This is a genomic window from Actinomycetota bacterium, from assembly GCA_005888325.1.
Taxonomy (GTDB): Bacteria; Actinomycetota; Acidimicrobiia; order Acidimicrobiales; family AC-14; genus AC-14.
In genome coordinates, this window is sequence record VAWU01000057.1 from 1 (window position 1) to 56,045 (window position 56,045).

Consider the following 56,045-nt stretch of genomic DNA (forward strand, 5'->3'; position numbering starts at 1 on the left):
CTCTGGTTGTGGGTTTCCGACGCGGCATTGCGCATGACATCAGTGAGTTCCGGAGCTGCGTCCCTGCTCCGCCGAGCGAAGGTCCTGTATCTGAGTGAACCCTTCTGCTCGTCTTGGGTCCACGACTTCTGACCGAACTGTGGTAGGCCCCGCCTATCACCCCAGGTCAGCCCTAGCATCGACCGCGTGGAACTCCGGCAGCTGACCTACTTCGTCGCCGTCGCCGAGGAACTGCACTTCGGTCGGGCCGCAGAGCGGCTCCACCTTGCTGGTCCTTCGCTCTCTCAGCAGATCAGCAACCTCGAACGTGAGCTGGGCACCCAGCTCCTTGTCCGCGACCGCCGACACGTCGAACTGACGCCGGCCGGCATCCAGTTCCTGACCGACGCCCGAGAGGTGTTGGGCACGGCGACACGGGCCTTCGATCGGGCCCGCAACGGAGCCGGAGAGTTACCTCTCCGGCTGGGCTACGTCAGTTGGCTTCCCCCGGAGGCAGCAGCGATGCCCGACCTTCGGGTCCGTGTCGACGAATGGGTCCTACCATCGCACACGCAGGCGGCGCGGGTGGCCGAAGGCAGCCTCGACCTCGCTATTGCCTGGATCGAGGAGGCCGACATCAAGCGCCTCAACTTGGCCGCCCACCTCTTGTGGTACGAGAGACTGGAGGCCGTGATGCCGCGGGCGCACCGGGCGACTCGTCATGAGAGCGTGCCCGCAGCCGAGGTCACGGTGCTCGTCGATGTGGACGAAGCGTCGTGGTGGTCATGGAACCGCTACGCCTCTGCATTCGCGAAGGCCAACCAGGCGTCGGTGACCAATATCGACGACGGCGGCATTGCTGGGTCTGCGTTCTTCGACCATGTGGCCCGCCTCCGACGACCGGTGCTCGACTCGCCGAAGCGCCATACGGCGCCGATCCCGCCCACGTTGACCCGCCGGCCGGTCCGATCCCCGATACCCCTCTGGGCCTGGGCCCTCCTTCACCGCGCAGACGACGCCCGGCCGATAGTCGCTCGCGCCACCCAGACCCTCATCGACCACGCCTCGGCCCTTGGCTGGCGAACACCCCCCTCCGAGCCATTCTGGCCTCCAGCCAGCGCGTAAACGGCTTGACGCCAACCGGACAGCAAGCCCTGAGTGCCACGCGACAGCACGCTGTTCTGCCCAAGCCGAGCGCGCCAGGACGGTCCGTCGGGGCGGCTGCCATCCGGCGCGTCGTCACCGACAGACCCGTGCAGCATCGGTCCGTGCTCCTAGTTGGAAACCGTGCCGCTCCGCGTCGGCAGACGGAGGGTGGCAACACCGTGTACGGCTGACGCCAGACGACCGGCCAACGCGGTGATGCGAGCCACGCTCAGCCGACTCATCGCGGGCGGAGCAAACATGCCGGCCGGGGATAGTGTTGCGAGCCCGTCGACGGGCCCTCCGGCGACGAGCGGGGAGCGCGACATGACCTATGCAGTGGACTTCGTCAACGTCTCCACCGTCGGACTGGAGTCGTCGCCGGTGGCGACCGCACTCGCCGGCCTGCGGGCGAACGAGGCTCGCTACTTCAAGAACAAGTACGACTACGTCTTCACGGTCGAACCGGCCGCCAAGGCCAAGAAGGACATCGACTGGGTGCACCGCATCCTCAAAGAGGAGCGCGACATCGCCATCGCTTCGCCCCCACTCGAGGCGACGACCCTCCACGTCGAGAACATCCGGTGGACCTACGTGTTCTACGAGAGCGGGCTCTCGATCAACGTGCTGTATCCGCTCGACGAACCGAAGAAGCGCGCGGTCGGGTTCAAGCTCTCCGAAGGGATGGAGGTCCCCGCCGAGCTCGGATCGTTCAAGTTCGCGAGACAGAAGTCGAAGCTGGCCGGGACGATCCGCGGCTCGTACTTCGTGATCAAGGGCGAGTACTGAGGCCGTCGAGCCTCCAAGACTCGCGGCACTCCCTCTACCTTCATCCTACGACCGAGGGCTCGTTTGCTTCCAACGGCCCCCGCAGCGACGATCCCCCGCGTGCTGCGTGACGACGAGCTACGCGTGGAGCGCGCCTACCTCGATGCCGCCTACGACCGCGTCCTGGCGATGCGGGGCTCGGCCGAGGGCATGGCCGGCACGGCGCGGCGGCTCACCGAGACCAGGAATGTGCAGGCGATGTTCGAGCGCGACAGCGCCATCGCCCACGCCGGCCACCGGTTGGCGGCGCTCGACATCGCGAAGGAGCGTCTGCTCGTGGGTCGCCTCGACCTCGCCGACGGTAGTTGTCTCTACGTGGGTCGCCTGGCCGTCGCTGACGAGCACGGCGACCCGCTCGTCGTCGACTGGCGAGCGCCGGCCGCCGAACCGTTCTACCGGGCGTTACCCCACGATCCCATGGGCGTCGTGCGGCGACGCCACTTCCGTTGGCGGCAGGGCGAGCTGGTCGGGCTGGATGACGAGGTCTTCGACGTCACCGCGGCGGGCGAGGCCGGGCTCCACCTCGTGGGCGAGGGCGCGCTCATGGCCGCGCTCGACGCCCCGCGGACCGGTCGCATGCAGGACGTGGTGGCGACCATCCAGGCCGAGCAGGACGTCGTGATCCGTCGCCCTCGCGCCGGGGTGACGGTCGTACAAGGGGCGCCCGGTACCGGCAAGACGGCAGTGGCGCTCCACCGGGCCGCGTACCTGCTCTACGCCGAGCGGGCCCGCGTGGCCGGCGCGGTCCTCTTCGTCGGGCCGTCGTCGACGTTCCTGCGCTACGTCGAGGACGTCGTCCCGTCGCTCGGTGAGGACAGGGTCGTGCTGGCGACGCCGGCGGATCTCGGCCCACCCGTGGCGGTGTCGAAGGTCGACCCGCCGGCGGCGGCCGCGGTCAAGGGCGACCTCCGCATGGTCGACGTCCTCGCCCGGGCGGTCCGGGCCCACGAGCGGGCGCCGCGGGTGGGCATCGAGCTGTGGGCGGGCCGGTTCCGCCTCGTGGTCGCGCACGACGACCTCGCCGCCATCGTCGTGACGGCTAGGCGACGGTCGACGACGCACAACGCCGGCCGCGCGCTGGTGGAGCGCCTTCTCCTGCGGGCGCTGGAAGCCGCGTACCGCAATGGCCTCGAACGCGACCACCGGATCGGCCGCATCGGCGCGGAAGGAGTCCGGTACGCGCCACCTCTCATCGACGTGGTCGACCGAGGTGCGCTCGCGCAGGCCCTCCACGCCATGTGGCCCCTGCTCCGCCCCGAAGGGCTCGTGCGCCGTCTGCTCGCGTCGCCCCGGCGCCTCGCGACCGCCGGGCGCGACATCCTCACGCCCGACGAGCTGGACGCGCTGCATGCCTCGAGTGAGGACGGCGACGGATGGAGTGAGGCCGACGTGGCCCTCCTCGACGAGGCCGACCTCCTGCTCGGGCCCGTCCCGACGCGACCGGAGCGCGCCGGCAGGCGCCGACGGTCGCTCGACCACGTGGCCGAGCGGATCCTGGAAGAGCGGCTGCCCGACTGCCCGCGGTGCGGGCGCCCACTCGAGTACCTGCCGGGCGAGGCGTCCGGCAGCGACCGGCTGGACTGCCGGGAGTGCAAGGCCACGTACGCCACGACCACGCTCATGGGTGATCCCGCCGCCAACGAGCTGCACGGCGTGTACGAGGAGCTCGCCCACCAGTTCGACGAGGGCGACGTGCCCGCGGTGCGCCCGGCCGACGCCCGGTACGGCCACGTCGTCGTGGACGAGGCCCAGGATCTTTCGCCGATGCAGTGGCGGGCCGTCGCCCGGCGGTGCCTGACCCAGTCGTTCACCCTGGCAGGCGACGAGGCGCAGGCAGTCCGCGCCGGCGCGGCGGCAACGTGGGACGGCATCCTCGGGGCGCTCGGCGTCGCTGCGGGTTCGGTGGCCCGCCACGAGCTCACGGTCAACTACCGCACCCCGGCCGAGGTCATGGAGCTGGCGGCCCGGCTACTCGAGCAATACGCACCGCACCTGCACCCGGCCCGCTCCGTCAGGACCGCCGGGGTCGGTCCCCGCCGCTTTCACACCGGTGGCCGGCCGCTCGGCGCGGCGTACATCGCCGACGCGGTTGCCGATATCCGGAGGGATGTCGGGGCCGGGCTGGTGGCGGTGGTCACACCCGAGCAACTGGTTGCCGACGGCAACGGCGGCGCTGAGCACCTCACCGCTGTCGACGCAAAGGGGTTGGAGTTCGACGGTGTCGTCGTCGCCGATCCCGAGGCCATCGTCCGCGAGTCACCCGGGGCGACGGGCATGGCGCGCCTCTATGTAGCCCTGACCCGGGCGACGACCAGCCTGACGATCCTCGCACCGACGCCGCCGGGCCCGCCGCTCGAGGACGCGCTGGGCCCTTTCGAGCCGGCGCCTGCTCGTTGAGCCGAGCGCGAAGTCGTTCGGCGACACAATTGCGGCGTGCAATTCAACGCTGATATCCGCGACCGAGTAGCGGACGGAACCATCACCGTGTCCTACCGCCTCTGGTCGAGACCGAAGGTCAAGGTCGGAGGCGTCTACCGGAGCGGTTCCGTGATGATCGAGATCGACGAGATCGAGCTGGTGCCCTTCTCGTCGATCACAGACGAGGATCTCGCTCAGACGGGAGAGTCCGATCTCGAGGCCCTTCGTCGACGCGCTGCACACGCCGGCCCGATCCACGACGACACCTTCCTCTACCGCGTGGAGTTCCATGTGGTGAGGCAGCAGGACTAAAGGAGGCTGCAATGTTCGCAGTGGTCTTGAGCTTCGACGGCGAGTCGGAGAGCGACCTCGCGGCAGGCATCGAGCACGTCAACGACGAGGTGATCCCGGCGCTGGCTCAAGCGCCAGGCTGCACGGCTGGTGGCTCGTCGACCGGGACGCGGGCCGACGCATCACCGTGATGGTCTGGGACAGTGACGACCACTACCAGGCCGGAATGGCACGGGTGTCCGTGGCGCGCGCCAAAGACCCCGACCGGCACCGGCCTGCACACCTCAGTCGGGCGGTTCGAGGTCTACGGGTCGATCCCGGGCCCGCCTGATCTCACCGTGGCGAAACTCTCCGGTAGGTGAGGTCGAAGTCGACGGTGAAGTTCGTGCCGTCTTCGGCGACCTCCCACTGGCCGGCGATGGTCTGTCCGTCGTCGCTGATCGTCGCGGTGAAGCGTTGCGCGAACGGCAGGCCCGTTCGCCACAGCTTCCACTCGTGCGCGTCGATGCTCATCTGGTAGACGCGGCACACCCCTCGCTCGTCGGAGTAGAGCTGGTAGTAGGTGCCGTTGGCGGCGTCGCAGCCGATGATCGACACGCCGTCGGGCGCCTCGGGCATCTCGACGCTCGAGCGTTCGACGAGATGCGCACCGGAGTCGTGCCATTCGAAGATCGCCCGCCCGCCACCGGGCCACGGCTCGCCGCCGGGCGGTTGAGCCTCGAGCAACCACTCGCCCACCAGCGGGTCGAGCGCGCGCAATGCGTCCTCGGCGGTTGGCTGATCCATGTCGGCCTCCTTCGCGATGCGATCCGTCGGTGCGTACGCCATACCGAGTGTGACTGTGCGCAGCCCGCGAACTCATCGCCCAGCCCGCACGTAGCCTCCCGTCATGCGAAAGATCGTGAACTCGACGTTCGTCAGCCTCGACGGAGTGATCAACCACATGGATCGCTGGCATTTCGGCTTCATCGACGACGAGCTGGAGGCGCTCGCCCTCGATCAGATGCGCGCCAGCGACGCCCTGCTGCTCGGTCGGCATACCTACGACATCTATGCGAGCGCCTGGCCGGCGCGTGACGGCGAGCTCGCCGACCGGATCAACGTCATCGCCAAGTACGTGGCGTCCACGACCATGCAGACGGCCGACTGGACGAACACCACGATCATCGGCGGTGGCCTCGTCGAAGAGATAACCAAGCTGAAGGACGCACACGGGAAGAACATCCTGATGCACGGGTACGGCCCGGTCGCGAAGACCTTGATGCGTCACGGCCTGCTCGACGAGCTCTGCCTTTGGGTCCATCCCGTCCTCGCGGGTGTCGGAACGACCGAGGACATGATCTGGGGGGAGGACGTGCACGCCCGCCTCGAGCTCGAGGACGTCAAGACCCTCGCCTCCGGCATCGTGATGCTCACCTACCGGGCGGCGGTCTGATCGATCATCACGATACGACTTCGTCGAGGCGCAGCGCGGTGTCGACGTGGAGGCGGAACTGGCCGCGTCCGGTCTTCTCGATTCGGATTGGTGCGTGCCGCTCGTCGAGTCGTCGTTTCAACAGGATGAGGCGGCTGTCGAGGTTGTCACGAAAGTCGGGTAGCTCGAGTGTGGGATCGAGCCGGATCTCTCTGTTCGTGAACGCGACGCGCTGTTCTCGCGTGTATTGCCGGAGGAGGGACCACATGATGCGGCCCGCGACTCCTTTGATGAGGTAATCGCCGTCGAGGAATGTGCTGCCATCGACGGTGAAGAAGCGCACGAGCGTCGGCGGAGTGGACGCATCGGTGGCCGGTGCCGGGGAGGGAGGCGCGGCTGTGGCGCCCTCGCCGTTTTCCCTTGCCCGCTCCACCTCGATCGCGTTGGCGATGACCGTGGCGACGATGCTGAGCGTGGCTTCGTCGACCTCGCCGAAGGCGGCACTATGGGTGCTTTCGGCGACGAGCACGCCCGTCAATTGGCCGAGCGCGAGCATCGGGACCGCAATGCGGCTTTGCGGTTCGTCCAAGCCCGGCAACGGGATCTCGCGGCCGGGTCCGATCTCGCCCGACTGTTCGTAGGAGCGGCGCACGACGTTGCCGTACTTCGTCATTTGGCGCAGGTTGCCGATGCGGAGTGTCGTCGCTCGGGCTGCGGCCATGCCGATGATGCCTTCGCCCACGGGGACTTCGGAGCCCACGCCCTCGTCGCCGAATCCTCTGCTGGCCATCGTGTAGAGCCGGCGGCGGTCCTCGTCGAGCAGCATCAGGAGGCAGTGCTCGTAGCCGAGGACGTCGGCGAGGCCGTCGACAGTCGCGCCGACGATCGTGTCAAGGTCGGTGCACCGGCTCAAGCGGGCGATGAGCTCGCTGAGGCGCTCCGCGGCCGGTGCCCCGGCACGACCCTCGACGCGATCGCGTCCCTTTCGCACCATGCCGACGTGGAGCACGCGGTACACGTCAGCGGCGCGCAGCAGGAACACGTCTTCCATGTGGTGGTAGGTGGCGACGGTGTCGACGTCTTCGCGCAGTTGCTCGAAGATCCTGCCGTGATGCTCTGTGCGCTCGTAGGCGACGGTGAGCCGCCACTCGTCGTACGTGTGAGGATCGATCAGCAAGACGCAGGCGCGGGGGTTCTCCGCGAGGTTTCTCGTCGTCTTCGAGAAGAACTGGTTCGAGAGCGCGATGCGTTCGTCGTCGACGCAACGGACTTTGGACAGAAACGTGACGTTCGGCGTACCGTCGGCGGCCGCGGTCGCGATCACCGCGGGAACCGCGCCCTCGAAACACGCCGCGAGCGCACGGAGCGAGACCTTGATCAATGGGGACCGGCTCGTTGCATGGGCGTCCCCGCGGCCGGCCCGGGGGTCTGGTCGAACAACTCGCCCACCCGCACGGTGCAGGCGGAGAGCGCCGTTGGAGCGAGGCGTTCGGGGAGCTCGCGGGGGGTGCGCTCGATCGCTTCGATGTCGGTGAAGAACGCGTCGCGGTAGCGAGCCGACCGTTCCATATCGAGATCGGTCGCGGGTGCGACCTCGGTGCAGGTCCCCTTCATCTGCATGGAACGCAGGGTGGGGACATCAGTCGCAGTGATCGCGATCGCGCCCGTCTCGACCAGGTTCGCCCGGGCCTGGTCGTCGTCGGCGTCGAGCAGCAGTCGGATCTCGCCGGTCCCGCGATCCAGCACCGTCAGGCCCCATCCCCGTGTGGCGTGCGGGGCCCCGTCGGCGCCAACGGTGCCGACGATCAGGGCCGGCCCCGCTTCGACGAACGCCGTCGTCTCGGGGGCGAACATAGGGAGTTCTTAGCAAACGCTTCCGAATCTTTCCGGCGCGGGAGCGATCCCGGTCCTTCAGGATCGGAGAAAGCCCGCACACGCTGGAGGAGTCGACATGAGCGTCATCGACCACAAGCCGATCCACACCGTCGCAACGGTCACGTTCAACCTGTACCGCGACATCTACAAGGGCATCCGGAGCGAGCTCTTCGGCGTGACCCAGGCCGCGGGCAGTACCGACGCGGCCGACCGGGTGGCGCGCACTGCGCTCGCCGCTCGTGTCACGAACCTGGCCACGATCCTCGAGAAGCATGCCGAGGGAGAGGACCACCATGTTCAGCCCCCGACCGAGATGTACCTGCCCGACGTCGCCGACGTCATCGCGGGCGACCACGCACGCTTCGAACAGCGCGTGCAGGACTTCACGGCACTCGCTCACGACACCGTGAACGCCACGGGCTCAGCACAGCGGACGCGCATGGACCAGCTCTACATGGAGTTGGCGTCCTTCACCGGCGAGTACCTCGGACACCAGGACATCGAGGAGCGCGTCGTGATGCCGGGACTCCAACAGGCGCTCGGAGTCGATGGGTGTCTCGCAATCCACGCGGCCATCGTCGCCAGCATCCCGCCCGACCAGATGGCCAAGGGCCTCGCCGTCATGCTGCCTGCCATGAACATCGACGATCGCGTCGAGATGCTCGGCAGCATGCAACAGCACGCGCCGGCCGAAATCTTCGCAGGCGTCTGGGGCCTCACAGGCTCAGTACTTCCTGCGGCGGACTACGCCGAACTCGGCATTCGCCTGGGGCTGTCCTGACCCAGAGATCTGACTACCGATCAGGAGGTTGGGGTTCGAGAGCCACGGTCAGGTGCCGACGTAGGCCGCCAGGTGCTCGCCGGTGAGGGTGGAGCGGGCGGCGACGAGATCGGCGGGTGTGCCCTCGAAGACGACCCGGCCGCCGTCGTGGCCGGCGCCGGGGCCGAGGTCGATGATCCAGTCGGCGTGCGCCATGACCCCCTGGTGGTGCTCGATGACGATGACCGACTTGCCGGTGTCGACGAGCCGGTCGAGCAGGCCGACCGGCTGCTCGACGTCGGCGAGGTGGAGGCCGGCGGTCGGCTCGTCGAGGACGTAGACGCCACCCTTCTCGCCCATGTGGGTGGCCAGCTTGAGCCGCTGCCGCTCGCCGCCGGACAGCGTGGTGAGCGGCTGGCCGAGGCTGAGGTAGCCGAGCCCGACGTCGGCGAGCCGCTCGAGAACGGCGTGCGCGGCCGGCGTGCGCGCCTCGCCGTCGCCGAAGAACTCCTTGGCCTCGGTGACCGACATCGCCAGCACCTCGCTGATGTCGCGGCCGCCGAGGCGGTGGCCGAGCACCGATGCGTGGAACCGCTTCCCTTCGCACTCCTCGCAGGTGGTGGCGACGCCGGCCATCATCCCCAAGTCGGTGTAGATGACACCGGCGCCGTTGCAGTTGGGGCAGGCGCCCTCGGAGTTGGCGCTGAACAGCGCCGGCTTCACGCCGTTGGCCTTCGCGAACGCCTTGCGGATCGGGTCGAGCAGGCCGGTGTACGTCGCCGGGTTGCTCCGTCGTGAGCCGCGGATCGCGCCTTGGTCGATCGACACCACACCCCCGCCGGCAGGGATCGACCCGTGCACGAGCGAGCTCTTGCCGGAGCCCGCCACGCCGGTGACCACGCAGAGCACCCCGAGCGGGATGTCGACGTCGACGTCCTGCAGGTTGTGGGAGGTGGCGCCGCGGATCTCCAGCGTGCCGGACGGTGTGCGCACCGTCTTCTCGAGGGCCGCCCGGTCGTCGAGGTGCTGGCCGGTGATGGTGCCGCTGGCCCGCAGGCCTTCCACGGTGCCCTCGTAGCAGACGTTGCCGCCCGCCGTGCCGGCGCCGGGGCCGAGGTCGACGACGTGGTCGGCAATCGCGATCGTCTCCGGCTCGTGCTCTACGACGAGCACCGTGTTGCCTTTGTCCCGCAGCCGCAGCAGCAGGTCGTTCATCCGCTGGATGTCGTGGGGGTGCAGGCCCGTGGTCGGCTCGTCGAAGACGTAGGTGACGTCGGTGAGCGAGGAGCCGAGGTGGCCGATCATCTTGGTGCGCTGTGCCCGATCTCCACGAACGACTCGAGCGTCTGCAGCAGCGCGGCCAGCAGCGGCGCGACCGACGGCTCGTCGAGACCGCGCACCCATGCCGCGAGGTCGCTGATCTGCATCGCGCAGGCGTCGGCGATGTTGATCCTCTTGATCTTCGAGGACCGGGCAGCCTCGCTGAGCCGGGTGCCGCCGCAGTCGGGGCAGGTCGTGAACGTCACCACCCGCTCCACGAACGCGCGGACGTGCGCCTGCAGCGCGTCGACGTCCTTGGACAGCATCGACTTCTGGATCCTCGGGATCAACCCCTCGTAGGTCAGGTTGATGCCGTCGACCTTGATCTTGGTCGGCTCCTTGTAAAGGAGGTCGTGGAGCTCCTTCTTGGTGAACTTGCGGATCGGCTTGTCCGGGTCGAAGAAGCCGGCGCCGCGGAAGATGCGGCCGTACCAGCCGTCCATGCTGTAACCGGGGATCGTGAGCGCACCTTCGTTGAGGGACTTGCTGTCGTCGTAAAGCTGAGTCAGGTCGAAGTCGGTGACCGAGCCCATGCCCTCGCAGCGCGGACACATGCCGCCGAGACGAGTGAAGGTGGCCTTCTCGGTCCTCGTCTTGGCGCCGCGCTCGATGGTGATCGCACCGCTGGCCTTCACCGACGGGACGTTGAACGAGTACGCGTTGGGCGAGCCGATGTGCGGCTTTCCGAGCCTGCTGAAGAGGATGCGTAGCATCGCGTTGGCGTCGGTGGCGGTGCCGACGGTGGAGCGGGGGTTGGAGCCCATCCGCTCCTGGTCGACGATGATCGCGGTCGTCAGGCCGTCCAGCACGTCGACCTCGGGCCGCGACAGAGTCGGCATGAAGCCCTGCACGAGAGTGCTGTACGTCTCGTTGATGAGCCGCTGCGACTCCGCGGCGATGGTGCCGAACACGAGCGAGCTCTTGCCCGAGCCGGAGACGCCGGTGAACACCGTGAGCCGTCGCTTCGGGAGCTCCACGCTGATGTCCTTGAGGTTGTTCACGCGCGCGCCCTTCACGCGGATCAGATCGTGGCGGTCGGCGACCTGGAGCGCAGGCGACTGCGTGTCCGTCCTCTTGGGCTTGCTCATCGTGTCTCCATCTGTCGGGCGAGGCCGCCTCCGCGGTCCGATGCCTCGGGACAGTCGGCGATACTGGTCGAGCTGAGGGCGGTCAACAACCCCATCACACTCGCCGGAGGCGACATGCCTGAGATGTCATCCGTCGCGCAGTTCATGTGCCGGAGCGCGCCGTGGCGTCTCTTCGCCGGTCACGTCGTGCTGCCATGGGCGTTGCAGGGACACGAGCTCCGCGGCGATGTTCTCGAGATCGGCTGCGGTAGCGGAGCGATGGCCGCAGAGGCGCTGCGACAGTTTCCCGATATCCGCCTCACCGCCACCGACTTCGACGAATCGATGGTGGAAGTCGCCCGGAGACCGCTATCGGACTTCGGTCCGCGCGCAGAGGTACGACAAGCCGACGCGACCGCCCTGCCGTTCCCGGACGGCTCATTCGACGCCGTTCTGTCGTTCATCATGCTGCACCACGTCCTTCAATGGGAACAGGCCTTCGCCGAGGCGGCGCGGATGCTGCGACCCGGAGGCCGGCTCATCGGCTACGACCTGCTCGGTGATGGCACGGGTCGCATCCTGCACAGGCGCGAGCAGAACACGCGGCTCATGCGTCACGTCGAGCTCCGACAGGTGCTCGACGGGCTTGCGGGCGTCGGTGCCGTGACCAAGCCTGCGTTCGGCGGTCTCGTCGCCCGATTTACGGCGCAGAAGATCGCCGCGTAGACCCCGACTGGTCCGGCGTCACGCCCGGTGACTGCACGAGGCAGGTTTGGCGTTTCGGAAAGCCTGAAGCATCGGGAAGTCTCCCGTGCCGTTGTTGACCGCGATGATCAGATCGAGGTCGGGGATGATGTGCACGCTCTGGCCGTAGAGCCCGATCATCTCGAAGGTCCCATCGCTGTTGAGCCAGAACTGGCCGCCGTACCCGCTGTAGGCGGGGCTGGGCGTACGAACGAAGTCCACCCACTTGGATGACAGGAATCGTTTGTTCTCCCACCTGCCGTTGCGCAGATAGAGGAGCCCGAGCTTGGCGAAGTTCCGTGTGGTGGTGTTCGTCAGCCAGCCCGCCCGCCATCTGCCGGCCGCATCGAATCCGGCCTGGACGGGATTGATGCCCAGGGGATCGAACAGCTGATTGTGCAAATACGCCAGGTACCCGTCGCCCGAAACACGAGCGGTGTCGGCGATGATGCGGCCGAGCACCGCGGTGTCGCCGGTCGAATAACGCCAGCGCGTTCCCGGCGTGAACTCGAGCGGTTTGGCGATCACGTACCGGGACTCGTCACCCGACACGATCATCTGCACGACATCGGATTGGAAGTTGAAGTAGTCCTCGGTCCACTGGAGTCCGCTGCTCATGTTCAGCAGGTTCCGCAACGTGATCGAGCGACGCGGATCGGTCTGGGCCGACCACTCAGCTATCGGGGCGCGGTCGTCGAGCTCGAGCCGCCCACGGTCGACCAACAGCCCGATCATCGTGGAGGTGAACGACTTGGAAACCGAGAACGAGGGCAGGATCGAATCCGCCGTGACGCCGGGGGCATATCGCTCGTAGACCAAGCGCCCGCCGTGGATCACGACCACCGAGTCCCCACGCCCCGGCCCGACCATTTCATTCGCAGCGGCGCCGACGGCCGCCGAGTCGACACCTGAAGGAAGCGGGCCGGTCGGCCAGCCGTGCGTCGGCCAGGGAACACATTTCAGCTGGCGTGGAAGGTGCGACTGGTGACGCGAGATCCGCGCACCGACATCGCGTGGCATCGTGGACGGTTTGGGTGCGGCATGCCCCGACCCCGCAGTCGCGCCGAAGAAACCCGCGGCGACCAACAAGCAAACGACCCCCCGCACCCGCACCCGCATCGACAAAGTGTCCCAGCCGCGAGATGTCATGGAAAATCCGTCACCACCAGCAGCAGCGCAGAGCTGATCGGTAGAGTGGCCCACGTCAGTTGGCGAAGGAGTGGTGCGATGGGCGAAACGCGAGTCGGGCCCGCGTCGGAACTCACGCCCGGTGCTGTTCCACGCGGTGACCGGCACCGCAGCCCGCTGATGCCCCGCGCCGTGTCTCTGGAGTAAGAGGCGCCGGTGCCTGCCACGGCCACGAGCCAGGTCAAGACGCTCCTGCTGACCGACATCGAGGGGTCCACCGCCCACTGGGAGCGCGACCCGACCGTCATGGGAGCGGCGGTTGCCCGTCACGACGACATCGTGCGCGCCGCGGCTGAAGCCGCCGGGGGGAGGCTGGTCAAGAGCAAGGGCGAGGGCGACTCCACCTTCTGCGTGTTCGAACGGGCGGGCGCCGCCGTCATCGCGGCCGTGAGCCTCCAGCGCGCGCTGACGGCCGAGCATTGGCCCACCGCCGAGCCGTTGCGGGTGCGGGTCGGCATCCACACCGGCGAGGTCGAGGTCCGCGACGGTGATTACTACGGCCGGGCCGTCAACCGCGCGGCGCGGGTTCGTGCCATTGCCGCGGGCTCGACCATCCTCGCCACGGCCGCAACCGCGGCACTGGCTGCCGATGGTGTCCCCGACGGTGCGGTATTGGTCGACCTGGGCGAGCATCGGCTGCGCGACGTCGCAGGGCCCGAGCACCTCTACGCCATTGGGCACGCCGACCTCCCCGATCCCGAGGTGGCGTTGGAGTACTTACGCCGCCGTGCCGCGCCGCCGGTGCCCGCGGCGCTGCGGCTCCACGGCGACGCCGAACTGGTGGGCCGCGAGCGCGAGCTGTCGTCGCTGCGCGATGCCTGGTCGGCGGCGGCCGGTGGTCGGGCCTCGGTGGCCCTCGTCGGCGGCGAGCCCGGCGTGGGCAAGACCCGCCTGGCGGGTGCTCTGGCCGAGCTCGTCGCCGACACCGGCGCGCTCGTGCTCTACGGGCGGTGCGACGAGGAGCCGCTGCGGCCGTACCAGCCGTTCGCGGAGGCGCTCGGCGGCGCGATCGACCGGCTCTCCGGCAGCGAGGTCGCCGCGCTTGCCGGCGATGTCGCATCTGATCTCGTGCTCGTCCTGCCGGAGCTGCGGGAGCGCATCCCCGTGCACGGCCAGCCGGCCGGTGAGCGGTTCGTGGTCTTCCAGGCGGTCGTGGCGGTCCTCGCTCGCCTCGCGAGTGATCGCCCTGCGTTGGTCGTGCTCGACGACCTGCAGTGGGCGGACGAGCCCTCGCTCGCCGTGCTTCGCCATGCGCTGCGAGGCCAACCCGGCGCGGCGATCATGGTCGTCGGCACGTACCGCGACTCGGACCTCGGCGAGAATCGGTCGCTCGTCAAGTGGCTGGTCGAGCTCCGCCGCGACGTGCCGACGTTGGAAGTCGACCTGCACGGCCTGGAACAGGCGGCGGTGTCGCGTCTGCTGGGGTCGGCTCATCGGCGCCACCTCGACGCAGTGTGGGCGGCGAGCGACGGGAACCCGTTCTTCGTCATCGAGCTCCGCCGAGGCCTCGACGACGGTGGCCCGGCCGGCGTGCCGCAGTCCGTCCGCCAGTCGGTTGCGGACCGGGTCGAGCGGCTGCCCGCTGCCACCCAGCGGTTCGTGCATGCCGCCGCCATCGCCGGCTTCGAGGTCGAGGTCGCGGTCGCCGCCACCGCGGCCGGTGTAGAGATGGATGCCGCCCGGGCGGCACTGACCCGCGGCGTGCTGACCGAGGTGCCAGAAGTTGCCGGCCGGCTCCGGTTCGGGCATGGCCTGGTGCGCACCGCCGTGCTCGACGGGCTGACGTCGGTCGGGCGCGCCGGCATGCACCGCCGCGTGGCGGCCGCCATCGAGGACCTCCACGCCCACCGGCTCGACGAGCACGCCGCCCACCTCGCCCACCACTACCGCGAGGCGGGCGATCTTCGAGCCGACGGTCCCGCCTACGCCTGGTCCATGCGGGCCGGCCGCCGCGCCGGCCAGCTTCTCGCCTATGAGGAGGCCGAGGACCAGTATCGGGCTGCCGCCCGGATCGCCGGCACGGACGGCGATGTCGCCGGCCGCATCACCGCCGAGCTGGAGCTCGCCGAAGTGCTCCGCCGCAGCGGCCGCCCCGCGCTTGGCCAAACCCTCGCCGATGCCGCCGCCACCGCCGCGGCCGCCATCGGCGCGACCGAGCTCGCCGGTTGGGCGGTCTTCGCGACCCGGTTCGGGCAGCCCATGGGCGTCCCCGGAAGCCTCGAGACACTCCGGGACGCGCGCGCCGCGCTGGCCCCCGACAGCGCGTGGCGGGGCCCCGTGGACGTGGTCTACGCGGGCGAGCTCATGCAGGCCGGCGAGGTCGATGCCGGCATCGACCTGCTGCAAGCCACAACCGCTCGAGCCCGAGCGGCCGGGGATTGGGCCGTGCTCGGGTTGGCGCTCACCGGCAACCACATGTTCGTCGACCGGCTCGAAACGCCCGTCGACGCCATCCTCGCCGCTGTCGCCCATGCCGACGAGGCGGTCGCACCGTCGCTCAGGCTGTCGCCTCGGGTGCTCCGGGTGCAGACCGAGAGCTTCCGTATCGGCGAACTGGTCTGTGCGGGCGAAGTCACTGCCGCGCGGGAAGCTGCCGCCGACTTCGCGGCTCGCTACGGCGACGAGACCGGCATTTCCGAGGCGAACGTGCAGCTGTTCGCGATGACCGATGCCCTGCTGTCGGGCGACTGGGACGACTGGCGGCGCCGCCTCGCCCGGTTCCGCGACGACCCGGAGCTGGCGTCAGGCTTCGCGTCGCATCTACTGGGTTCCGAGATGATGGCGGCGTGGCTCAAAGGGCGCCTGGGCGATTCTGCCGCGCTGATCGAGGCACTGCCGTCCTCGATGATGTTCGTCCGGCCCGCCTTGGCGTTGGCTCATTCCGAGGGAGGTCACTCGGCTGAGGCGCGCCGAGTCATGGCAGAGTGCGCGGCCGAGGGAGGCCTCGAGGCCCGTGCCCGCACCGTCTGTGGGCGCGCGGAGCTCGCGCTGCTCGCCTACGCCGCGGCGGGGATCGGCGACGTCGAGGCTGCCGGTCGGATCTACGAGCTCCTCCTGTCGAGACGGGGACAGGTGGCTGCCTGGGCGGGTTGGGCGTTCTGGGGCGCGGTCGATGGCGTGCTCGGTGTCCTCGCCGCGAGCTGCGGACGACCGGACCGTGCGGTTGAGCACCTCGAGGCCGCGCTGGCGCTGCACGACCGGGCCGGCTGGCGGGCTTTCTCGACGATGACGGCGGCCGAGTTGGCGGCTGCGCTGCTCGACCGCGGCGGTCCGGACGACGTGGAGCGGGCGACGTCACTTGTCGCCGCAACCGAATCGGCGGCCCGCGCGCTCGGTCTCGCCGGCGTGCGACGACGGCTCACCGCGGTGGCGGCGCGGCTGGACCGCGACGGCGCGCCCGGCCCCGGGTAGCCACGTCGTCGTTACCGCGTCGCGCCGTCGGCCGCGAGCTCATCTCGGAAGCTTCGCCTGGTGCCCCAACGCAACATCGGTGGCACCAAGTGGCGCACGACGACCGCCGGGCGGAACCAGTGAGGGACGTACAGCTCACGCTTGTCGTGCTCGATCGCGTCGACGACGGCGTCGGCGACCTGCGCGGGCGCGACGGGCTTCGGCCGGTCGCGGTCGTACGGGTGACCCCGGGCTTCTCCAAAGCTGCTCGCCACCGGGCCCGGGTTCACGACGGAGACGCCGATGCCGTAGGGCTCGACCTCGACCGCCAACGCCTCGGTGAGACCCACTGCTGCGAACTTGGTCGCGGAGTACGCGGCTTCGAACGGCGAGCCGATGCGACCGGCGATCGACCCGATCGTGACGATGTGACCTCGGCGGCGGGCGATCATGCCGGGGAGCACGTTCCGGATGACGTACATCGTCCCGAGCACGTTGACCTTGACGAGCCGCTCCATCTCATCCGCTTCGATGTCGGCAAACGGCCCGTACGCGCCGATGCCGGCGTTGGCGACGAGCACATCGATCGGCCCGAGCTCGGCCTCGAGGGCTGCGATCGCTCGAGCGAGCGCCACAGGGTCAGCGACGTCAGCGGTGGCTGCCGCGCCTCGATGACCGAGCTGCGCGAGCACATCCTCGAGATCGCCGCCCGTTCTCGCGATGAGCCCCGCCGCTGCGCCCTTCGCCACGACGGCGCTCGCGACCGCGGCCCCGATGCCGCGTGACGCGCCGGTTACGATCACCACCCTGTCGTGCAACTCCATCTCGTCATCCCTTCTCGGAGGTGGTCAGCTTTACAGCAGTGTCCGGATGAGGGTGTCGGCCAGCCAACGCGCGTGTTGCGCCTGCGTCCAGCCCAGCTCGTCGCAGAGCATGCGACCGACGTCGGGGCTGGCGAGGGCCCAGATGATCTCGCCCGCCCGTCGGGTGCTGACGCGCAGTGGCCCGCGGGCGGCGATCCACTTCGCGAACCGCTGCATGTTGTCCATGCGGAAGCGATCCATCTCCTCGAAGGTCTTCGCCATCTCGGGCTCCACGGCCGACGCGGTCCGCAGGATCTCGAAGACGGGTCGTAGCTCCGCCGAGATTCGTGTGATGAACCGCGCGAAGAGCTCGATCTGCGTTCGTTGGTCGACCTCGTCCTTGATGGCCTGCGCGTCGGGCCGCTGCGTGACGTTGGCCACCGAGCCATCGGGCACCAAGCGAAGGTCGATGAGAGCGGTCAGCACTTGTGCCTTGCTGCCGAACGTCGCGTGGACGGTGTCCCGGGCGACGGCGGCGCCGTCTGCGATGTCCTTCATCGTGGTGCGGGCGTAGCCGCGGTTGAGGAAGAGCTCCGACGCGGCGTCGAGGATGCGCGCTCGGGTTCGGGCGGCCTGCTCGTCGCGGACGGCGGAGGAGTACCTGCGCTTCTTCTTGACGCCAGCCACGGGTTCATCCTACAGTCAACATATTGATCCGACAATATGTCGGATAATCCTTGAGGAGGACCGGTTGCTCGAATTGCTGACCCAACCCCCGCCGGCGGAGGCGATCGCCAGGATGGCTGCGATCGACGGTGTGCGCATCGTCCCGGCGATGCTCGCGACGCAGCAAGGACCGGAGGGTCACCTCGGACCGGAGGCGGCCGCGGCCGTGCTCATCCTTCAGGCGACCTTCGTGGATGAGGAGCGGGCCGCTGCGTTCTGGCTCACCGCGGCCGGGCTCATGGAGCGACTGGCTGAGGCGCCCGGGTTCATCCGCCGCTTCACCTTCGCCGATGGACCGCACTACACGTTGCTCGCCCTCTGGCACACCGCGGCCGACGCCCATGCGTTCTTCTCGAGCGACGAGCATCAAGCGGCGATGGGCGACCTGTTCCGCCACCGCTGGCAGTACAGCCACTTCGCTGCCTTGTGGGAGCTGACCACGCCGCGCGAGCGCGTCATCTTCTGCCAGCAGTGTGAAGGCGTGACCCCCGCGACCGAGGGCGTCTGCCGCGGCTGTGGCGACGATCTGTTCGACCCCTTCTCCATCCCGAGCCAGGTCGACGGCTGAGCTCGCCTAACCGCCGGCTTCGTGACGGCATGAGCGTTCGGCGCCGCGACCGGCTGCCCGCAGGTTCTACGCGACGGCTGCGGGCCCCGCCGGCCGGTAGGCGCAGATGAGCACTCCCGTCTTCGCCTGCGTCACCGACACGAGCTCGAGCTGACGAGATCGTCCGTCGGACGGGAAGATCGTCTTTCCACCGCCCAGCAAAGTCGGCTCGAGCATGAGGCAGTACTCGTCGACGAGGTCGTTCTCCACGAGCTGGCGAGCCAGCGAGGCACTGCCCCAGACCTGCAGGCCGCCGTCACCGCCAGTCGTTCGCAGCGACCGGATCGCGTCGATCGCATCGCCGTCGCCACCACCGATGAGCGTCGTGTTGTTCCAGCGCGACGATGCCTCTTTCGCCGACAGTGTGCGCGATACGACGTACTTCGGGATGGCATTCATCTGGTCGGCGTACGGATCGCCCGCCCGCCCCGGCCAGGCCGCGGCCATGCCGTCCCACGTGCGCCGTCCGAACAGCAACGCCTCCGTGCGCGCCATGACCTCGCCGATGACCGCTCCCATCGACTCGGGATCGAAGAACGGCATCGACCAGCCGCCGTGCCGGAACCCGCCGTCGGTGTCCTCGTCCTTGCCGCCGGGAGCCTGCACGACACCGTCGAGGCTGATGAAAGCACTGAGGATGATCTGCATGTCGGATCAGACGATGCACCGCCGCCGGACTCATCGCAAACGGTCTGGGCCGGGGGCGCCACCGAGGAGACCGCTGACGAGGGTGTCGAGGACGAGGTCGACTTCGGCTCTGGCGGCGGGCGGGTCCGAGGCGCGCGCGATGTACAGCGACGCGCCGTAGAGACCGCCGAGGGCTACGTAGGTGAGCGCGTCGAGGGCCATCCCTCCGAAGGTGGTGGTGCCGAGCAGCGGCGAGAGGACCGTCCGAAGCATCGGCAACTCGACCGGGTCGATGCCGACTTCCAAGACCTTCGACTGCAGGACCGACACGCTGTCGAGCACCACGATGCGACGGAAGGAGGGCTCGAGGCAGGCGTCGAGGAAGGCGGAGAGGCCGGCGCGCACCGCTTCCCAAGGTGACGTCCGGGACCCGGCTGCCTCCATGACGCGGGAGACGACCTCGGCCTCGACCGTCTCGTAGACGGCGCGAAAGAGGGCCTCCTTTCCCGAGAAGTGGTGGTACAGCGCGCCGCGCGCCACGCCCGCCTGCTGGATGATGTCGTCGATCGACGTCGCCGCGTAGCCGTGCTCGGTGAAGCTCTCTCGGGCCACCTCGATGAGGAGGCTGCGCGTTGCCTCGGCTTGGCGGACCCGGAGCGGCTTGACAGGCACTCGCCACCGTACCAAGCTGACCGACCATCGGTCACCGACTACTAGTCGGTAATAGACTGTCGGTCGGTTCGGCGAGAGGCGAGGTGAGCATGACGGCAGGGATCAATGCGCGCAGAGCGCCTGGCCGCGGTCCGCGGATGAGGCTCCCGGACTCGGCGCACACCTCGCGGCCGTGGCGCATCCACGACCTCACACGCGACTTCCGGCTCGAGGACGTGTGGGCGCTGCCGGTTGGCGGCGGCCCTGACGACTTCCCTCGGCTGGTCGAGATGATCGCGTCGCGCGACCCGGCACGAAGCTCTTCGTGCGCAGTGCGCGCGCTCTTCGCGATCCGGTGGAAGATCGGGCGGCTGCTCGGTTGGGACGGCCCCGACGCCGGCGTCGGCTCGAGGGTGCCGACGCTCCGCGACCGCCTTCCGGCAGATCTGCGCGATGCCCCATCCGGCCCGGACTTCGACGCGCTCCCCTTTACCTCGTTGTACCTGCTCGACGACGAATGGGCCGCGGAGATCGCGAACCGGACGATGCACGGCGTCATGCACATCGGCTGGGTCCCGGACCAGACGGGCGGCTTTCGCGCCCACATGGCCGTCTACGTGAAGCCGAACGGTGTGCTCGGGACCGCGTACATGGCCGCGATCAGGCCGTTCCGGCACCTGATCGTCTATCCCGCAATGTTCCGGGAGGGCGGGCGGACGTGGGGTGGAGGTGTGGACCTGCGTCGCTAGTCGTCGTCCCCGTCGAGGTGCCGATGGAAGGCGACGTGGAAGATCTGGTCTCCGATGCGCCGGTAACCCGCGTCGTTGGGGTGGCTGTCGCCGCTCGCGCAGAGGAATGTCAGTTGGCAGACCCGAGCTCCGTTGACGATCTCGGAGGCATCGGCGACGCGCGCACCGTTGCGGCGTGCGGCGTCCCTCTCCGGACTCGCGTAATTGTGCCGCCACAGCCCGTCCGTCCCTGGGTTGCTGATCGAGAACGGGTTGTAGAAGACGACGAGGATGATCTCGGTGTCGGGAGCGGCGGTGTGGATCGCTCCCAGGATGCGGTCGAGACCTCGGCCGAGGCTGTCCCGAAGGCCGCTCCGGCTGATGCAGGCTGCGTCGAAGTTGCACGTCTCGCCGATGACGTCGGCCGCGTCGATACCGCCGATCGAGACCGTGACGGGGCCGACCCGGTGTCGATGCGAGCGTAGGAACGAGACCGCGGCATCGAGCTGCGAGCCGGAGTAACTCGTGTGGAGCGTCAGGCCGGCCCCTTCCGGCTCGGGCAAGGTGAAGAAGCAGCCGCCGTTGATCATCGTGTCGGTGCTCTCCCCCGGGCAGGACATGTTCACCGTCTGTTGATCCGGGCGGTGCCGCTGCATCCGCGCCGCGAACACGTCTGTGTAACCGGTGTTGAACGCGTCCGGCGTGTAGGTCCCAGCGTCGAGCATCGCGAAGAGCCGGTCGAATTGAAGTCCGAACCCCATCGAATCACCGAGCGACAGGTAGAACGCGTTTGGTCGAGCACGGTCCTCTTCGCCGTCGTCGCCCAGTGCGGGCGACGCCAACACAGAGAGGAGCGTGAGCAACGACACGCATGCGGCAAGAGCCACCCGGATCAGACGAGGCCGTGTCTTTGTTGTTCGCATGGTTCCGATGGTGCGACGGCGTGCCCCCGCGAACCATGGGTTCACGGAGCACACGCGCCATGCTGCACGGCAAGGCGAATCTCACCGTGTGGAAAGGGCCGGGGGCTCCCGGACGGTGAGGTTCGCCTTGCCACCCGGCAGCGCGCGTGCACCTCCTCGGCCCATGGTTTACCAGGGGTCCGGGCCCGCACCATGCGAACATGCGAGGAAGGCAGCGACCGCGGGTGCATCACGTGGCCTCGCCGTGGCGCAGGTCGGCGATCGTGACTGCGCCTCGGCGGATCGCGTCGTTGGCCAGGCGGGTGCGGCGGCGGGTCAAGTCGTCGCCCACCTCGAACTTGTCGTACAGGTTGACGAGGTGTTGTTTGACCGCCGCCTCGCTCACGACTAGCTCCGCCGCGATCTCCCTGATGGAGGCGGGTTCGGTGAAGAGGTCACGGGCGAGCAGCGGCCGGCACAGCACCACCAACACGTCGCGCTCCCGCGCCGTGAGCGACGGCGGCCCGTCCTCGTTCTCGGTTCGCGACGCGGCGGCATCAGCCGAGCTCCGGAACAGCAGGCGCGACCGCCCGACGCGGATCTCGTCGCCGTGGCGCAACCGCTGTTGGGCCCAGATGCGCTCGCCGTTCACGAAGGTGCCGTTCGACGAGCCGAGGTCGGTCACGCACCAGCCCTCGCCGAACTCCTCGAGCGATGCGTGCAGCCGGCTCACCGTCGGGTCGTCGAGCACGATGTCGTTGCCCGCGCCCTTGCCGACAGTCGTGCGACCGCCTGCCAGCTCGACCCGCCGTACGCCATCGAGCGCCCAGATCTCCACCGTGGCCTGCTCCATCACGACCGAGCGTAGAGACTCGCCCGTTCGTACGATCTGTTCATCGAAGGAGATGCCATGCCGGAGCTGCTGAGGGGCCGGTACGAGCAGCTCGAGGTGGTCGGCTCGGGTGGCCAGGGTCGAGTCGTCAAGGCCCTCGACCACTTGCACAACCGCGCCGTCGCCCTCAAGGTGCGCGCCGTGCGCTCCGAGGCCGACCGCGGCGCCCTGCTGAGCGAGGCCCGCATCCTGTTCGGCCTGCCGCCGAGCCCCCACCTGCCGATCGTCCGGGAGGATTTCTTCGACGGAGACGACTACGTCATCGTCATGGACTGGGTTGCGGGCACCAACCTCGACCGCATCCTGCACACCGAGGGCCGTCCCGGCCTTCCACCCACTCTCGTCCTCGGCTGGCTGGCCGACGCCGCCGCCGCCCTCACCCACCTCCACAACCAGGACCCGCCGGTCTTCCATGGCGACATCAAGCCCGCCAACCTCATCCTCACCAAAGGCGGGCGGGTGGCCGTGGTCGACTTCGGCGCCTCGTCAACCATCAGCGGCCCGGGCCGGCGTGGCGGCACCCCCGGCTTCGCGGCTCCAGAGCGCTTCACCCGCGGCGAGAGCACCCGGGCCGCAGACATCTACTCTCTCGCCGCCACCGCCTTCGCCCTGCTCACCGGCGCGGCGCCGACCGGCATCCGCCCGTCGTGGGAGGGCGTCGACCCCGCGCTCGTCGACCAGCTCGAGTCGGCCATCCGCGAGGGCCTTGCCACCGACCCCGCCCGCCGACCGGCCACCCCCGGCGAGTTGGTCGAGCGGCTGCGGGCCGGGTGGGCCAGCTCCCTGCCCACCGGCGTGCTCACGTTCTGCTTCACCGACATCGTGGGCTCGACCGGCCTGTGGGAGGCGCAGCCGGTGGTGATGTCGCAGGCCCTGGTGCTGCACGACAAGACCATCGCCACCGCCGTCGAACGCCGGGGTGGACGTCTCATCGACTCGATGGGCGAGGGCGACTCGACCGTGTCGGTGTTCGACTCGCCTCTCTCGGCCCTCGGCGCCGCCATCGACCTCACGCGCGATCTCGCGGCGGTGACATGGCCGTCCGGCGTGACGATCCGCGCCCGGGCCGCGCTGCACACGGGCGAGGCCGAACAGCGCGACGGCGCCTACTTCGGCCTCACCATGAACACGGCCGCCCGGCTCCGAGGGCTCGCCGACGGCGGCCAGGTCTTCCTGTCGAAGGACACGGCGGCGCTGGTGCGCGACCACCTGCCGCCCGACACCGAGCTCGTCGACCTCGGTCCCACCAAGCTCCGGGGTCGCAGCGAGCGCGAGCAGGTGTTCGCCCTGTCGGCTCCCGGCGTCGACGCGCCCCCGCCCGGCACCGAGTGCCCCTACCCCGGCCTCATCGCGTTCGGCCCCGAGGACGCGGAGCGCTACTTCGGTCGCGACGGAGTCGTGGCCGACCTCGTCGAGCGGCTCAAAGTCCATCCCTTCGTTGCCGTCATCGGCGCGTCGGGTAGCGGCAAGTCGAGCGTGCTGCGTGCCGGCGTCGGTCCCCGTTGGGACGCCGGCGCCGACGTCATCACGCCCGGCACGACACCCACCCTCGACGACGTCGACAGTGACACCGATCGCCTCTTCGTCGTCGACCAGTTCGAAGAGCTGTTCACCCAGGTCGACGCGCCCCGCGAACGGGCCGCCTTCGTCGACGCGCTTCTCCGCCTCCGCCGACCGGTGGCGCTCGCGCTCCGGGCCGACTTCTACGGTCCGTGCGCCGCCTACCGCGACCTGGCCGCCGAGATCGCCGGCCACCAGGTGCTGCTCGGCCCTATGGTGCCCGACGAGCTGCGCGCGGCGATCGTCGAGCCCGCCGCGGGGGCCGGCCTCCGGGTCGAGCCCGGGCTGGTCGAGCTGCTGGTGAGCGAAGTGGAGGGCGAGCCGGGAGCGCTGCCGTTGCTGGCCCATGCCCTGCGGGCGACGTGGGAGGAACGCGACGGTCGCACCCTCACCCTCGACGCCTATCGCTCCACCGGCGGGGTGACGGGCGCGATCGGCGCGACCGCCGACCACGTGCTGGCCGCGTTCGACGACATCGACCGCGAGATCGCCCAGCAGTCGCTGTTGCGACTGGTCGAGCCCGGCGACGGCATCGACGACACCCGCCGGCGGGCGACCCTCACCGAGCTGCGGCCGGCCGGCGAGCGGGGCGAGCGCGTCGACCGTGTCATGGCCGCCCTGGCCGCGGCGCGGCTGGTGGCGATCGACGCGGGCACGGTGCAGGTGGCGCACGAGGCGCTCATCCGCGAGTGGCCCCAACTGCGGACGTGGCTGGCCGACCAGCGCGACGACCTGAGGGTCCAGCGCCAGGTGACCATCGCCGCAGAGGCCTGGACGGCCGGCGGGCGCGAGCCCAGCGAGCTCTACCGCGGTCCCCGTCTGGCCCGCGCCCTCGAGTGGCTCGACCGTCGTCCCCAGGCGTCGGAGGCCGAGGAGGAGTTCCTGCACGAGAGCGCGGCCGAGGAGCAGCGCGTGCAGAAGGCGCAGGCCCGCGCCAACCGGCGGCTGCGCACGTCGCTGGTCGGTGTGGCCGTCGCCCTCGTGCTGGCCATGATCGGCGGCGGCATCGCGGTCGTCCGGGGCCGGCAGGCCGGCCAATCGCGGGACCACGCCGACGTGGCCCGCCTCGCGGCCGTGTCGCGCTCGGTCATCGAGCGCCAGCCCGACGTCGGCCTGTTGCTGGCCGTCGAGGCGCAGCGTCGCGAGAACAGCGGGGAGACCCGCAGCGCGCTGCTGTCCGCGCTCGAGGCGCACCCGCTGCTCGAGGGATTGATCTACGGCACCGACTCGGGGCTCGGGGCGGCCGCCTTCACGCCTGACGGTCGCACGCTCGCCACGCCGACGTCGGACGGGACCGGCACGATCTTGTGGGACACGGGCACCCACCGACGCGTTGCGACCCTGCGCCACGGTAAGGCCCTCGTGCTCGACGTCGGCATCAGCCCCGACGGACGGACACTCGTCGCTCCCGCGGTGTCCCTCGACTCGAACGGCGACCCGATCAGCCACCTGCAGGTATGGGACCTCCCGCGGCGGCAGTTGCTCCAAAACGTCGAGAGCCCGGCCGGCAACCTGACCGCGACCGCCTTCAGCGCCGACGGCCGGACGCTCCTCACTCAAGGCGGGGCCTCGTTCGACGATCCGGCAAAGTCACATCTCGCGGTCGTGGTATGGGACACGGGCACGTGGCAACCCCGCGGCGAGCCGTGGCGACTGACCGACAACTACCCGGACGACAACCTCGTCTTCGCCAGCGGTGATGGCACGGTGGTGACCGCGCCCGACGGTGACGGCGCCGCCGTATGGGATGTCGCCACCCGCACCGAGCGCCGGCACATCGCGCTGGCCACCGACGACGCGCTGAGCGCGCTGGCGCTGAGCTCGGACGGTTCGATGCTTGCGATCGGCCTCGAATCCGGAAAGGCCAGGATCCTCGACACGACCACGGGCGCAACCCGTCTCGACGTGGTGGCCGACCGCGACGTGGCCCCCACGTCGATCGCGTTCAGCGCCGACGACGCCATGCTGGCGGTGGCGAACCGCGCCGGCCGCACGCAGCTGTTCGACGTCGCATCCGGGTCCGCCCTCGGCCCACCGCTGGCCGCCAACGCCGCCAACGTGAACGACGTGAGCTTCAGTGCCGACGGCCGCCGCCTGGCCACCGCCGGGCTCGACCGCACCGGCGCCATCTGGCGCCTCGACGGCAACCGTGCGATCGGCGGGACGCACGCCGATCACGAGAGGGTCGCCACTCAGGTGGTTGTCTCACCCGACGGCCGCTACGTGCTCAGCGGCGGGGCCGACGGCGCCGTAGCGGTGCGCGACCTCCGCGGACGATCGGCGCGGGCGGTGCGGTCGGCGCACCGGGGCGGCGAGGTGTACAGCGTCGACCTCGACGCCGCCGGCAAGCGGGTCGTGAGCGGCGACACCGCCGGCGCGGTGGTTGTCGCGACCTTCCCCGGTCTGCGGACGCTACGCAGCCGTGTTTTCGGCGGCGCGCACGTGTGGGCGACCGCCTTCAACCCCGTGACCGGTGTGGTCGCCATCGCCGTGGAGAGTCATCCGGGCGAAGAAGTCGGGCTGCTCGACGCGGGGTTCGTCGCCTTCTGGGACCCGGTGCACGACCGCGAGGTGGCGTCGCGCATCGTCGAGCCCGGTGGGTCTCCGGTCGCCTTGGCGTGGAGCCCCGACGGCCGGACGCTCGCGGTGGCGAACGACAACAACGTGCTGCGTCTCTACCGAGCGGGGTCGAAATATACGCCGGTCGGCGGCAACCTCTCACCCGAAGACGATTCGGTGACGGCCCTCGACATCGCGCCTGACGGCCGCACCATCGCGGTCGGCACGCCGTCAGGCACCGTCCGCCAGTTCGACATCGCCACCCACCGCCCGTTCGGCCCGGCCTTGAAGGGGCTCGGCTTCGAGGTAGACGGCGTCGCGTACAGCCGGGACGGCTCGACCCTGGCGGCGACAACCGGCGGCCTCGGCACCACGCGAGTGTGGGATGCGGCCACCGGCACTCCCATCGGCGACGAGCTCACCCCGGGCCGCACGCCGTACACCGAGCGCACCTTCGGCATCGACCATCCCTACCCCAGCCGTCCCGCGTTCTCGCCCGACGGTCAGACCCTGTTCACGCCGGTGGTGGACGGCTCGGTCGTGACGTGGGACCTGCGTCCGTCTTCGTGGGTCGACGCCGCCTGCAAGCTCGTCGGCCGCGACCTCACCAAGGCGGAGTGGCGCCAGCACGTGGGCGCCCGGCAGTACCGCAAGACCTGCGGGCGCTGATGCGCTCCGTCCGCATCGCGCGGCGGGCCTCCGACGCCTACCGCCGCACCAGGTAGCGGAGATGCAGGACTCGGTCGCCTTCGGTGATCTCGGGGTCTTCGAACATCGAAGGTGCGCGGGCCAGGTTGTCGAAGAAGCGGATGCCGTCGCCGAGCAGCACGGGGACGAGATCGACGCGGACCTCGTCGAGCAAGCCGAGGTTGAGGCACTGCTGGGCGATGTTGGGTCCCGCGACGCCGACGGCCTTGTCACCCGCGGCTGCCTTGGCCTCGGCGACCGCGCGCGGGACGCCGTCGGTGACGAACGTGAACCGGGCGTCGTCACGGGGCCAACCGTCGGGGACGGTGTGGGACACCACCCATACCGGCACGCCCAAGGGGTGGCGGCCGGCCCAGCCGCTGGTGTAGTCGAAGATGCGCCGGCCGACGACGAGCGCGCCTGCGCCGTCGATGAGGTCGTGGAGGTAGTTGGCGCTCTGCGGTGTGGTGTGAGACACCATGTCGTTGCCGGGCCAGCGCACCTCGACCTCGCCGTTGCCGTACCAGTCGAACAGCGGGCCGACGTTGTCGGACCGGTCGGCGACGAAGCCGTCGAGCGACATCGAGAATCCGGCTACCACCGTCGCCATGGCGAGCTCCTTCCCGGACAGCGGGGCCGTTCTGGCATGCGGCCGTCCTCCTGCGCGTCGTCACCGGATCAGACGCTCTGCGAGCGCTGAACTCATCGCCCTCGCGCCGAACAGGTCGCGCCCGGCGTCCGTCACCGGATTCTCGTGGCGTTCGGGATCGTGGGCGTAGAGGATCACACGCGTGAGCCGTCAGATCGAGGCCGTGCTGCCCTTCTGGCTCGATCGACCCGACGACGAGGCGCTCGACATCGCGCTCGCGGCTCGGGGTGCCGGGCTGGAAGCGTTGTGGATCGGTGAGATGGCGACCTACGACGCTCCCGCGCTCGCGACCGCCGTCGGGCATCGCGCGCCTGGCCTGCGACTCAAGCTCGGCCCGATGGCGATCGGCGTCAGAAGTCCGGTGTCGATGGCGCTTGCGGCGTCGTCGGTGGCCTCCCTCACCGGGAGCCACGTCGACGTCGCGCTCGGTGCCTCCAGCCCCGCGATCGTCTCCGGCTGGCACGACCGCGCCTGGGCCCACAGCGCGATGCGTATGCAGGAGACCATCGGCTCCCTCCGGTCGATCCTAGCGGGCCGGCGCTCCGACCACGACGGCCACCATCTGCGTCACCCGCTCCCCGACGCCTGCATCTCCGTGGCGGCCTTCGGTCCCGCGATGACGCGAGTTGCTGCTCGACACGCGGACGAGGTCGTCGTCAACCTCGTTCCCCCGGAGCGCGTCCGTGCCGTTCGCACGACGATCGCGGCGGAGGCCGCAGCCGCCGGCCGAACGACACCGCGGCTGGCGGTCTGGCTGGCGGCCGCGCTCGACCCCGGCCGCGCGGCGCGTGTGCAGGTCGCGGCGCAGCTGGCGGTCTACCTCGCGCCTCCTGGCTACGGGGAGATGTTCTCCGAGCTCGGCTTCGCCGACCTCGTGCAGCGCGCACGCGGCGGCGTCCCTCGGTCGGAGTTGGCGCGCAGCATTCCGGACGAGCTGCTCGAGCACGTCTGCGCGCTCGGCTCGCAGGAAGAGCTGGCCGAGAGGATCTCGGCGTACTTCGACGCCGGTGCCGACGTCGTGGGCGTGGTGCCCGCCACCGCCGAGGATCCCGCCGGCCGCGCCGTGCTGCGCGCGATCGCGGCGCGATTCAGCCGCGGCTGAACGCGGGAGCGGCCGTGGTCGCCCGGTCGTAGCATTCGGGGTGGACTCGTGGTCCCCGCCCCGGAACCTCGCCGACGCGGTCGTGCACGATGGGCGCCACGCCTGGTTGGCGGCTCTGCCGGCGATCGTGCACGAGCTGGAGGAGCGATGGGGGCTCACCCTCGGTGCGCCGTACCAGCCGGGGGGTCAGACGGCGTGGGTCGCTCCGGCTCGCGGCGCGGACGGCGCCGACCTCGTCCTCAAGGTCGGATGGAGCCACCCGGAGGCCGCGCAGGAGGCCGACGGGCTGCGCGAGTGGGATGGCGACGGTGCCGTTCGACTCCACGCGTCGGCGACGTTCGACGACACCGTCGCGCTGCTCCTCGAGCGGTGCGTTCCGGGGACCACCCTGGCGAGCCGCCCGGAACCCGAGCAGGACGTCGTCATCGCGGAGCTGCTCCGCCGTCTTTGGCGGGAGCCGGCCCCCGGTCACCGGTTCCGATCGCTGAAGCTGATGTGCGACGCGTGGGCCGACGAGTGTGAGCAGAAGATCGTCGCCGGCCGCTCGGGTGTCGATGCCGGTCTGGCGCGTCAGGGCCTCGAGCTGTTCCGCCTCCTCCCGACCACCGCCGAGCGGAACGTCATGCTGTGCACCGATCTGCACGCCGCGAACGTGTTGGCGTCCGAGCGGGAGCCGTGGCTCGTCATCGATCCCAAGCCCCACATCGGCGATCCGACCTACGACGTGCTCCAACACCTCTTGAACTGCGACGAGCGGCTGCAAGCCGACCCACACGGTCTGGCGGTGCGCATGGCCGGCCTGCTCGGGCTCGACCAGGACCGCGTCCTCCTGTGGCTGTTCGCGAGGTGCGTGCAGGAGTCACCCGACTGGCCTGCGCTCGGTGCGGTCGCGCGCCGAATCGCACCGACCTGACGTCGATCGCGAACCGCGCTCATCGCCGTGCGAAGGGCGTACGTCCTCCGGGTTTGAACACGGAGAGAACGGTCGCGATGCCGAGAACGACGCAATGGGCGATCGGGCCGTCGTAGAGGGGACGCGATCCGGCTCCACTGGCGAGTGCGCTTTCGGCGACGGCCCGGACGACGATGAGGTCGGTGGCGACGACGGCGAGGTTGATGCCCAGCTTCGCCACCACCCACCAGTGCCGGAGCAATCCCCATTTGGTGCCGACGCCGAGCAGCACACCGGTTGCGAGGGCGATGAGCCCCATCGGGACCGAGACCCAGATTGAGTCGCCGATGGCGTGGTACAGCGCGTGGGCGAACGCCGAATCGTGGGTGCTGCCCGCGGTGAACGCGGCCGCGGCCACGAGCACGGCGACCCCGAACCAGCCGGCCGCGGAGAGGATGTGGGCGGTGAGCGCGACGTTCCGAGCGCGCCGGCTCAGTCGGTTCGTGGCGCGGGACGGCTGCCCTGGACTCGACGAGCGGGTGATCGCGGCCGTTCGCGCGGCTGCAGTTGCCGTCGTCGCCGTCGTGGACATGTCGATCTCCTGAGTCGGGAGCCTCGCGTCGATCGTCGCGGGATGAGCGTGCGATGTCGTCGCTCGAGCGGCGACAATTGCGACTGCGCCGGCGAGGCCACCGGACGGTCGGATCGAGCGCGCGTCTACCTCCGGCGGGGTACGTCGACGTGCGCCGTAGGGCGGATGCCCAACCACGGTCGGGTGCCTACGCTCGATGCATGGCCGAAGCCCGCGCGACCGTCGAACGCCGGTGGTGGCCGCCGTCGAGCCCCGACGCGCCGGTCCTCCTGATCGCGGGACTGGTCCAAGTGGGCGGTACCGCCCTCGCCGCCCGCCATCAGACACCGGTGCGCGACCTCGACCCGGGCGGTTACGCGTTGCTCACCGTCGGCGTCGGGCTGCTGATCTTGCGCCGCACGGCACCGGTCGCCGTTCTCGCGGGCACGTTCGTCACCACCGGCGCCTACCTCGCGCTCGGTTATCCGGACGGCCCGATCTGGGCCTCGCTCATCGTCGCCCTCGCGTACGCGGTCGTGACCGGGCACCGTCGCGCCGCGATCATCTCGCTCGTTGCCGGGTTCCTCGTGTTCCCCTGGCTCCCCTTCGCGGTGGGCAACGACAACCGGCCCAGCGTGGCCGGCATCCTCGGTCTCGCGGCCTGGCTCATCGCGCTGCTCGCCATCATCGAGACCGTCAACACCCGACGCGAACGTGCGCGCGATGCCGCCCGATCCGCGGTCGAGGCGGCCCGACGGCAGGTCGCCGACGAGCGGGTCCGCATCGCCCGCGATCTCCACGACGCGGTTGCGCACAGCATGTCGCTCATCCACATCCAGGCCGGCGTCGCCCTGCACCTGATCGACGAGCAGCCCGCCCAGGCCCGTGATGCGCTCGGCACCATCAAGCAGGCGAGCAAGGACGCGCTCGTGGAGCTGCGATCGATCCTGGGCGTGTTGCGCGACGTCGACGAGGACGCTCCCCGGCTCCCGGCACCGTCGCTGGCCCGCATCGACGAGCTCGTCGCGCACGCGGCGATGTCGGGCGTCGACGTCCGCGTCGATGCCGACGATGACCTCGCCCATCTGCCTCGCAACGTCGATCTCGCCGCCTACCGCATCGTGCAGGAATCGCTGACCAACGTCGCCCGCCACGCTCGTCCCCCGGAGGCCGTCGTGCGGGTGCATGTGGGCAACGGATCGCTCACGGTCGAGGTGCTCGACGACGGAGCCGCCTCACCGAGCGACGACGGTGTGCCGAGCGGTGGGAACGGCATCGCCGGGATGCGCGAACGCGCCGCCTCCGTCGGTGGAGAGCTCTCGGCCGGACCGCGTCCTGGCCGAGGCTTCGCGGTGCGGGCGGAGCTGCCCCTCGGCGACCCGGCATGATCCGCGTCGTGCTCGCTGATGATCAGACGTTGATACGCCGGGGGCTGCGGGCACTCCTCGACTCCGAGCCCGACATCGAAGTCGTCGGGGAAGCCGGTGACGGCGACGAGGCCGTGGCCCTGGCCCGGTCGCAGCGTCCCGACGTCGTGCTGATGGACATTCGCATGCCCGGCACCGATGGTCTCGCCGCCACCAGGACCATCTCCGAGGACGGCGAGCTCACCGCGGTGCGCATCATCATCCTCACCACGTTCGATCTCGACGAGTACGTGTTCGAGACGCTGCGTTCCGGAGCCAGCGGCTTCCTCGTCAAGGACACCGAGCCCGCGGATCTCCTGCGCGCGCTCCGCATCGTCGCCGAAGGCGAGTCGCTCCTCGCTCCCCGGGCCACCCGCAGGCTCATCGAGGAGTACGCCACCCGATCCAAGCCCGCCGGCCTCGCCCCCGCGCTCGACCTGCTCACCGCGCGCGAACGCGAAGTGATGACCCAGGTCGCGGCCGGCCTGTCCAACGACGAGATCGCCGAGCGCCTCTACATCAGCGTCGCGACCGCCAAGACCCATGTCAGCCGGTCCATGATCAAGCTCGGCGCCCGCGACCGCGCCCAACTCGTCGTGTACGCGTACGAGACCGGCCTCGTGCGTCCCGGATGGACGAGCGACTGACGATTTCGTCGCGTCAGAGGTGCGGGCGTTCGAGCGCGCGTCGGGCGTGCGGCGTGTCAGCTGGGATACGTGTCGATGTCGGTCGCCTTGACCGACGCCCAGACGGCTCCGCCATCCGCCAGCCGGAGCTCGGCGACGGCGGCCGCGGTGACCTCGGCGATGAGCGGAACCGGTCCGGTGATGCTGACCCGGGCCCTGTCACCGGCCAGGTAGAGCTCGCCGGCCTCCCCGGGCCAGACGTTGCGGGCGCTGCCTTCCGGCGATTTGCGATGCAGGACGACCGCGTTGGGCCGGATGGCCACGAACGTCGGTCCCGAGACGGCGTCCGCCGTGGCGACCACCGCGCCGTTGTCGAGCCGGACGTTCGCGCGGTCGGCAACGCCGTGAAGCAGGTTGAGGCCGAGCATGGTCGCGACCCATGGCGATCGCGGACGGGCGGTGACCTCCACGAGCGGGCCTTGCTGCGTGATGCGGCCCTCCTCGAGGACGACGAGGCGATCGGCGAGCGCGGCGGCCTCGACCGGGTCGTGGGTGACCACGAGGCGCGCTCCGGGGTAGCGGCGCAGCTCCGCGCGCAGCACCCGGCGCAGCTCGGCGCGCGCCGATGCGTCGACTGCGGCGAGAGGCTCGTCGAGCAGGAGGACATCGGGCTCGGTAGCCAGCGCGCGGGCGAGCGCGACGCGTTGCGCCTGCCCGCCGGAGAGCTCCTTCGGGCGGCGTGCGCCGACACCGGCCAGATCGACCCGGTCGAGCCACGACGCCGCCTTCGCGCGCGCGTCACCTCTCGGCGTCCCGGTGGCCCGCAGCCCGAACGCCACGTTCTCGAGCGCGGTGAGGTTGGCGAACAGCCGGGGTTCCTGGAAGACGACGCCGACGCCGCGGTGCTCGGGCGGCACCCGCACATGGGTGGACGGCTCGTCGACGACCGTCCCGTCGATGACGATGCGGCCCCGGTCGAGGGGCACGAGTCCGGCCACGGCACGCACCAGGGTGGTCTTGCCCGCGCCGTTGGGCCCGACCACGGCGACGACCGCCTCGTCCACCTCGAGGTCGAGGTCGAGATGGAGCGCGCCGAGGGTGACCCCGATCGAGGCGCTGAGCCGGCTCACGGGTTGCCGACCCAGCGGTCTCGCAGGCCCACGAGCACGGCCAGTGACACGCCCAACAGAACGAGGGAGAGAGCGAGCGCGGTCGCGTCGTGGCCCGACTCGATGTCGAGGTAGACGAGCAATGGAGCGGTTTGCGTCTTTCCCGCGGTGTTCCCCGCGAAGGTGATGGTGGCGCCGAACTCACCCAGGGCCCGGGCCCACGTCAACGCGGCACCGGCGGCCAGGGCGGGGGCGACGGCGGGCAGGGTGACGCGGCGGAACCGGTAGGCGGGACGCGCCCCGAGGGTGGCGGCGGCCTCCTCGGCGCTGCGGTCCATCGACCGGAAGGCAGCTTCCGCGGTGACGATCAGGAAAGGCATGGCCACGAACGCTTCGGCCACGATGGCTCCGGTGGTGTTGAACACCAACCGCCAGCCGGTGAGGTCGTAGAGGATGCGGCCGGCGAACCCCCTGCGTCCGAAGGCGTAGAGCAGGGCGATCCCGCCGACCACGGGCGGCAGCACCATCGGCAGCGTGACGAGGGCCCGGACCAACGAGCGCCCGGGGAACCGCCGGCGGGCGAGGACCCAGGCCAGTGGCACACCGAAGACGACGGACAGGGCCAGCGCGCCGAGGGAGGTCTCCAGCGACAGGCGCAACGCGGCGAGCGCCTCGTGGGCGCGCAGGTCGGTCGCGAGCGACGACCACGGGGCGCGCTGCAGCAGGCCGGCGAGCGGAAGGACGACCATGGCGAGGGCTCCCGCGGCCAGGACCGAGGGGACGACACCGAGTGGGGCTCGGCGCGAACTACTTCGGCGGGAGGAAACCGGCGTCCTCCAAAGCCCTCTGCACCTCGCCGGACACGGTCGAGGCAACGAACGCCTGGGCCGCGGCGCGGTTCTTGGTGGCCTTGACCACTGCGATCGGATACTCGATGGCCGGTTGGTCGGCGTCGGGCACGGCGACGCCGGCGAGCTTGGGGCCGCCGGCGGACACATCGGTCACGTACACGACGGTCGCGTCGGCTTCGCCCGACGTGACCTTGGCAAGTGCGGACTTCACGTCGGTCTCCAACGACTTCGGCATCACCACGATGGTCTTGGCCGCGAGGACCTGCCGGGTGTAGTCGCCGGCCGGCACACCGACGGCTTCCAACACTACTGACACCCCCGGCAAGGCCAGATCGGCCAGGCCGGTGATGTCCTTCGGATTGCCGGCGGCAACGGCGATCTCCAGCTTGTTCCTCGCGAACGTGACCGGCGCGTCGACCAGGCCGGCATCGAACAGCTTCTGCATGTTCCTGGTGTCTGCCGACGCGAACACGTCAGCCGGTGCGCCCTGGGTGATCTGAGCGACCAGCGCGTTGGAGCCCGCGAAGTTGAAGCTCAGGTTCAAGCTCGGGTTGGAGCTGGTGAGTGTCGTCTTGACCGTGTTGAACGCGCCCGTGAGCGACGCGGCGGCGAACACGTTCAGCTCACCCGTGAGTGGCGCCGCCGTGGTGGTGGGCGCGGCCGGCGTCGAAGGTGCAGCGGTCTTCGTCGACGATTTCGATCCACACGCGGACGCGACCACCGTGAAGCCGATGACGCTGATGACCGAGGAGACGAGGCGGCGCGAGGGGCGGGGCGGCACGGGCTCGACCTTTTCAGGCTCGTGGAACTTCGACGACGACGTTGGTGGACTTCACCGAGGCCACGGCCAGGACGCCGGGGACGAGCCTCAGCTCGTCCGCCGCCTCGCGGCTCATGAGCGAGACGACGCGGTACGGACCGGCCTGGATCTCGACCTGGGCCATGACCTTGTCCTTGGTCACCTTGGTCACCAGCCCCGGGAAGTGGTTGCGGGCCGATTCGGGGAACGGCACCGACGACGGGTTGGGCGCCCGTTTCGCGGCGAACCGGGCCAGGGCGGCGCCGTCCACCCGACGCCGTCCTCCCGGCGAGCGGGCCGCCGGGAGCTGGCCGCCGTCCATCCAGCGGCGGACGGTGTCCGGGCTGACACCGAGCAACTCGGCGGCTTGACCGACCGTGAACGCGGGCACTGCGCCCAACTCTATCTTGCATTTGCGGTAGCAGGAGAGTGTGAAGCTCGCGTTTGCGGTAGTGGGTCAGTTTGAGGCTCTCGCGCCCCGGGCGGGCGCTCGCCTCAGGGCGTTCGAGGGGCGAAGAGCTCGAGCTGGATGTTGTCAGGATCGCGGAACACGAGGACTGCACCGTAGGGCTCATCCGCGATCGGTGACTGGGTGAGGGGCTTGTCGGCGACATCGGCGCGGACGACACCGTTGGACTCGAGGTGGTCCTGCCAGGCCTGAAGGTCGCCGCGGTCCGGGACGACGAAGCCCGCGTGATCGAGGCCGGTGGTCGTCTCGCCGAACAGCGTGCCGTCGTTGGTCTCGTGTCGGTGCAGCACGATCATGAGCTGGTGGGTGTCGTCGGCAAGGAGCTTCCCGACCCCACCCGGATGGGGCACGTCGGTCTGGAAGCGGACGCCGAACACCGCTTCGTACCAACGAACGCTGGCGTCGACGTCGGTGACGGTCAGCGCGAGGTGATGCAGCCGGGCGGATGTGATGGTCATGATCGGGTTCCTTTGGTAGTGGACCTTGGCTTCGCCCGCTTCGTCGGCGTGCGATTCGACTGGCAGTAGGTGAGGAACATCGTCACGAGATCGTCGACCAGCCGGGCCCAGCGGTCTCCGCCCGGGTCGTTCGAGATCTGCTGGTCGACGACACCGGTGGTCAACGCGGTCCACATGTCGATGTGGCGTTGATCGGTGACGCCGTTGAGGGCCAAGCGCTCACGCACCGCTTCGAGCGCGCGCACCGCCGGCGCAAACGCCTCGGGAGTGGGCTCGAATCCGGGGATGGTGCGTTGGAACAGCAGTTGGTAGCGGGCGACGTCGCTCGCGCAGAAGTCGACGAAGCGGTGCACACCTCCGGCGAGCACGGCGCGGGGATCCTCGGTGTCGTAGGGCTCGGTCATCCGGTCGGCGAACTCGGTGGCCGCCCGGCCGAACATGGCGTCGTAGATCGCGTTCTTCGAATCGAGATACGCGTAGATCGTCGGCGTCGTTATCCCCGCCCGCTTCGCCAGGTCTCGTAGCGACAGCGCGGCCAGCCCCTCGTCGCGGACGAGGTCCCAGGCCGCGTCCACGATCGCGTCGCGCGCCGATCGCCGCCGCGCGTCGCGCCATTCGTCTGACACCGGTGCCTTAGACATTGCTCGTTATATCTATACGCTGTATAAGGGTAGCGGTCAAGCCCGGCTGTTCGGTGTCGTCGTCACGCCACCAGCTCCGCGGCGGGGCAGAGCTCCGGGTCGGGCTGGAGCGGCGGGCCGTCGACCGCGCAGTGCACCCGGCGGGCGGTGCGCCGCCCGACGGTCTGCGGACGGAGGCCGATGAAGCCCAGCGGCGCCGCAGCCGCGGCAACGACCGCGGCGACGACGAGTGAGACCCGGAAGGCGTGCGTGACCTGAGCGGCGCCCGTCGCGACCGACAGGCCCGAGATGACGGGGACCACCGCGAGGGCGGCGAGGCTCGCGGTTCGCGCAATGGCGTTGTTCACTCCGGACGCCACGCTCGCGTGGTCGGGGTCGACCGAACCCATGACCGTGGCCGTGAGCGGTGCGACGAACAGCACGAGCCCGACTCCGAACACGAACGCCCCCGGCAGCACCTCCGTGGTCCACGATGCGCTCGGGCCGATGCGAGTGAGCAACAGCAGTCCGGCGCCGACGACGAGGGGCCCGACGGTGAGCTGCAGTCGGGGACCGATCCGCTGGGCCAGCGAGCCCGACGCGGACGAGAACGCGAACATCAGCACCGTCGCCGGTAGCAACGAGGTGCCCGCGCGCAACGCCGACCAGCCCGCGGCGACCTGCAGCTCATAGGCGACCAGGAAGAACGACACACCGAGCGCGGCGTACATCAGCACGGTCGCGAGGTTCGTCACGGTGAACTCGCGACGGCGGAACAGCGCGGGTGGCACGAGCGGATCGTGCGTGTGGAGCATGCGCCAGACGAAGGACGCGATGCCGGCCACGGCGAGCACACCCGCCCCGAGGACCGCGCTGTCGGTCCAACCCCTCGGCCCCGCTTCGGTGAGCGCCCAGGTGGCCGCACCGAGGCTCACCACGGCCAGGCCTGCCCCGACGAGGTCGAGGCCCCGGGCCGCGTGCGGGTCGCGCGTCTCCGGCACCGCCGCGTGCGCGCACGCGACGACGACCGCGGCGACAGGCAGGTTGATCAGGAACGCCCAGCGCCATCCCGGACCGTCGACGAGCCACCCGCCGAGGAACGGGCCGATCGCGCCGGCGACACCGCCCAGTCCCGACCACGCCCCGACGGCTGCGGCCCGGTCGCGCTCCCGGAAGCTCACCTGCAGGATCGCGAGGCTGCCGGGGGTGAGCAGCGCAGCTCCGATTCCCTGCATGACACGTGCTACCACGAGCACCTTGATGTTCGGCGCCGCACCGCACAGCAGTGACGCGGCCGCGAACCAGACCGTGCCGATCACGAACACCCGCCGCCGACCAAATCGGTCGCCGAGCGCGCCACCCAACAGGATCAGCGACGCGAGCGCGAGCAGGTACCCGGTCAGGACCCACTGCAACGAGCTGACGCTCGCGTGGAAGTCGTCCCCGATGTGTGGCAGCGCCACGTTGACCACAGTGGCGTCCAGCATCGCCATCCCACTCGCGGCGACCGTCGCCACGAGCGCGACGCGCCCCTTCGCCGAGTGCAGGACCAAACCGTCCGCGATCGCGCCCGTCGTGGCACTGGTCACCGCTGCGCGCCTCCTCCTGTCACCGGCCGCCAGTGTGCACCATGGCGTCCGTGAAGGGACCGGCGATCGATGAACAGAGCGATTGCCAGGATTAGCTTCTTGGGGATGTCGAGGTTCACCCGAGGGTTCACCGGACGCAGGCGCGGCGAGCCGGATCCTCGGCTGCCGCCCGGCCAGTACGACACCGGAAGGAGCTGGCCGGTGCTCACGGCCGAGGCCACGCCGAGGCTGTCCACCACGGACTGGTCGCTCGCGGTTGAAGGGCTCGTCGAGCGGCCGACGACCTGGACGTGGAGTGAGGTCCAGGCACTCGCGCCGTCGACATACGAAGGTGCCATCCATTGCGTCACCACGTGGTCGAAGTTCGACATGACCTTCAGGGGGGTCTCGGTCGACACCCTGCTCGAGATTGCCCGGCCGCTGGCGAACGCCACCCATGTGCTCGCGTTCTCCCACACCGGCTACACGACGAACCTCCCGCTGGCAGATGTGACGGACGGGCACGCGTGGGTCACCTGGGAGGTCGACGGAAAGCCCCTCCCCGTCGACCACGGCGGCCCGGCCCGGCTCCTCGTTCCCCACCTCTACTTCTGGAAGAGCGCCAAGTGGATCGCCGGCCTCCGCCTGCTCGACCACGACGAGCCCGGGTTCTGGGAGCGCAACGGCTACCACGACCGCGGCGACCCCTGGCTCGAGCAGCGCTACCAGGGCGACTGATCCATGGGCGCGGGTCAGACGCGGACGACGTGGCAGACCGCGACGCTGGTCGGCATCTCGAACGAGACGGGCAGCGCGAAGACCTTCCGGCTGCGCCTGCACCAGCCGACCCCGCACCTCGCCGGACAGCACTACGTCATCAGACTCACCGCACCGGACGGGTACACCGCATCGCGGTCCTACTCGATCGCCTCCGCGCCCGATGGTTCGGCCGAGCTCGACTTCACCGTCGAACGTCTGGACGACGGAGAGGTCTCGACTTTCCTCCACGACGTCGCCCAACCGGGTGACGATCTCGAGGTTCGCGGACCCATCGGCGGATGGTTCGTCTGGGAGGGCACGACCCCGGTGCTCCTCGTCGGCGGCGGATCCGGCGTGGTTCCGCTCATGGCCATGCTCCGCCTCGCCCGCCGTACCGGAAGGGCCGAGCTCGTCCGCCTCGTCCTCTCGGTCCGTACTCCCGACGACCTCTACTACGCCGCCGAGCTGCCCGGGCCCGAGACCACCGTCGTCTACACCCGCCGCAACCCGCCCGGCGCGGCGCGCCCACCCGGACGGCTCATCGCGTCCGACATTCCCCCCTTGCCCGATCGAGCGGCCACCGCCTACGTCTGTGGCTCGACCGGGTTCGCCGACCACGCCACCGACCTGCTCCTCGATTCCGGCATCCCCGCAACCGCCATTCGCGTCGAACGCTTCGGGCCCACCGGCGCCACCTGAGACAGCCGGTGGTGCACGGCGCCGATCGTCAGAGCTCGATCTCGGGGTAGAGCGGGTATCGGGCGAGGAGGTCGTCCACCCTGGAGCGCGCGGCCCGCACGATCTGCTCCTCGAGGCGGAACTGCACGAGTGAGGGCTTGCCCTGGTTCGGTCCGGATGCGACGACACCCGGGGACGCGCCGCCAAGGACGGAAGCGAGCACGTCCGCGATCTCGCGCATCTCCTCGGCGCCCATCCGGAGCGTGGTGACCGCGGGAGTGCCCAGCCGGAGGCCACTGGTGTACCAGGGGCCGTTCGTCTCGTCGGGGACGACGTTGCGGTTCAAGGTGATGCCCGCGGCCCGGCACGCGGACTCCGCCTGACGTCCGTTGAGCCCGAACGGACGGACATCGACGAGCACGAGGTGGTTGTCCGTTCCGCCCGTCACCACCGGGACATCGCCGGCGACCAGTGCTTCGGCGAGGACGCGCGCGTTCTCGACGACGGCCGACGCGTACGCCGCGAACGACGGCTGCGTCGCCTCGGCCAGCGCCACGGCCTTGGCCGCCATGACGTGGGGCAACGGGCCGCCGAGCACCAGCGGGCACCCGCGGTCGACGTGCTCGGCTAGCTCCCGACGGCAGAGCACGAGCCCGCCGCGCGGTCCGCGCAGGGTCTTGTGGGTCGTGGTGGTGACGATGTGCGCGTGGGGGACGGGGTCGTGGTCGCCGGTGAGGACCTTGCCGGCGACCAGCCCGGCGAAGTGCGCCATGTCGACCATGAACGTGGCGCCGACCTCGTCTGCGATCTCGCGCAGCACGCGGAAGTTCACGAGGCGGGGGTACGAGCTGTACCCCGCGATCAGGATCAGCGGTCGCTCCGTGCGCGCCCGCTGTCTGATGTCGTCGTAGTCGAGGAGCGACGTCCGCGGGTCGACTCCGTAGGAGCGGTGTCGGAACAGCTTTCCCGAGATGTTCGGGCGGAAGCCGTGGGTCAGGTGCCCTCCCGCATGCAGCGACATGCCGAGGAGCGTCTGGTTGCCCAGCTCCCGGCGCAGGCCCTCCCAGTCATCGTCGGACAGATTGTTCACGTGCTGGGCCTCGAGGCGTTTCAGAGCCGGCGACTCCACGCGCTGGGACAGCACCGCCCAGAAGGCGACCAGGTTGGCGTCGATCCCGCTGTGGGGCTGCGCGTACGCGTGCTCGGCGCCGAAGAGCGCGCACGCCAGCTCGTTCGCACGCGACTCGATCGCATCGACGTTGTCGCAGCCCGCGTACAGGCGGTGGCCCGGAGCGCCCTCGGCGTACTTGTCGCTCAGCCAGTTGCCCATCGCGAGCAGCACCGCGGGGCTGGCGAAGTTCTCGCTCGCGATCAGCTTGAGGTGGGTCCGCTGGTCGACGAGCTCACGCAGGACCGCGTCCGCGACGTCGGGTTCCACGCTGGCGACGGCGTCGAGCGCGGCGGCGAAGCCGATCGTCTCGCCTGACATTCCCTCGGTGCTGACGCCGAACCGAGCGAGATAGGTCTGTAACAAGCTGCCGACGGCCATGATGGCTCCTTGCTCCGCAGGGCCCAGGCGTTCGGCACGGCTCGAAGGTCGCTCCCCGGTGGTTGGCTCCACCTCGCAACGCCAGTCACGACCTCGGCGCGAGCGTACCGGGTGCATGCTCCGCGATCTGCTGCGAGGCCTCGCCCACGAACCGGGACTTGGTTTCGTAACGTCGTCACAATTAGGGCTGAGGGCGCGCCGGAGAAAGGCGCCGAGAGAAAGGCAGGGTCGTCATGGGGACGCTCGTCTCGTATCAGCTCGAAGGCTCCATCGCCACGATCACGATGGACGACGGGAAGGTGAACGCGCTGTCGGTTCAGATGCTCACGGAGCTCGGCGCGGCCCTCGATCGCGCCACCGCGGACCGGGCCGTCGTCGTGCTCACCGGCAGAGACGGCCTGTTCTCGGCCGGGTTCGATCTGGCGGTGCTCAGGGGCGGCGGCTCCGACGCGTCAGGCATGCTTCGAGCCGGCTTCGAGCTGGCGGAACGGCTCCTCTCGTTCCCGACGCCCGTGCTCATCGCGTGCACCGGCCACGCGGTGGCCATGGGTGTGTTCCTCCTGTTGTCGGGCGACTACCGAGTCGGTGCGGCCGGCCCTTACAAGATCACCGCCAACGAGGTCGCCATCGGTCTCACGATGCCGCGGGCCGCGGTCGAGATCTGCAGGCAACGGCTCACGCCCGCGCACTTCAACCGCGCGGTCGTCCTCGCGGAGGTCTTCTCTCCCGACGACGCGGTCGCGGCCGGCTTCTTGGATCGCGTCGTGCCGGCCTCCGAGCTGCGGGACGTTGCCCTGAGCGCGGCGGACCTGCTGGCCAAGCTCGACGGAGAGGCGCACGCCGCGAGCAAACGGCGCGCCCGGGACCGCTCGCTGCACGCGCTCCGGGCGGCCATCGAAGCCGACGACGCCGACTTCTCGGCGACGGCGTGAGCCGGACGTGACCGCCCCAACCAACCGTCGCGACAGGAGACCGTGGTGCCGAGAGCGAAGCAGCGGACGCCCGAGCTGCGAGACCGCGTCCTGCAGGTCGCGGTCGCGACGCTGGCCGACGAGGGGATCGCCGGTTTCACGGCCCGGCGGGTCGCGCAGCAGGCGGAGACGTCGACGCCGGCGGTCTACGAGCTGTTCGGAGACAAGGCCGGGCTCGTCCGGGAGGTGTTCTTCGAGGGCTTCCGACTGCTGCGGCGACGCTTCGACCGCGTCCAGATCTCCGACGATCCGCGTGCCGACCTGGTGCGTGTCATCCGGGTCTTCCGGGCGTTCGTGCGTGAGAACCCGGTGCTGGCCGAGGTGATGTTCTCCCGGCCCTTCGCCGACTTCGACCCGGGCCCCGCGGAGCTGACCGCAGGCAGCGCGGTCAGGGAGTTCATCGTGGCGCGCGTCCGGCGCGCCATCGACGCGGGCATCCTGCGCGGCGACGAGACCGACATCGCGCACGCGCTCGTCGCGCTCGCGCAGGGTTTGGCGGCCCAGGAGGCCGCGGGTTGGCTCGGCACGTCCAGGGCATCGGTCGATCGGCGCTGGAGCCTGGCCATCGACGCCGTGCTGGACGGCTTGCACCCCGCGTCCACCGCACGTGCGAGGCGGTGAACCCGCCTACCCGAGTCGGCGGTCGATGACAGCCGGCGCGCTCCCGGCGGTCACGGTCACCACGTCGAGGTCCCGAGCGACGACGACCTCGCCGGCGAACTGTCCGCGGGCCTCGTCGAGCAGGTCCTGCTCACCGCCCGCCGCGATCGGCGGCACACAGTGGGTGTACACGAGCGTGCGCACCCCCGCCCGTGACGCAGTGCGCAACGCGTCATCGGTGGAGCTGTGGTAGTCGAGGATGTCTTGGAACCGTTGCATCGGCACCCGCTCGATGAGCGAACGCCGCACCACGGTCTGCACGTACACGTCGGCGCCGGCGCAAAGGCGGTCGAGGCCCTCGCACGGGACCGTGTCGCCCGCGAGCACCACCGCCACGCCGTCGTGCTCGAACCGGTAACCCACCGTCGGCGCCACTGGTCGATGGTCGGTCGGTGCCGCGACGACGCGAACCGCGCTCTTCTCGAACGCGGTCCCATCGTCGACCTCGGTGACGTCGCAGGTGGGCTCCCAGTTGAGGTCGTCGTGATGGGCGAGCCGGTAGCCGATGTCGTCGCGCAGCATGTCGATCGTGCGGTCCACGAAGGCCGCCGTCCCCGGTGGGCCCACCACGCGGAGAGGTGCGTCCGCGAGCGACATGACCCACCTGGTCGTGAGGACGTCGTTGAAGTCGCAGACGTGGTCGGAGTGGAGGTGGGTGAGGAAGACGGCATCGAGCGCGGGCGGTCCGGTGCCGAGCGCGGCGAGACGCATCAGGACGCCTCGGCCACAGTCGACGAGAAGCTGGAGCCCACCGGCGCGCACCAGGGTGGCCGGCCCCGCCCGCTCGGGGTCGGGCAGGGGCGAGCCGGTTCCTAGCAGCACGACGTCCAACCCGGTCACTCCCTCGAGACGCGCTCAGCAGCAGCGGGCTGCGGCTTCGGGCACCGACGCGCAGGGCAACGAGGCCTCTGTCTCGTCGACGTGGGCGGACGACTGTCCGAAGCTGTCGCTGTCCTCGAGCACCGCGTAGATCTCCCACGAGCCGTCGGGCCCGTCGACCCAGACCTTGTCCTGGCGGGCGTAGCAACAAGTTCCGTTCTCCTCGACGGTGGCGACACCCCCGTCGGTCAGTCGGGCCTGGTGCGCGACGACCTCGTCGGTCGAGACGACCTCCACGCCCAGGTGGTTGAGGCGGCTGTCGGCACCGGCCTGCTCGAACAGCACGAGCTTGAGCGGGGGATCCGCGATGGCGAAGTTGGCGTAGCCGGGCTTGCGCTTGTTCGGCTCGGTCGCGAAGAGCTTGGAGTAGAAGCCGACGGCTTCGTCGATATCGGGGACGTTCAGTGCGAGTTGAAGCCGTGACATGGAAGGAAGCCTCCGATAGATTGACTGTTGTCGATCCGTTGACTCTTGCAAATGTATCGACGCCTGTCAATAGGTGGAGGAGCACTTCATGGCTGCCAAGCAGATGTCGGTCGTCCAGCTCGATGGCGTGGTGTGCTGCGCACCCGTGCTCGCGGCGCCGCTGGCCGAGGCCGAGGCCGAGGAGCTGGCGCGGGTGCTCGCGGCGCTGGCCGACCCGGTGCGGCTGCGGCTGCTCAGCCTCGTGGCCGCCGGCGGCGAGGTCTGCTCGTGCGATCTCGAGGGTCCGTTGGGCAAGTCGCAGCCGACCATCAGCCACCACACGAAGGCGCTGGCCGACGCCGGCCTGCTCGCGGGGGAGAAGCGCGGCCGCTGGATGATGTGGCGGGTGGTCCCCGAGCGACTCGCCGCCCTGCGGGCCGCCCTCTCGTAGCAACCGGGCGCCCTGGGGGCTCCTGTATAGGCCTTGACAGGCATATACGGGTAGAGGCATATTGTGACGTGTCACTGGACTCGTTCACGGTGCTCGCCGAGCCCACCCGGCGACGGATCCTCGACCGGCTGCGATCGTCGGAGAGCAGCGTCGGTGAGCTCGTGGAGGCGCTTTCGGTCAGCCAGCCCACGACGTCCAAGCACCTGAAGGTGCTGCGCGAAGCGGGCTTCGTCTCTTGCCGCACCGCGGCACAACACCGCATCTACCGGATCGAGACCGGTCCCTTCGAGACCCTCGCGGAGTGGCTCGAGCCGTACCGCCGCCTGTGGAGTCACCACCTCGACGCCCTCGAGCGTCACCTCGACGACAAGGAGTAGGAGCGATGGACCCAACCCATTTCGAGCCCGGCCCCCTCGCGCGGGTGGAGTGCCGTGCCCGCGGAGACGGTTGGGAGCTTGTGTTCGTGCGAGACCTGCGGCATCCACTGGAGAAGGTGTGGGCCGCGCTGACCGAGCCCGATCAACTCCGGGAGTGGGCGCCCTTCGCGGCCGACAGGAACCTCAGCCGCGTCGGCGATGCAACCTTGACGATGATCGACGCGGACACCTCCGCCGACCTCGAGGCCAAGGTGCGACGCGCCGAGCGTCCGACGCTGCTCGAATACGTCTGGGGGGGCGACGTGCTGCGCTGGGAGCTCGCGGCCACCGATGTCGGGACGCGCCTGACCCTGCGGCACACGACCAAGGACCGCGACCAGGTGCCGAAGGCGGCCGCGGGCTGGCACCTCTGCCTCGTCGTGGCCGATCGGGTGCTCGACGGACAGCCGGTGGGTCCGATCCGCGGGCAGGCCGCCATGAGCTACGGATGGGCGGAGTTGCGCGATGCGTACGCCGAGCGGTTGGGGATCACCGACGAAACGGCCTGATGAGCCCGCCGCCCCTCGAGCGGCGCCGAGCGCGACGGGCTACAGGCGCGACCGCAGCGTCGCCACGCCGTCGCCCGTGAGCCCGTCGGCTCCGGCGCCGCGGCCCGCGACGGCGAGCAAGATGGCGAGCGCAGGCCCCGTGACCTCGGGCCCGGTGCCCGCCGCCCAGTCCGCGTCGGTCGCCCGCAACGTGAGGCCTGCAGCGCGGTTCTTGCCTCCGATGAGCAGGTTGGACTTGCGGTACGAGTCGATCACCCGGGTCACCGCGTCGACCGGGTAGTCGTGGGCGATGGCGAGCGGGCGGCGGATGTCCTCGCTGTGCACGATCGTCTCCCCCAACCACGTGTCGACCGGGCCGGGTGGATGGGTGCTGCTGTCGACGTGCTCGCCGAACCGACGGAGGGTGTCGGCCGGCGTTCCCCCGCATTCCTGCGCGACGCCCTTGGCCGTCATGGCGTTGAAGCGGAAGCCGGAGCCGGCGAGGCGGGCGAAGAACTTCGGCGGCGTCATCGCCGCGGTCGAGGTCATGTGACCGAGCACCTCGCGCACCGTCCATCCTCCGCAGAGCGATGGTGTCGCCCACTGTTCATCGGTGAGCGACGCGAGATCCGCGGCAAGCGCCTTTCGCTCGGCATGGATCGTGGGCCAGGGGCTCGGCAGTGCCATGTTCGTCCTCCCGGGCGATCGATCGACCAGCACCGCGACGCTAATCGCACGCCGAGGGCCTTGACGAAGCCGCCGAGCTACGACTGGTCTTCGACGACGTCGAGGTCGGTGAAGGCCATCGGCCGGTCGACAGCGCGTTCTGCTTGCGGCCGAACTCGGCGGTCTCGGGCAGGTTGGAGTTCACCATGGCCGAGTCGTAGGAATCGAAGAACGCCAAGATCAGATAGCGCTCCGGGTCGTTGCGGTCGCGGGTGATGATCGACCGCCGCGGTGAGCTCGTCGAGCTTCGACGTGCGGCACTCGATGATCTGTATGAACTCCATGCACGGCCTCCCTCTTTCGTGTTCGTGTCGTGCCCACCAGCTCCGGTCACGTTAGGCACGCTCACGACAGCGGCTACCCTCCCTTCGGTCTCCCACGCACCGATGAGTTCTCCGTCGCCGCGCCGTCGGTCTCTCGAGAGCCGTGGAGATCGACCCCGAGGAGCCAATGCGATGAGTACCGAGACGACGACGACCAGTACGAGCACCGCCGCGTCCCGCCCGACACTGCTCGTGCGTCTCGCCGACTGGTCGTACCGCCGCCGGCGACGGGTGCTGGTGCTGTGGGTCGCGCTCCTCGTCGCCACGGTCTTCGCGGCGGGCGCCTTCGGTGGCGACTACAACTTCACGTTCAGCACGCCCGGCTCGGACTCCCAGAAGGCGCAGGACCTCCTCGAGCGCGGCTTCCGCGCCCGGGCCGGAGACGACGTCGACGTCGTCTTCCAGACGCGGCAGGGCAGGACCGTCGACGACCCCGCCGTGCAAGCGGCGATCGTTGACGCCCTCGGCCAGTTCGGCGGGCAGCCGCACGTGAGCGCGGTGGTCTCACCGTTCTCACCGGAGGGCACCCGGCAGATCGCGCCGAAGCGCACCATCGCCTACGGCACGCTTCGCCTCGACCAGACCGTCTCCGACTACAAGAAAGCCGACGCCAAGGCGCTCATCGCACTGGGCCGGAAGCTCGATCGGCCGGACCTCCAGGTCGAGCTGGCCGGTTTCGCGCTCAACGGTGCCGAGCAGACCCAGTTCAGCTCCGAGGGCATCGGCCTCCTGGTTGCGGCGCTGATCCTGCTCGTCAGCTTCGGCTCGCTGCTGGCCATGGGCCTGCCGATCCTCGTCGCGGTCGTCGGCCTCGGCATCGGCTTGAGCCTGATCACGCTCCTGGCCAACCTGCTCGAGGTGCCCGACTTCGCGCCGCAGGTGGCCGCGATGATCGGCATCGGCGTCGGGATCGACTACGTGCTCTTCATCGTCACCCGCTACCGCGCCGCGCTGCACACGGGGCTCGAGCCGCGGGCTGCCGTCATAACGTCGATCACCACCTCCGGGCGCGCGGTGATCTTCGCCGGTTGCACGGTGATCATCTCGCTCCTCGGCCTGTTCGTGATGAACCTCGGGTTTCTCCGCGGCCTTGCGGTCGGGGCCGTGTCCGCGGTGCTCGTCGTGATGCTGGCGTCGGTGACGCTGTTGCCGGCCATGCTCGGGTTCATCGGAACGAAGATCGACCGGCTGCGCCTGCCGTTCGTGAACCGCAAGGAGACCGGCGACCGAAGGTCGCTGTCCTACCGTTGGAGCCGCGTCGTGCAGCGCCACCCGTGGCCTGCCGCCATCGTGTGCCTCGTCGCGCTGCTCGCCCTGATCGCGCCCGCACGCCACATGCACTTCGGGTTTCCCGACGCCGGCAACTCGCCTGAGAGCTTCACCACCCGCCGCGCCTACGACCTCTTGAGCCGAGGTTTCGGGCCCGGCTTCAACGGCCCGCTGCTGGTGGTCGCCACCGCCGACGGCAAGGAGCCCGCCACCGCCGTGGCGCCGGTCGCAGCCGCGCTGAGGTCGGACGCGGACGTGGCGTTCGTGAGCCCCCCCGTCGCGAGCCCCGACGGCAAGGTGGCGCTCCTGGTCGCGTATCCGAAGTCCTCGCCCCAGGCTCAGGCCACCCAGGACCTCGTCCGGCGGCTGCGCAAGAACGTCCTGCCCCAGGCGACCGCCGGCACCGGCGTCACCGTGCACCTCGGCGGTCCCACCGGCGCGAGCGTCGATGCGACGAGCTACGTGGCCGACCGTCTGGGTGTCTTCATCGGCGCGGTGATCGTGCTGTCGTTCCTGCTGCTGCTCGTCGTCTTCCGCTCGCTCCTCGTGCCGCTCAAGGCCGCGATCATGAACCTGTTGTCGGTCGGCGCCGCGTACGGCGTGGTGGCGATGATGGTGCAGGGCGGCTGGCTCGGCGGTCTCGTCGGCATCCACGACCCGGTGCCGATCCCCAGCTTCATCCCGATGATGATGTTCGCCATCCTGTTCGGGCTGTCGATGGACTACGAGGTCTTCCTGCTGTCACGCATCCGTGAGGAGTACGCACGGACCGGCGACAACGCGACGGCCGTCGCCGACGGCCTCGCGCACACGGCACGAGTGATCACCGCGGCCGCCGCGATCATGATCTCGGTCTTCCTCGCCTTCGTCCTCGCCCCCGAGGTCTTCCTGAAGATGATCGGAATCGGGTTGGCGACCGCGATCTTCGTCGACGCCACGCTCGTGCGGATGGTGTTGGTGCCTTCCACGATGGAGCTGCTCGGTGACGCGAACTGGTGGCTGCCGGAAGGTCTCGCCCGACGTCTGCCCACGTTCCACGTCGAGGGCGAGTCAGCCGAAGCCATCGAGGCCGAGCTCGAGGAGCTGCTCCACGCGGATGACGCACGGGGCGTCGTCACCGGCTGATCAGGAGGGTACGCCGGCGCTCGACTGGTGTTGCCGATCGGTGCCGGCAGGGGCGAACATGTGTTCGTGGCCAGCCAGGCGACGATCCTGCACGCCGACCTCGATGCCTTCTACGCCTCGGTCGAGCAACGGGACGACCCGGGTCTGCGCGACCGTCCCGTGATCGTTGGCGCCGGGGTCGTCCTGTCGGCCAGCTACGAGGCGAGGGCGTACGGCGTCCGCACCGCGATGGGCGGAGCGCAGGCCTGCCGGATGTGCCCACGAGCCGTCGTGGTCGAGCCCCGGATGTCGGCCTACTCCGACGCGAGCAAGGCGGTGTTCGAGGTGTTCGAACAGACGACGCCGCTGGTCGAGGGCCTGTCGATCGACGAAGCATTCCTCGACGTCGGCGGGTTGCGGCGCCTCTCCGGCACGCCCACCGAGATCGCCGTGCGGTTGCGTCGCGACGTGCTCGAGCGGGTCGGTCTGCCGATCACCGTTGGAGTGGCCAGGACCAAGTTCCTCGCCAAGGTGGCGAGCGGGGTGGCCAAGCCCGACGGGCTGCTGGTCGTGCCGCCCGACCGCGAGCTCGCCTTTCTCCACCCGCTCCCGGTCGAACGGCTCTGGGGCGTCGGCCCCGTGACCGCCACCGAGCTCCATGGCCGCGGCATCAACACCGTCGGCGAGGTCGCCGGCCTCGCCGAGGCCGCGCTGGTCTCGATCCTCGGTCGCGCGGCGGGCCGTCACCTCCACGCCCTCGCCCACAACCTCGACCCCCGGCCGGTGCAGGTCGGGCGGCGCCGGCGTTCGATCGGGTCGCAGCGCGCGCTCGGCCGCTCGCGGCGGTCACCCGATGCGGTCGACGCCGTGGTCGCGGGGCTCGTCGACCGCGTCACCCGCCGGATGCGAGCCGCCGGACGGGTCGGTCGCACGATCGTGCTCCGATTGCGCTTCGACGACTTCTCACGCGCGACCCGGTCGCACACCTTGTCTCGGGCCACCGCGCAGACCCAGCCCATCCTTCGCACCGCTCGCGTCCTTCTGACCGCGTGCATGCCGATGATCGAACGCCAGGGCCTCACGCTGGTCGGGGTCGCAGTCGGCAACCTCGACGACGACGGCGCGGTCCAGCTCGTGTTGCCGTTCGATCGTGACCGCGGCAGCGCTCTGGACACCGCGCTCGACGACGTGCGCGACCGGTTCGGGTCGGCCGCCGTCACCCGGGCCGTGCTGTTGGGGCGCGACCAGGGCCTTTCGGTGCCGATGCTGCCCGATTGAGGAGGCAGCGGGCGATTGTCGCGGTGAGTTCCGCCTGCGCGACCCGTCCTCTCCATGTGGACACGACCGATGGGGCGACGACGGTCCTGTTGATCGTCCACGGCGACGTCGAGGTCGTCCTCGGCAAGGTGGTCGGCCCGCGACCCGACCTCGTCCTAGTGGACTCCCTGGCCCGGCTCGAGCTCGCGGCCCGCCGGCTGGGCTGCTCGATCCGGCTGCGCGACCCGCGCGCGGAGCTGTGCGAGCTGCTCGAGCTGGTCGGGTTGTCGGAGCTACTGGCGCTCGAGGCGCGCCGGGAGGTCGAAGGCGGCGAACAGCTCGGGGTAGAGGAAGTGGTGCAACCCGGAGATCCGGCCGTCTGAGATCTCGACCACGTGGACGTTGAAGGGCTCGTGGATCCCCGGTGCCACCTGCTTGTAGCTGCCGAAGGCCGCGCACCCGTTGGCCGCGGTGGCCACCAGGCGGGCGCCCCGGCACCCGATGCCCTGCCCGAGGTACCACTTGCTGATCTCGACCGGTCCCTGCAGCCACAGTGGATGGGGTGGCATGGTGAACGTGGCGTCCTCGTGAAGAAGCGAGACGAGCGACGTGATGTCGTAGCGCTCGAAGGCGTCGACGTACCGGGCCAGGAGCTCTCGCTGCTCGTCGTCCATCGCGGTCGGGCGGGTCGTGTCGGCGTCGACGGACTCGAGCGTGGCGCGGGCGCGTTGGAGCGCGCTGTTCACCGAGACGACGCTGGTGCCGAGCAGCTCGGCCACCTCGCTGGCCTGCCAGCGAAGCACCTCGCGCAGGATCAGCACCGCGCGCTGCCGCGGCGGCAGATGCTGCAGGGCGGCCACGAAGGCGAGGCGGATCGAGTCGCGGGCCGCGGCCAGGTCGGCGGGATCGCCGTTGGCGGGAAGCACGCGCGCATCCGGCACGGGCTGGACCCATGTGTGCTCGGGCAGACCCGCAGGCAGCACGGAGTCGGCGGTGGACGACGGCCCCAGGTCCATCGGCCGCGCCCGGCGCTGCGGCCCGTGCAGCATGTCGAGGCACACGTTGGTGGCGATTCGGTAGAGCCACGACCGCAGGGCCGAGCGCCCCTCGAACTTGTCGATGCCCCGCCAGGCCCGCACCATCGTCTCCTGCACCGCGTCCTCGGCCTCGAAGCCCGAGCCCAGCATCCGGTAGCAGTAGGCCGTCAGCTCCCGACGGTATGTCTCGAGCTCCGGCTCGATCGTGCCCGCCTCAGGGCGGGTCTCACCTGCGATGACGTCGGGGCCAGCGGGACGAGCTCGCATGGTCGGCCATGCTAGGGGCGTTCGGCGGGATTGCTACGCGTCGAAGTGGAGTCTGATCATCGAACGGCCGACGGCAGCGAGCTCTGCGGCCGTGGGCCGGTGACCCTCGGCGACGGCCAGACCGAGCTTTCGCGGCCCGACCTCTCGTATCGCGACGGCCAGCGCGGACCCGACCTGGTCGGGGTCCTCCACCAGCTCGGCCCGGGCGGGCCGCGCCTGGCCGGCCCGCATCACGATCACCTCGGCTCCGCCCGCGAAGTTGAGCCGCCACGGTCGGTCGGTGAACACCGACGGGACGCCCGCGACATCGTGGACGCCGACCGGGATGTCGCGCCGTCTCCCGCTGTGCCGCCCGTGGTAGCGGAGCACGGCGAGGGGTTCCATCCGCCGTCCGAGGCGCGAACGGATCGCGACGCGCATCAACGGGTTGAAAAGCCGCATGAGCCGGGCCGGCGGCGGCTTCGACCGCACGGACGGGATTGTCGTGTCCTGCGCCTGATTATTCATTAGACTTCGAGTCTCATGAAAACGAACGTTCCTGTCAAGCGCGCGTATCGGTCCGCGCTGCGCCGGTCGCAGGCCGAGTCGACCCGGATGTCGACGATTCGCGCCGCGACCGAGCTGTTCGTCGACGAGGGCTACGGGCCGGTCTCGATCGACGCCATCGCCTCCGCCGCGGGCGTGAGCCGGGCCACGGTGTTCAACGCGTTCGGCGGCAAGCCGTCGTTGTTACGGGCCGCGTACGACGTCGCCATCGTCGGCGACGACGAGCCCGTGCCGCTGCCGGAGCGCCCGTGGGCGCGACCGGTGCGCGAAGCGCCCGATGCCCGCACGATGCTCGTTCGGTACGCTCACATGGTCACCGTCATCGACCGGCGGGTCGCCGGGATCTACGAGGTGATGAGGGGGGCTGCGAGCGCGCACGCCGACGTGCGCGAGCACTGGGACCAGATCCGAGGTGAGCGGCGCGCCGGCGCGGGCAACGTCATCCGCATGCTCCTGGAGCGAGGGCGACTGGGCGCGGGCCTCACGAAGCGCGCCGCGGCCGACGTCGTGTTCGTCCTCATCGACCCGGGCCTGTACCACCAGCTGGTCGAGGAGCAGCGCTGGGGCCCGGCGACCTTCGAGCGATGGTTGGGCGAGACCCTGCAGATGCAGTTGCTGCCGCCGAACCGCCGCTGACGAGCGCGGCGCGGAGGCGCTCACGAGGGCGGTCGCTCAGCGACGCTCCCTCTTTCTCGGGGGCACCTGGAACGGCGCCTCGATCAGTGCCTTGAACATCGCGTCGTCGGGCTGGCGCGGCTCGTTGAGGCGCTGGAGGTACAGCTTGAGGGCCGCCCTCGCCGGCGCCACCTGCTCCCCCCGCAACCCCACCGAGCGCTTCAACGCGTCCTTCGCCGCGGCCACCCGCTCTTTGCGGAGCGCGCGCTCCTCGTCGGACACTTCCCGCCGTGCCGCGGGCTTGTCGGTGGTGGTCGGGCTGCCCGTGGCGGTGTCTCGGACGGTGAGCTTGGTGCGGATGGCCATGCCCTCATCCTACGACGCCGGGTAGACGACGTCGGGGGCTGTGGCCAACGCACGATGTCGCGCTGGACGGCGGCCACCCGCGTTCGACAGCCTGTCCGACCGTGACCCCACCTTCCGACCGTATCGACCCCCTCGTCGGCTTCCGTCTCGACGGCAAGGTTGCCGTCGTCACCGGCGCGAGCTCCGGCATCGGTGCCCGTTTCGCGCGCGTGCTCGACGCTCTCGGTGCGACAGTCGTCGTCTCCGGCCGACGCACCGAACGCATTGAAGCGCTCGCCGCGTCGCTGGAGCGTGGCGACGCCGTCGCTTGCGACGTAAGCGAGCGCGGCGCGTCCGCGGCTCTCGTCGCGACCACCCTCGACCACCATCAGCGGGTCGATGTCGTGGTGGCGAACGCGGGGATCAGCGCGGTGCTTCCTGCGCTCCGCGAGTCCGCCGCCGGCTTCGCGGAGGTGGTGGGTGTCGACCTCATCGCTCCGTTCGAGCTGGCGCAGGCGGCCGCGGCGCACATGCGCACGGCCGGACAGGGTGGTGCCATCGTCAACGTCGCGTCAGCAGCTGCGTTCCGGTCGACGCCCCTGCTCCCGCAGGCCAGCTACGTGGCCTCCAAGTCGGGGCTGGTCGGACTCACACGCGAGCTCGCGCTGCAGTGGGCGCGTTACGGGATCCGCGTCAACGCGATCTGCCCGGGCATGTTCCCGAGCGAGATGACCGCGGAGCTCGTCGACTCCGAGGAGCTGCGCGCCGCCTACGAGGCGCGTGTGCCGCTCGCGCGTGTGGGACAACCTCATGAGCTCGACGCGGCGATGGCGTTCCTCGTCAGCCCCGCGAGCAGCTACATGACCGGTCAGACGCTCGTCGTCGACGGCGGCAGCGGGCTGTAGCCACAGAGCCTCAGGCCGTGACCCAGTCTCAGGCCGTGACCCAGATCAGCGTCTCGGCGCCGGCCGGTCCGGCGGTCAGCTTCGGTGACCCGGCACCCTGGAGCCGGACCGCGTCGCCTGCGACGAGCGGACCCGCGCCTTCGAGGCCGACCTCACCGACGGCGACGAAGAGATGCACGTTGCGGCCGTCGGGAACCGAGACCGTCTCGCCCGGCTTGAGCCGGCCGCCCCAGAGCACGGCGTCCTTCTGGCGGAGCGAGATGGCCGCGTCGTGGCCCTCGCCCGACGCGATCGGGTGCAGGCCGCCGTGGTCGAGCTCACCGTTGATGTCGAGCTGCTCGTAGCCGGGCGTGACCCGCTCGGTGTCGGGGAGCACCCACATCTGGATGAAGTGCACACCGTCGTCGCCCGACGGGTTCATCTCCGAGTGCCAGATGCCCGTGCCCGCGCTCATCCGCTGCGCGAGCCCGGGGTAGAGCTCCCCGCGGTTGCCCTCGGAGTCCTTGTGCTCGAGCCGGCCGGAGAGCACCCACGTGACGATCTCCATGTCCTGGTGCGGGTGGGTGCTGAAGCCGGTTCCGGCCGCGACCCGGTCGTCGTTGGAGACGAGCAACAGACCGTGGTGCGTGTTCCCGGGGTCGTAGTTGTGACCGAAGCTGAAGCTGTGACGGCTGTCCAGCCAGCCGAGCTTGGTGTGCGGGCGGGTGTCGGCCCTGCGGACGTCGATCGCGGTGCTCATCTCAGGTTCCTTCCGAACGAGCGGGTGGTAGCCCCTGCAACTCGCGTTCATGTGGAACTATTCCAGTATGACAAAGCCGGGGCCCGAAGCGCTCGACGTGTGGACGGCGCTGCTGATCGCCCATCGCCGTCTGACCACGCAGCTCGATGGCGAGCTGCGAGCCGCGGCGGACATGACCCTCGACGAGTACGACGTGCTGTACCAGCTCCGCGGCGCGGGTCGTGCGCTCCGTATGTCGGAGCTCGCGGCGCGGGTGCTCATCAGCCGGCCGTCGACGACCCGCGTCGCTGACCACCTCGTGCGCCGAGGATGGCTGGAGCGTCGGTACGACGACGCCGACCGACGGGTCGTGCTCGTGGGGCTCACGCGGGAGGGCGGGCGCGCCCAAGCGCGGGCCGCCAGGCTGCATCTCGACGGGATCGCCCGCCTCGTCGAGTCTCCGCTCGCCGGTCACGAGTTGCACTGCGTCTCGGGGGCGCTGCGCGCGCTCGCTGCGAATCGCACGCCCGCGGCGAGAAGCCGGCTCGGTGGGGAGGCGCGGGCCCGGATGTGACGTGGGGGCGATCGCGCGGGTGCACCCTACACCGGTGGGGTGCCACCCTCCAGCTCGGCGGCCTCCAGACGCCTGGCCACATGCCGAAGCCCGAGCCCGCTCACGACGGCGCCGATCCCGACCAGGGTCATCTGCCCGATCTCGGTCCCGGTCACCGCGAGGTCATCGTGCACGCCCTTCACCTCGGGGGCGGCACGACGGGTGGGCGCCACCGCAGGCTCGACGGGCGCCGCCAGCTCCGAGGCGACCTCGGGAGGGTGGGTGGGTGGAGGCGGTGCGGACGAGGGCGGGGGGGTCCCGGCCCGGAGCGGGGCAACGCTGCGGATGCGTGGCGTCGCCCAGATCACGCCGGCGCCGCAGGTCGACAGCCTCACGAACGCGCGGCGGTCCAGCTGCGACGGTTCGCTGCGACGAATCGTGCCCTCCCCACCCACGGTGCGTAGTCGCTTCCCCCGCAGGTCACGACGCAAACGTTCGGGCCCGGGGCCACGCACCCTGGTCTCGACTGCAGGCACGTTCGAGCCGGAGGGTGACCCGTCGCTACCTCGCGATCGCGATGGGCGGAGCGTTCGGCGCAGCCCTCCGATGGGCGGTCGCGGCCGCCTGGAACCACGGCGGTGCGTTCCCGTGGCCGACGTTCGCCGTCAACGTCGTCGGGTGCGGCGCGCTCGGAGTCGTCCTGGCCGAGGAGTGGGGCCACCCTCGCAGCCATCTCGCGTTGCACGACTTCGCCGGCATCGGCTTCTGCGGAGGTCTCACGACCTTCTCCACCTTCGCGGTCGAGTCGGTCGACCTGGTCGACGCCGGCCGGGCGTGGCTGGCGT

56 protein-coding genes and 2 pseudogenes (1 of these 58 running past the window's edge) are annotated in these 56,045 nt (G+C 70.1%); 29 read left to right on the plus strand and 29 right to left on the minus strand.

Annotation, left to right across the window (positions count from 1 at the left end):
- Positions 1 to 186: 186 nt before the first annotated feature.
- The 4 genes from E6G06_16625 to E6G06_16640 all read left to right on the plus strand — a co-directional run bounded on the left by E6G06_16625 (position 187) and on the right by E6G06_16640 (position 4,680).
- On the plus strand, positions 187 to 1,104 hold the full coding sequence (locus tag E6G06_16625; protein TML88068.1) for a LysR family transcriptional regulator: 918 nt from the start codon (positions 187 to 189) through the stop codon (positions 1,102 to 1,104).
- Between the two features lie 345 nt (positions 1,105 to 1,449).
- Positions 1,450 to 1,911 (plus strand): phage tail protein, encoded by a 462-nt coding sequence (locus tag E6G06_16630; protein TML88069.1) that lies wholly within the window; start codon positions 1,450 to 1,452, stop codon positions 1,909 to 1,911.
- A gap of 99 nt (positions 1,912 to 2,010) precedes the next feature.
- Entirely contained in the window at positions 2,011 to 4,347 is a 2,337-nt protein-coding gene (locus tag E6G06_16635) for a helicase (protein ID TML88070.1), read from the plus strand.
- Positions 4,348 to 4,383: 36 nt separating this feature from the next.
- A complete protein-coding gene (locus E6G06_16640) occupies positions 4,384 to 4,680 on the plus strand; it encodes an ASCH domain-containing protein (protein ID TML88071.1) in 297 nt (98 codons plus the stop codon).
- A 312-nt stretch (positions 4,681 to 4,992) separates the two neighbouring features.
- Here E6G06_16640 and E6G06_16645 read toward each other — a convergent pair whose 3' ends face one another.
- Positions 4,993 to 5,445, minus strand: coding sequence for a hypothetical protein (locus E6G06_16645; GenBank protein ID TML88072.1), 453 nt, complete (start codon positions 5,443 to 5,445; stop codon positions 4,993 to 4,995).
- A 103-nt stretch (positions 5,446 to 5,548) separates the two neighbouring features.
- Here E6G06_16645 and E6G06_16650 point away from each other — a divergent pair, with 103 nt between their 5' ends.
- Entirely contained in the window at positions 5,549 to 6,094 is a 546-nt protein-coding gene (locus E6G06_16650) for a dihydrofolate reductase (protein TML88073.1), read from the plus strand.
- Positions 6,095 to 6,101: 7 nt separating this feature from the next.
- Here the strand turns inward: E6G06_16650 and E6G06_16655 are convergent, their stop codons facing one another.
- The gene (locus tag E6G06_16655; protein TML88074.1) at positions 6,102 to 7,454 is read right to left on the minus strand and encodes a GAF domain-containing protein; all 1,353 of its coding nucleotides are present in this window, start codon (positions 7,452 to 7,454) and stop codon (positions 6,102 to 6,104) included.
- Positions 7,451 to 7,927: a hypothetical protein gene (locus tag E6G06_16660; protein ID TML88075.1), complete on the minus strand. Its 477-nt coding sequence runs from the start codon at positions 7,925 to 7,927 to the stop codon at positions 7,451 to 7,453. The genes E6G06_16655 and E6G06_16660 overlap by 4 nt, the downstream gene beginning before the upstream one ends.
- 97 nt (positions 7,928 to 8,024) lie before the next feature.
- Between E6G06_16660 and E6G06_16665 the strand changes: the two genes are divergently transcribed.
- A complete protein-coding gene (locus E6G06_16665; GenBank protein ID TML88076.1) occupies positions 8,025 to 8,729 on the plus strand; it encodes a hypothetical protein in 705 nt (234 codons plus the stop codon).
- 48 nt (positions 8,730 to 8,777) lie between these two features.
- Here E6G06_16665 and E6G06_16670 read toward each other — a convergent pair.
- Positions 8,778 to 11,116 (minus strand): annotated as a pseudogene (locus E6G06_16670) (excinuclease ABC subunit UvrA).
- Positions 11,117 to 11,230: 114 nt separating this feature from the next.
- On the opposite strand from E6G06_16670, the gene E6G06_16675 reads away from it, so the two are divergent.
- Positions 11,231 to 11,821, plus strand: coding sequence for a class I SAM-dependent methyltransferase (locus tag E6G06_16675; protein ID TML88077.1), 591 nt, complete (start codon positions 11,231 to 11,233; stop codon positions 11,819 to 11,821).
- Between the two features lie 18 nt (positions 11,822 to 11,839).
- Here the strand turns inward: E6G06_16675 and E6G06_16680 are convergent, their stop codons facing one another.
- Positions 11,840 to 13,135, minus strand: a complete 1,296-nt coding sequence (locus E6G06_16680; protein TML88078.1) for a serine hydrolase — start codon at positions 13,133 to 13,135, stop codon at positions 11,840 to 11,842.
- A gap of 48 nt (positions 13,136 to 13,183) precedes the next feature.
- Between E6G06_16680 and E6G06_16685 the strand changes: the two genes are divergently transcribed.
- A complete protein-coding gene (locus tag E6G06_16685; protein TML88079.1) occupies positions 13,184 to 16,438 on the plus strand; it encodes a hypothetical protein in 3,255 nt (1,084 codons plus the stop codon).
- Between the two features lie 11 nt (positions 16,439 to 16,449).
- Here the strand turns inward: E6G06_16685 and E6G06_16690 are convergent, their stop codons facing one another.
- Both E6G06_16690 and E6G06_16695 read right to left on the minus strand, forming a co-directional pair.
- The gene (locus E6G06_16690) at positions 16,450 to 17,241 is read right to left on the minus strand and encodes an SDR family NAD(P)-dependent oxidoreductase (GenBank protein ID TML88080.1); all 792 of its coding nucleotides are present in this window, start codon (positions 17,239 to 17,241) and stop codon (positions 16,450 to 16,452) included.
- A 30-nt stretch (positions 17,242 to 17,271) separates the two neighbouring features.
- The gene (locus E6G06_16695; protein TML88081.1) at positions 17,272 to 17,907 is read right to left on the minus strand and encodes a TetR/AcrR family transcriptional regulator; all 636 of its coding nucleotides are present in this window, start codon (positions 17,905 to 17,907) and stop codon (positions 17,272 to 17,274) included.
- A 64-nt stretch (positions 17,908 to 17,971) separates the two neighbouring features.
- Between E6G06_16695 and E6G06_16700 the strand changes: the two genes are divergently transcribed.
- Positions 17,972 to 18,514 (plus strand): hypothetical protein, encoded by a 543-nt coding sequence (locus E6G06_16700; GenBank protein ID TML88082.1) that lies wholly within the window; start codon positions 17,972 to 17,974, stop codon positions 18,512 to 18,514.
- Between the two features lie 66 nt (positions 18,515 to 18,580).
- On the opposite strand, the gene E6G06_16705 is transcribed toward E6G06_16700, so the two are convergent.
- Positions 18,581 to 19,201, minus strand: a complete 621-nt coding sequence (locus E6G06_16705; GenBank protein ID TML88083.1) for a dihydrofolate reductase — start codon at positions 19,199 to 19,201, stop codon at positions 18,581 to 18,583.
- A gap of 30 nt (positions 19,202 to 19,231) precedes the next feature.
- A complete protein-coding gene (locus E6G06_16710) occupies positions 19,232 to 19,852 on the minus strand; it encodes a TetR/AcrR family transcriptional regulator (GenBank protein TML88084.1) in 621 nt (206 codons plus the stop codon).
- A gap of 137 nt (positions 19,853 to 19,989) precedes the next feature.
- Here E6G06_16710 and E6G06_16715 point away from each other — a divergent pair, with 137 nt between their 5' ends.
- Positions 19,990 to 20,580, plus strand: coding sequence for a DUF2867 domain-containing protein (locus E6G06_16715; protein ID TML88085.1), 591 nt, complete (start codon positions 19,990 to 19,992; stop codon positions 20,578 to 20,580).
- Here E6G06_16715 and E6G06_16720 read toward each other — a convergent pair.
- Positions 20,577 to 21,482, minus strand: coding sequence for a hypothetical protein (locus E6G06_16720; GenBank protein ID TML88086.1), 906 nt, complete (start codon positions 21,480 to 21,482; stop codon positions 20,577 to 20,579). The two genes, E6G06_16715 and E6G06_16720, sit on opposite strands and share 4 nt — an antisense overlap.
- 229 nt (positions 21,483 to 21,711) lie before the next feature.
- Entirely contained in the window at positions 21,712 to 22,314 is a 603-nt protein-coding gene (locus E6G06_16725) for an FHA domain-containing protein (GenBank protein ID TML88087.1), read from the minus strand.
- 57 nt (positions 22,315 to 22,371) lie between these two features.
- On the opposite strand from E6G06_16725, the gene E6G06_16730 reads away from it, so the two are divergent.
- Entirely contained in the window at positions 22,372 to 27,141 is a 4,770-nt protein-coding gene (locus tag E6G06_16730) for a hypothetical protein (protein TML88088.1), read from the plus strand.
- 37 nt (positions 27,142 to 27,178) lie between these two features.
- On the opposite strand, the gene E6G06_16735 is transcribed toward E6G06_16730, so the two are convergent.
- Positions 27,179 to 27,769, minus strand: coding sequence for a deaminase (locus E6G06_16735; protein TML88089.1), 591 nt, complete (start codon positions 27,767 to 27,769; stop codon positions 27,179 to 27,181).
- A 181-nt stretch (positions 27,770 to 27,950) separates the two neighbouring features.
- Between E6G06_16735 and E6G06_16740 the strand changes: the two genes are divergently transcribed.
- On the plus strand, positions 27,951 to 28,910 hold the full coding sequence (locus E6G06_16740; GenBank protein ID TML88090.1) for an LLM class F420-dependent oxidoreductase: 960 nt from the start codon (positions 27,951 to 27,953) through the stop codon (positions 28,908 to 28,910).
- Positions 28,816 to 29,823 carry a kinase gene (locus E6G06_16745; protein ID TML88091.1) on the plus strand — a complete coding sequence of 336 codons (1,008 nt, stop codon included), beginning with the start codon at positions 28,816 to 28,818 and terminating at the stop codon, positions 29,821 to 29,823. The genes E6G06_16740 and E6G06_16745 overlap by 95 nt, the downstream gene beginning before the upstream one ends.
- A gap of 19 nt (positions 29,824 to 29,842) precedes the next feature.
- Here the strand turns inward: E6G06_16745 and E6G06_16750 are convergent, their stop codons facing one another.
- Entirely contained in the window at positions 29,843 to 30,394 is a 552-nt protein-coding gene (locus E6G06_16750; GenBank protein TML88092.1) for a hypothetical protein, read from the minus strand.
- A 53-nt stretch (positions 30,395 to 30,447) separates the two neighbouring features.
- Between E6G06_16750 and E6G06_16755 the strand changes: the two genes are divergently transcribed.
- Both E6G06_16755 and E6G06_16760 read left to right on the plus strand, forming a co-directional pair.
- Positions 30,448 to 31,761: a sensor histidine kinase gene (locus tag E6G06_16755; protein ID TML88093.1), complete on the plus strand. Its 1,314-nt coding sequence runs from the start codon at positions 30,448 to 30,450 to the stop codon at positions 31,759 to 31,761.
- Positions 31,758 to 32,426 (plus strand): response regulator transcription factor, encoded by a 669-nt coding sequence (locus E6G06_16760; protein TML88094.1) that lies wholly within the window; start codon positions 31,758 to 31,760, stop codon positions 32,424 to 32,426. Before E6G06_16755 ends, E6G06_16760 begins: the two co-directional genes overlap by 4 nt.
- 56 nt (positions 32,427 to 32,482) lie before the next feature.
- Here E6G06_16760 and E6G06_16765 read toward each other — a convergent pair whose 3' ends face one another.
- The 7 genes from E6G06_16765 to E6G06_16795 form a co-directional block, all read right to left on the minus strand.
- Positions 32,483 to 33,535: an ABC transporter ATP-binding protein gene (locus E6G06_16765; protein ID TML88095.1), complete on the minus strand. Its 1,053-nt coding sequence runs from the start codon at positions 33,533 to 33,535 to the stop codon at positions 32,483 to 32,485.
- Positions 33,532 to 34,512 (minus strand): molybdate ABC transporter permease subunit, encoded by a 981-nt coding sequence (gene modB / locus E6G06_16770; protein ID TML88096.1) that lies wholly within the window; start codon positions 34,510 to 34,512, stop codon positions 33,532 to 33,534. The genes E6G06_16765 and modB overlap by 4 nt, the downstream gene beginning before the upstream one ends.
- A complete protein-coding gene (modA, locus tag E6G06_16775) occupies positions 34,322 to 35,146 on the minus strand; it encodes a molybdate ABC transporter substrate-binding protein (GenBank protein ID TML88097.1) in 825 nt (274 codons plus the stop codon). The genes modB and modA overlap by 191 nt, the downstream gene beginning before the upstream one ends.
- Positions 35,147 to 35,159: 13 nt before the next feature.
- Positions 35,160 to 35,555: a helix-turn-helix domain-containing protein gene (locus tag E6G06_16780; protein ID TML88098.1), complete on the minus strand. Its 396-nt coding sequence runs from the start codon at positions 35,553 to 35,555 to the stop codon at positions 35,160 to 35,162.
- 104 nt (positions 35,556 to 35,659) lie between these two features.
- Entirely contained in the window at positions 35,660 to 36,091 is a 432-nt protein-coding gene (locus tag E6G06_16785; GenBank protein TML88099.1) for a VOC family protein, read from the minus strand.
- A complete protein-coding gene (locus tag E6G06_16790; protein TML88100.1) occupies positions 36,088 to 36,732 on the minus strand; it encodes a TetR/AcrR family transcriptional regulator in 645 nt (214 codons plus the stop codon). Before E6G06_16790 ends, E6G06_16785 begins: the two co-directional genes overlap by 4 nt.
- A gap of 62 nt (positions 36,733 to 36,794) precedes the next feature.
- A complete protein-coding gene (locus E6G06_16795) occupies positions 36,795 to 38,204 on the minus strand; it encodes a DHA2 family efflux MFS transporter permease subunit (protein ID TML88121.1) in 1,410 nt (469 codons plus the stop codon).
- Positions 38,205 to 38,405: 201 nt separating this feature from the next.
- Here E6G06_16795 and E6G06_16800 point away from each other — a divergent pair, with 201 nt between their 5' ends.
- Complete coding sequence (locus tag E6G06_16800) at positions 38,406 to 39,017, plus strand: sulfite oxidase-like oxidoreductase (protein TML88101.1); 612 nt, start codon at positions 38,406 to 38,408, stop codon at positions 39,015 to 39,017.
- Between the two features lie 3 nt (positions 39,018 to 39,020).
- Entirely contained in the window at positions 39,021 to 39,737 is a 717-nt protein-coding gene (locus E6G06_16805) for an oxidoreductase (GenBank protein ID TML88102.1), read from the plus strand.
- 28 nt (positions 39,738 to 39,765) lie between these two features.
- Here the strand turns inward: E6G06_16805 and E6G06_16810 are convergent, their stop codons facing one another.
- Positions 39,766 to 41,265, minus strand: coding sequence for a glycine hydroxymethyltransferase (locus tag E6G06_16810; GenBank protein TML88103.1), 1,500 nt, complete (start codon positions 41,263 to 41,265; stop codon positions 39,766 to 39,768).
- Positions 41,266 to 41,498: 233 nt separating this feature from the next.
- Here E6G06_16810 and E6G06_16815 point away from each other — a divergent pair, with 233 nt between their 5' ends.
- Positions 41,499 to 42,197, plus strand: a complete 699-nt coding sequence (locus tag E6G06_16815) for a crotonase/enoyl-CoA hydratase family protein (protein TML88104.1) — start codon at positions 41,499 to 41,501, stop codon at positions 42,195 to 42,197.
- 45 nt (positions 42,198 to 42,242) lie between these two features.
- Positions 42,243 to 42,857 (plus strand): TetR/AcrR family transcriptional regulator, encoded by a 615-nt coding sequence (locus E6G06_16820; protein ID TML88105.1) that lies wholly within the window; start codon positions 42,243 to 42,245, stop codon positions 42,855 to 42,857.
- Between the two features lie 6 nt (positions 42,858 to 42,863).
- Here E6G06_16820 and E6G06_16825 read toward each other — a convergent pair whose 3' ends face one another.
- Positions 42,864 to 43,727: an MBL fold metallo-hydrolase gene (locus E6G06_16825; protein TML88122.1), complete on the minus strand. Its 864-nt coding sequence runs from the start codon at positions 43,725 to 43,727 to the stop codon at positions 42,864 to 42,866.
- 24 nt (positions 43,728 to 43,751) lie between these two features.
- Positions 43,752 to 44,201: a glyoxalase/bleomycin resistance/dioxygenase family protein gene (locus E6G06_16830; GenBank protein TML88106.1), complete on the minus strand. Its 450-nt coding sequence runs from the start codon at positions 44,199 to 44,201 to the stop codon at positions 43,752 to 43,754.
- Between the two features lie 88 nt (positions 44,202 to 44,289).
- On the opposite strand from E6G06_16830, the gene E6G06_16835 reads away from it, so the two are divergent.
- The 3 genes from E6G06_16835 to E6G06_16845 all read left to right on the plus strand — a co-directional run bounded on the left by E6G06_16835 (position 44,290) and on the right by E6G06_16845 (position 45,556).
- Positions 44,290 to 44,631, plus strand: coding sequence for a helix-turn-helix transcriptional regulator (locus tag E6G06_16835; GenBank protein ID TML88107.1), 342 nt, complete (start codon positions 44,290 to 44,292; stop codon positions 44,629 to 44,631).
- Between the two features lie 68 nt (positions 44,632 to 44,699).
- Positions 44,700 to 45,008, plus strand: coding sequence for a winged helix-turn-helix transcriptional regulator (locus tag E6G06_16840; protein TML88108.1), 309 nt, complete (start codon positions 44,700 to 44,702; stop codon positions 45,006 to 45,008).
- Between the two features lie 5 nt (positions 45,009 to 45,013).
- Complete coding sequence (locus E6G06_16845; protein TML88109.1) at positions 45,014 to 45,556, plus strand: SRPBCC family protein; 543 nt, start codon at positions 45,014 to 45,016, stop codon at positions 45,554 to 45,556.
- Between the two features lie 39 nt (positions 45,557 to 45,595).
- Here E6G06_16845 and E6G06_16850 read toward each other — a convergent pair whose 3' ends face one another.
- The gene (locus E6G06_16850) at positions 45,596 to 46,222 is read right to left on the minus strand and encodes a maleylpyruvate isomerase family mycothiol-dependent enzyme (protein TML88110.1); all 627 of its coding nucleotides are present in this window, start codon (positions 46,220 to 46,222) and stop codon (positions 45,596 to 45,598) included.
- Between the two features lie 254 nt (positions 46,223 to 46,476).
- On the opposite strand from E6G06_16850, the gene E6G06_16855 reads away from it, so the two are divergent.
- From E6G06_16855 to E6G06_16865, 3 genes and pseudogenes are all read left to right on the plus strand, one after another.
- Positions 46,477 to 48,978 (plus strand): MMPL family transporter, encoded by a 2,502-nt coding sequence (locus E6G06_16855; protein TML88111.1) that lies wholly within the window; start codon positions 46,477 to 46,479, stop codon positions 48,976 to 48,978.
- Between the two features lie 60 nt (positions 48,979 to 49,038).
- Positions 49,039 to 50,235: a DNA polymerase IV gene (gene dinB, locus E6G06_16860; GenBank protein TML88123.1), complete on the plus strand. Its 1,197-nt coding sequence runs from the start codon at positions 49,039 to 49,041 to the stop codon at positions 50,233 to 50,235.
- 158 nt (positions 50,236 to 50,393) lie between these two features.
- Positions 50,394 to 50,597: pseudogene (locus E6G06_16865) on the plus strand (hypothetical protein).
- Here the strand turns inward: E6G06_16865 and E6G06_16870 are convergent.
- Together E6G06_16870 and E6G06_16875 are read right to left on the minus strand one after the other, a co-directional pair.
- Positions 50,508 to 51,518 (minus strand): sigma-70 family RNA polymerase sigma factor, encoded by a 1,011-nt coding sequence (locus E6G06_16870; GenBank protein ID TML88112.1) that lies wholly within the window; start codon positions 51,516 to 51,518, stop codon positions 50,508 to 50,510. The pseudogene E6G06_16865 and the gene E6G06_16870 overlap by 90 nt on opposite strands.
- A 33-nt stretch (positions 51,519 to 51,551) precedes the next feature.
- Positions 51,552 to 51,989 carry a grhN gene (locus E6G06_16875; protein TML88113.1) on the minus strand — a complete coding sequence of 146 codons (438 nt, stop codon included), beginning with the start codon at positions 51,987 to 51,989 and terminating at the stop codon, positions 51,552 to 51,554.
- 51 nt (positions 51,990 to 52,040) lie between these two features.
- Between E6G06_16875 and E6G06_16880 the strand changes: the two genes are divergently transcribed.
- Complete coding sequence (locus tag E6G06_16880) at positions 52,041 to 52,700, plus strand: TetR/AcrR family transcriptional regulator (GenBank protein TML88114.1); 660 nt, start codon at positions 52,041 to 52,043, stop codon at positions 52,698 to 52,700.
- 36 nt (positions 52,701 to 52,736) lie between these two features.
- On the opposite strand, the gene E6G06_16885 is transcribed toward E6G06_16880, so the two are convergent.
- Positions 52,737 to 53,045 (minus strand): hypothetical protein, encoded by a 309-nt coding sequence (locus E6G06_16885; GenBank protein TML88115.1) that lies wholly within the window; start codon positions 53,043 to 53,045, stop codon positions 52,737 to 52,739.
- 122 nt (positions 53,046 to 53,167) lie between these two features.
- On the opposite strand from E6G06_16885, the gene E6G06_16890 reads away from it, so the two are divergent.
- Positions 53,168 to 53,929, plus strand: coding sequence for an SDR family oxidoreductase (locus tag E6G06_16890; GenBank protein ID TML88124.1), 762 nt, complete (start codon positions 53,168 to 53,170; stop codon positions 53,927 to 53,929).
- A gap of 28 nt (positions 53,930 to 53,957) precedes the next feature.
- Here the strand turns inward: E6G06_16890 and E6G06_16895 are convergent, their stop codons facing one another.
- Positions 53,958 to 54,668, minus strand: a complete 711-nt coding sequence (locus E6G06_16895; GenBank protein ID TML88116.1) for a pirin family protein — start codon at positions 54,666 to 54,668, stop codon at positions 53,958 to 53,960.
- A 49-nt stretch (positions 54,669 to 54,717) separates the two neighbouring features.
- Between E6G06_16895 and E6G06_16900 the strand changes: the two genes are divergently transcribed.
- Complete coding sequence (locus E6G06_16900) at positions 54,718 to 55,221, plus strand: MarR family transcriptional regulator (GenBank protein TML88117.1); 504 nt, start codon at positions 54,718 to 54,720, stop codon at positions 55,219 to 55,221.
- A 26-nt stretch (positions 55,222 to 55,247) separates the two neighbouring features.
- On the opposite strand, the gene E6G06_16905 is transcribed toward E6G06_16900, so the two are convergent.
- Positions 55,248 to 55,595: a hypothetical protein gene (locus tag E6G06_16905; protein TML88118.1), complete on the minus strand. Its 348-nt coding sequence runs from the start codon at positions 55,593 to 55,595 to the stop codon at positions 55,248 to 55,250.
- A 155-nt stretch (positions 55,596 to 55,750) separates the two neighbouring features.
- Here E6G06_16905 and E6G06_16910 point away from each other — a divergent pair, with 155 nt between their 5' ends.
- Positions 55,751 to 56,045, plus strand: partial view of a CrcB family protein gene (locus tag E6G06_16910; protein TML88119.1) — the 5' portion only. The gene runs 140 nt beyond the window's last position; 295 of the gene's 435 nt are visible here — the first part of the coding sequence; its start codon is at positions 55,751 to 55,753; its stop codon lies off the right edge, out of view.

What these genes read in the sequence shown, in the direction of transcription:
- E6G06_16720 (TML88086.1), bottom strand. Translation starts at nt 21,482, where the DNA reads ATGCGAACAACAAAGACACGGCCTCGTCTGATCCGGGTGGCTCTTGCC.
- modB (TML88096.1), bottom strand. Translation starts at nt 34,512, where the DNA reads ATGTGTCCGCCGGCGGCCCCAAGCTCGCCGGCGTCGCCGTGCCCGACG.
- E6G06_16630 (TML88069.1), top strand. Translation starts at nt 1,450, where the DNA reads ATGACCTATGCAGTGGACTTCGTCAACGTCTCCACCGTCGGACTGGAG.
- E6G06_16845 (TML88109.1), top strand. Translation starts at nt 45,014, where the DNA reads ATGGACCCAACCCATTTCGAGCCCGGCCCCCTCGCGCGGGTGGAGTGC.
- E6G06_16750 (TML88092.1), bottom strand. Translation starts at nt 30,394, where the DNA reads ATGTCCACGACGGCGACGACGGCAACTGCAGCCGCGCGAACGGCCGCG.
- E6G06_16755 (TML88093.1), top strand. Translation starts at nt 30,448, where the DNA reads ATGTCGTCGCTCGAGCGGCGACAATTGCGACTGCGCCGGCGAGGCCAC.
- E6G06_16835 (TML88107.1), top strand. Translation starts at nt 44,290, where the DNA reads ATGGCTGCCAAGCAGATGTCGGTCGTCCAGCTCGATGGCGTGGTGTGC.
- E6G06_16690 (TML88080.1), bottom strand. Translation starts at nt 17,241, where the DNA reads ATGGAGTTGCACGACAGGGTGGTGATCGTAACCGGCGCGTCACGCGGC.
- E6G06_16805 (TML88102.1), top strand. Translation starts at nt 39,021, where the DNA reads ATGGGCGCGGGTCAGACGCGGACGACGTGGCAGACCGCGACGCTGGTC.
- E6G06_16665 (TML88076.1), top strand. Translation starts at nt 8,025, where the DNA reads ATGAGCGTCATCGACCACAAGCCGATCCACACCGTCGCAACGGTCACG.
- E6G06_16675 (TML88077.1), top strand. Translation starts at nt 11,231, where the DNA reads ATGCCTGAGATGTCATCCGTCGCGCAGTTCATGTGCCGGAGCGCGCCG.
- E6G06_16895 (TML88116.1), bottom strand. Translation starts at nt 54,668, where the DNA reads ATGAGCACCGCGATCGACGTCCGCAGGGCCGACACCCGCCCGCACACC.
- E6G06_16810 (TML88103.1), bottom strand. Translation starts at nt 41,265, where the DNA reads ATGGCCGTCGGCAGCTTGTTACAGACCTATCTCGCTCGGTTCGGCGTC.
- E6G06_16800 (TML88101.1), top strand. Translation starts at nt 38,406, where the DNA reads ATGTCGAGGTTCACCCGAGGGTTCACCGGACGCAGGCGCGGCGAGCCG.
- E6G06_16880 (TML88114.1), top strand. Translation starts at nt 52,041, where the DNA reads ATGAAAACGAACGTTCCTGTCAAGCGCGCGTATCGGTCCGCGCTGCGC.
- E6G06_16715 (TML88085.1), top strand. Translation starts at nt 19,990, where the DNA reads ATGAGGCTCCCGGACTCGGCGCACACCTCGCGGCCGTGGCGCATCCAC.
- E6G06_16660 (TML88075.1), bottom strand. Translation starts at nt 7,927, where the DNA reads ATGTTCGCCCCCGAGACGACGGCGTTCGTCGAAGCGGGGCCGGCCCTG.
- E6G06_16725 (TML88087.1), bottom strand. Translation starts at nt 22,314, where the DNA reads ATGGAGCAGGCCACGGTGGAGATCTGGGCGCTCGATGGCGTACGGCGG.
- E6G06_16760 (TML88094.1), top strand. Translation starts at nt 31,758, where the DNA reads ATGATCCGCGTCGTGCTCGCTGATGATCAGACGTTGATACGCCGGGGG.
- E6G06_16850 (TML88110.1), bottom strand. Translation starts at nt 46,222, where the DNA reads ATGGCACTGCCGAGCCCCTGGCCCACGATCCATGCCGAGCGAAAGGCG.
- E6G06_16815 (TML88104.1), top strand. Translation starts at nt 41,499, where the DNA reads ATGGGGACGCTCGTCTCGTATCAGCTCGAAGGCTCCATCGCCACGATC.
- E6G06_16790 (TML88100.1), bottom strand. Translation starts at nt 36,732, where the DNA reads ATGTCTAAGGCACCGGTGTCAGACGAATGGCGCGACGCGCGGCGGCGA.
- E6G06_16730 (TML88088.1), top strand. Translation starts at nt 22,372, where the DNA reads ATGCCGGAGCTGCTGAGGGGCCGGTACGAGCAGCTCGAGGTGGTCGGC.
- E6G06_16900 (TML88117.1), top strand. Translation starts at nt 54,718, where the DNA reads ATGTGGAACTATTCCAGTATGACAAAGCCGGGGCCCGAAGCGCTCGAC.
- E6G06_16795 (TML88121.1), bottom strand. Translation starts at nt 38,204, where the DNA reads ATGGCGATGCTGGACGCCACTGTGGTCAACGTGGCGCTGCCACACATC.
- E6G06_16885 (TML88115.1), bottom strand. Translation starts at nt 53,045, where the DNA reads ATGGCCATCCGCACCAAGCTCACCGTCCGAGACACCGCCACGGGCAGC.
- E6G06_16785 (TML88099.1), bottom strand. Translation starts at nt 36,091, where the DNA reads ATGACCATCACATCCGCCCGGCTGCATCACCTCGCGCTGACCGTCACC.
- E6G06_16735 (TML88089.1), bottom strand. Translation starts at nt 27,769, where the DNA reads ATGGCGACGGTGGTAGCCGGATTCTCGATGTCGCTCGACGGCTTCGTC.
- E6G06_16705 (TML88083.1), bottom strand. Translation starts at nt 19,201, where the DNA reads ATGCAGATCATCCTCAGTGCTTTCATCAGCCTCGACGGTGTCGTGCAG.
- E6G06_16870 (TML88112.1), bottom strand. Translation starts at nt 51,518, where the DNA reads ATGCGAGCTCGTCCCGCTGGCCCCGACGTCATCGCAGGTGAGACCCGC.
- E6G06_16650 (TML88073.1), top strand. Translation starts at nt 5,549, where the DNA reads ATGCGAAAGATCGTGAACTCGACGTTCGTCAGCCTCGACGGAGTGATC.
- E6G06_16830 (TML88106.1), bottom strand. Translation starts at nt 44,201, where the DNA reads ATGTCACGGCTTCAACTCGCACTGAACGTCCCCGATATCGACGAAGCC.
- E6G06_16645 (TML88072.1), bottom strand. Translation starts at nt 5,445, where the DNA reads ATGGATCAGCCAACCGCCGAGGACGCATTGCGCGCGCTCGACCCGCTG.
- E6G06_16855 (TML88111.1), top strand. Translation starts at nt 46,477, where the DNA reads ATGATCGACCGCCGCGGTGAGCTCGTCGAGCTTCGACGTGCGGCACTC.